The following is a 57,671-nucleotide window of genomic DNA, read 5'->3' as shown; positions in this document are numbered from 1 at the left end:
CCGACGGCAATACCCGCACCACCACCTGGCTGGAGCACCGCGCGCTGCCGTCAGCCATCATTGAAGCCGACGGCAGTGCGACCCGTTTCTGGTACGACGAACATCACGGGCTGAAGCGTGTGGTGGACCCGATGGGGCAGACAACACTGCTGCGCCGGGACGAGTTTGGTCAGGTCGTTGAAGAAGTTGATGCCGCGGGAAACAGTCGCTACCAGGAGTACAACGAGGCCGGGCAGGTCATTCGTGCCACAGACTGTTCAGGACGAATAACCCGCTATACCTATCATCCGCTGGGCTGGTTAACGACTGAGATCGGCGCTGACGGCGAAGAGACGCGCTATCGCTACGATGCCGCAGGGCGTCCGGTGCAACTCGATCGACCGGAAGGCTGGACAGAGTCACTTGCATGGAACGAACGCGGCCTGCCGGTGACGCATGCGGGCGCTGATGGCAAAGAAAGTGAGTTTATATACGACGAGGCAGGACGATTAACCGCTACGCGTAATACTCAGGGTGAAGAGGTCCGTCGCCGCTGGGACAGCCGCGGGCGACTGATTGCCCTGGAAAATGAAAATGGCGAAGCCTATCAGTTCCGCTGGGGGCCCGACTCGCTGCTGCTGGAAGAGGTGGGGCTCGATGGCGTAACCTCGCAGTATCGCTATGACGCATGCGGGCGAACGATAGCGCGCACGTTTGCCGCCGGTCATCCGGAAGCCATCACCCATGCCTTCGCCTGGAGCGCGAGTGGCCAGCTGGTTGCCCGCACCACGCCGGAAGGGCAGACCCGTTATCACTACACACCGTCAGGTTTGTTGAGTCGTATTGGACTTCATCCGGCACTTTCCGTTGACGCCTGGAGTGCAGAGGCAGAACAGGAACTTGCCTTTGAGTATGACGCCCTGGGGCGTGTCACGCGTGAAGTGGGCGAGCACGGTGAGCTGGCATGGGAGTATGATGCTCTCGGCAACCGCACCTCCGTCACGCTGCCCGATGGCCGCGAGCTGAAACAGTTCTACTACGGCAGCGGGCATCTGCTCAGCATTGCCCTCGATAAGCTGTCGGTCTCTGATTTTACCCGTGACGAACTCCACCGTGAGACCAGCCGCACCCAGGGGCTGCTGACCACCCGCAGCGAGTACGACCGTCTTGGTCGACTGCATCGCCGGGATGTATTCACTGGCAATGCCCAGCGTCCGTCGCCGCGCCGCTGGTCTCGCCGCTGGGATTACGACTACCGCAATAACCTGGTGCGGGAAGAGCGGGACGATAACCCGTTCAGCTGGTACCGCTGGCAGTACGACAGCGCCGGACGTCTGCTCGTTCAGGACGGCACGCTGCCTGGCCAGGAGCAGTGGCGCTGGGACGCTGCCGGTAACCCGCTGGAAGGTTCTGCTGAGAAGGTCACGCACAACCGCCTGACGCAGCTTAACGGCATTCGCTGGCGCTATGACATCCACGGCCGCACCGTGGAGAAAGATAACGGCCAGACCCGCTGGCACTACCGCTACGACGGTGAACATCGCCTGACGGAGGTCATCAGCCAGTCGCGGGACCGCAATAAGCCGCATACGCAGGCCAGCTTCCGCTACGATCCGCTCGGTCGCCGCATCAGCAAAACGCGCCGCCAGATGTTGGGAGGACAGCCAACCGGCAAGCCGGTTACCACCCGGTTTGTCTGGGAAGGGTTCCGCCTGCTGCAGGAAGTGCACGGGGACGTGCCGCTGACCTACGTTTACAGCGATCAGGACAGTTACGATCCGCTGGCGCGTGTCGATGGCGTTGATTCCCCGGAGATTTTCTGGTTCCACTGCCAGCCCAACGGTACGCCGGAGCGGATGACGGATATCGAAGGGCAGGTGCGCTGGGAAGGGGTGAACAGCGCCTGGGGCAAGCTGCTGCGGGAAAGCGAGACGCAGGTATCAGGATATTCTCAGAACCTGCGCATGCAGGGGCAATACCTGGACCGTGAGACGGGGCTGCACTACAATCTGTTCCGGTATTACGACCCGGACTGCGGGCGGTTTACGCAGCAGGACCCGATAGGGCTGGCGGGGGGGATAAACCTTTACCAGTATGCGCCGAATGCGCTGGGGTGGGTGGATCCGTGGGGGTTGAAACCAAGATGTGCACCGACGAAAGCAAATGACCATAATCAGGCTGCTTTCGGCAGGCAGTGGCAAGGTCATGGGGAGTACAAAGGACGCGACTTATGGTCTAACACAATGTTAAAAGAAGGTGATGTCATCTACGGTGGTGCTCCTGGACAATCTGGTTTTTATTTTGATAAGGCAACTCTCGATGCCGCTGGCGGTAGTAGACAAAAACTATGGGAGAGTTTGCAGGTACAGCCACATAGAATATTTGGATTCCGTAGCAAAATTCAGGCGTACCGTGTAAAACGAGATGCAGTTGCTGGAACGGGACAAGCATTATCACAAGATCCTGTTGTTTTTGGTCAGGGAGGAGGAACACAATTTTTCCTTTCAAATTATAAAATTGTGCTTGAGCCTATTGGCAAGCCTTTTGATATCGGAATATGACTATGAATCTTGCTATAGATACAGGCGCTTTTTTCTTCAATAAAATGCTGATGCTGACACCACTTACAACCAAAAAAGAAATAATGAATAATGATAATTTAAATTGGGAGCCTTGGCCAGATAAGGGATGTGATACAGTCTCTTATAGAGCTATTTTTAACATAAAAGGAAACACGCATGGTGATATTTATTTGATAGTTAACTTTATTCAACCTAATGATGAAAATGCTATTATAGGTAGTTGGAGTTTCGCGCCTTATAAATTAATCGATGGGGAGCAAAAAAAACCAGAGGGGAAAGTTACAAAAAGATTAAGGGACTGGTTCAAAGAAAAAACTAATGTTGACCTCCCAATTCATGGTGCATGGGGCCATATTAATGCGGCATATGACCATTGGAATTGCTCAGGTGCAATTTATTGTAATTATCGTTCTGGTTTCAGAGATGAAAAATCCTGGAGGGATTATTGCAAATGGAATAATATAAAATTATGAATTGAATGCGTATTGGTGTAAAAAACCTCGCAATTATTTAATGATGGGGTGTCGAAAATAAAGCTTGCGACTGTTGAAATCATACCTTTTGAGGCCAGTGTGAAGACAGAACTCTTGGAAAATGTGTTTTAACCCCGTAAGAAAATCAAACGTTAAGCAAGAGTTCATCACATCGCCATCTTTAACGATGTAATCTTTTCCTTACGCAGCATCTTGCCTGCTTCTTCGCGCCTTGTTCACCCTGCTCTCAATAAGCTGTCGGTCTCAGATTTTAGCCGCGACGAACTTCACCGTGAGACCAGCCGCACCCAGGGGCTGCTGACCACCCGCAGCGAATATGACCGCCTTGATCTACTGCATTGCCGGAACGTCTTTACCGGCAATGCCAACGTCCGGCACCGCGATGCGGGTCCCGCCGCTGGGATTACGACTACCGCAGTAACCTGGTGCGGGAAGAGCGTGACGACAACCCGTTCAGCTGGTACCGCTGGCAGTATGACAGCGCCGGGCGTTTGCTTGTTCGGGACGACACGCTGCCTGGCCAGGAGCAGATGCGCTGGGAAAGGGCGAATAGTGCCTGGGAAAAACTACTGCAGGGAAGCGGGACGCAGCTATCAGGATATTCTCAGAACTTGCCTATGCAGGGGCAATACCTGGACCGTGAGATAGGACTGACAACAATCTGTTTCGGTATTACGACCCGGACTGTGGGCGGTTTACGCATCAGGAGCCGATAGGGCTGGCGGGGGATAAACCTTTACCAGTATGCGCCGAATGCGCTGGGATGGGTGGATCCGTGGGGGGTTATTTAATAGTGGTATATTAGTTAAAGATATGTCTGGCAAAGTTGGAGATCGACTCTCTGCTTACCATGTTATACCCGCTGAGGTGTGGAAAGAGAACCAATCATTCTTCAATAATATTGGCATCGGTAAAGACATGGACTCTGCATTTAATGGTATTTATTTGCCAGGCAGCGCAACAGCAATGAAACAAGATGCAGGAAAGGAATGGATGTTTTCCATAGCAGTAATCATCATAACTATAGTGGTATTGTCCGCCAGCGAATTGCTCGTGTTGAGCAACGATATAATTCTGGGATATTAGATGCTAAAGGGACGAGGATAGCTATAAGGCGGACCCAGATTGATATGAAGAATAAAATTTGGATGGGGCATGTTCCCACAACAAAATGCAGGGGAATGAATTAATGTCCTATTATGTGATCATGAATGATTTTGAATCATCACTCATGCCAAGAAATTTACAGGGCATGGTTGATGAAAGATTACAGATCGATGAAAACTGGGAAATAGAAGGCTCAGCATTTTCCTTCCCTTATCGAATAACAGACGATGCATGTCCAGATCGTATTTATTTGTTGTGCAATAAAAATGTTGGGGCTTTGAAATTTGACTATTATAAAAAAGACTTCGGGTACTTGATGGATAAGTCTTTATTTTCAATTTTAGGAAATTATAAGCACAATGTTTTTTTTGACCGAGATATAACACCAATTTCGATTGGGAATGGACAAGTTCTTCGAGATGATTTTAAATATGTATATTTTCCAGGCGTGGATGTTATAGATGAAGAAAAATCTATTCTTGAAGATGATAAATTCGGAGATATCAAACCTTTTAAAATTGAATTAAAGAATGATGCGATTGAATATGATATTTTTTCGTTTAGCGGCACATTATTAGGAGGGTTTGTCATTATTAAACAAGAGGTTAAGGAAGTAATTGAAAGTAAAGGCTTCCGGGGTTTGAAACTTGTTCAACTGGAAAATGCTTTAGACGTTTTCTGTGAAGATTATTTCTACGAAATAGACTCAAATCGTAAGAGAAAGGGCAATAAACTACCTTAATATTGAATGGTGTCGTGCTATTACTGATTCTTTATTTTTCTTTTTTAATGGCGCGAAAAAGTTCTTTGTATGATGAGTCCATTTTTCAACTATAGATCATAGTAGTTTTACGAGTAATCAATAATGTTAACTCTTAAAGAGGAGTGATGTATATAAAAAATACTATTCAAGACTTTGTTATCAAATTCAAAACGAATGATTTAAATATGGGAGAGATAGACTTTACAGCAGAAGAAAATGAAAGTTCTCTCCCTGTGAATTTAAATGGCGAAATTCGATTTTTTTATAGCCATTTGATTTTAAATGACCATCCAACATTTTATGGTACTTTCTTTATACAAATTGTTGAGTCTCAAGATCTCAATGAAATATTATCAGGTTGGCGAGTTCAAAATGATACGACCTGGCACGATGAGTATATAATCTTTGCTGAAAGAAATGGAGACGTTCTTTTTTGTGACACCCGAAATATCACATCTCCTGTTTATGGTAGTATTCAAAAACGAAACTTTATCATTTCCGGTTCTTTAGCTGACTTTTTGGATGTTTTTTGTTCTGCCATTGAGATAGAGCAAAGTAAATATGATGGTGATGGTACAGATGATGATTTTAATTTCAGAGAGGATTTTCTGGAAGATATCGATTTTATGCTTAAAAGCAAACTAAAGGATGTTGAGGCAAAAGGGTTTAAGCAATTCTTTTTTGGTTAAGTTTTTATTTTTTAATATTAACAATCACATTTTTTAGAGAACTTCTTTCTTCAAAAAGTATTTATGGCTCATGTCAGCTTTTATATTGGTTAGGAGGTTTCTTTGCGATTCACCATCAATAAACACATGAAAATCGGTTACGATAAATTTGATGAAAAAAGAGTTACATCTTTTATAGAAAAAGGAAATGAGTTTCATGATGATAAAAAATATACTGAGGCGTTAGAGCAATACCACAAAGCCTGGCAAGCTCTTCCTGAGCCGAAGCTCGAATGGGAAATTGCCAACTGGATCTCTGCATGCATGTACAGCGCATATTTTGATTTGGCGGATTATGCTGAGGCAAAGACATGGGGTGAGACGACATTACGGACATGTGGATCGGATATAGACACTGCACCCTTAATCGATCTCGGCATGGTCTGTTATGAGCTGAATCAATTTGAGGAAGCGTATAAATATTTTAACGATGCTTATAACTATGGCAAAGAGCGTGCGTTTCAGGATAGACCTATAAAATACATTGAATTTTATTTGCGCAAAGGAACATGAGTACATCGTTATTTACCTTTTTAAGATGGCTTGAATAAATATGTTCCATATAATTGCTTACGGAGTATGATTACTACTTTATAATCTCATGAATAACTTCAAAAAATGTGAAAAAAAGATTGGACGTGCAGATATCTATAAAACGGAAAGTAAATTATCTATTACCCTTCCGGATGATTTCGTTTCACATTATCTGCAATTTAATGGTGGCATTCCTGAGAAAAGTTGGTGGGATGGTGATGAAGGTTTTGAGCCAGTAGAGGTAGCAGGATTTAAACCGTTTGTTTATAATACTCAGACAAATGATGATCCTAGGTCTTTAATTGACGGTTGCTATATTAGCATGTTGGATAGGGAAGTGATTCCTAGGAACCTACTTCCTTTCGCAAATGATTGGGGAGGGAATTTCTTTTGTCTGAATTTAGATAATTATTCAATTGTATATTTTGCTACAGATTCTTTTGATGAAGATTTGACTATGCAAGAGAATCATATAAAACTTCAAAGATATCTGACAAATTCATTTTCCAACTTTGTTGATGGATTGGTAACAGAAGAGAGTCTTCCTTAAAGAATAATTAATAAGTTTGCGACTTATTTAATTCTGCTGCTGTGAAGTCTATTTTTATGAAATTCTGTAGCAAGCCATAAAGTTCTAGTTAAAAACTAAAAATGCAACGTATTTTTCCCTTTAATTAACAATTACCATCTTTGGTCATGAGTTTGTTATTTCTCAGAAATAGTAACTACCTTTTAGGACCAATTAGTATTCAAACGAAAAATAGGTTGAGAATGAAATAACCTCAAACCCTAAGCTTGAAATTAACAATCCTCCATATGGAATTCAATGGGATCATGAATGGGGAAGAATTGTTGTACAGTCTAATGAAAAAAGCTTCGACTGTAGAATTTATATCGAATGGAATGTTTGACTAAATGAAGTTATCAATTAATAAAATCCCCCCATTTGCTTATCACCTAACCTGTCTATTAATGGAGTTAAAGGTTTAGACAAAATGAAAATAACAAATCGACTGAAAAAGAAGTTATTAGCCCTAGATGGCATTGACAATGATTTCATAGAGTATGGAAAGGAACTAGCATGCCCTGAATGCGAAGGTGTAATAATATATTCCATAGTAAATTCATATGGTTTTGACTCGCTCACCGAAGAGGTAAAATGCTTTCTTGTTAAGAAAATGAGAGGTGTGAAGTATCTTAGTGAAGATAATAAATATAGCTATGATGAAAGCCAATTGTATGTTTCGAAAAACACATGTCAAAACTGTTTAAAAGACTTTTCAACTGTTTTTACGTATAAAGAAGTTCAGTCAGCCCGGTACCGTGTATATCTTGTGGGGTTTTTTGAAGGTGACTTAAAACAGATCAAACATTGAAATTTTAGGTTTACCTATGATTGAAAATCTTAATTGTATTAAAGAAAATGATCTGCTTGAATGGACGCATGGTGAAAGTAACACACTGATTACTTTGCCATTTTTAGACTGTGCAATGATAGATTCAACACGCCAATTAGTCTTTGCGTTAAGCGAACCAAAGCCATTACCAACCGTTTTGACAATATTCAATGCTAGGGGCGAAAAGCTGTTGTCGTCTGCACCTCCTGAAGACGCTATTTTCTACTACTTAACATTCAATCTTTCAAAGGAAGTGGTCGTCGTCTGTAGTTATGCAGTACAACAGAATGGCTGGTATGATTGGTTTTATTCCTACGATATGAAGCGTAACGCGTTTTCTCGATCGGGCCCTGCGTATTAAGCTCGAAAGTGCCAAAAAATGATAACAATAACCGGTGGGGTCATTCTCGCTTAATGTGAGAGTCTTGCCTCGCTTGAAGAGTGCTTATGCGAGGATCCTTTTCAGGCGCTAAAGCTTGCGACTGTTGAAATCATACCTTTTGAACCCAGTATGAAGACAGAACTCCTGGAAAATGTGTTTTGACCCCGTAAGGAAATCAAACGTTAAACAAGAGTTCATCACATCGCCATCTTTAACAATGTAATCTTTCCCTTCCGCACGCATCTTGCCTGCTTCTTCGCGCCTTGTTCATCCTGCTCTCAATAAGCTGTCGGTCTAAGATTTTAGCCGCGACGAACTTCACCGTGAGATCAGCCGCACCCAAGGGTTGCTGACCACCTGTCCGTCTTGTCCGACTGCATCGCCGCTGGGATTACGACTACCGTAATAACCTGGTACGGGAAGAGCGGGACGATAACCCGTTCAGCTGGTACCGCTGGCAATACGACAGCGCCGGGCCGTTTGCTTGTTCAGGACGGCACGTTGCCTGGTCAGGAGCAGTGGCGCTGGGATGCTGCCGGTAACACGCTGGAAGGTTCTACTAAGAAAGTCACGCACAACCGTCTGACGCAGCTGAACGGTATTCGCTGGCGTTATGACGTCCACGGCCGCACCGTGGAGAAGGATAACGGCCAGACCCGCTGGCACTACCGCTACGACGGTGAGCACCGTCTGACGGAAGTCATCAGCCAGCCGCGGGACCGCAACAAACCTCAGACGCAGGTCAGCTTCCGCTACGATCCACTCGGGCGACGCATCAGCAAAACGCGACGCCAGATGCTGGGCGGACAGCCGACCGGCAAGCCGGAGCGGATGACGGATAGCGAAGGGCAGGTGCGCTGGGAAGCGGTGAACAGCGCCTGGGGCGAGCTGTTGCGGGAAAGCGAGACGCAGTTATCAGGATATTCCCAGAACCTGCGGATGCAGGGGCAATACCTTTACCAGTATGCGCTGGGGTGGGTGGATCCGTGGGGGTTGTCGCCTTGTAAACCTGATAAACATCTACCGGATGCGGAACCAGGGCAATATAATTACCGGGGTATACATAAAGACCATCCCGAATGGGAAAATGCACTTAATGGTAAGGTGATTCCTGGGGATGTTCATTCATCAATAACTCCGGAGCAACATAACTTTGGCGGGGTATCAAGTATCAGCCCATATACTTCGTGGACAGATAGTCCCGATGTAGCAAGAAGCTTTGCAGGACCTGATGGTGTTATATTAAGAGTCAAAGTTGGTGCTCCTAAGTCAGGCGATTCTTGGTCGTGGGAGTATTCTTTTGATGAATGGATGGAACGAGAAATCTTACTTAAAGGAATCCGAAGTGGCGATGTTGAGGTGTTTTTACCATGAAAAATGATAGCCTTGTTGAGTATGCGCGAGAAAAAATACCGGATGAATTTCGTTCTTATCTAAATGAAAAAAATAATATGCAATGTGCATCATTCATAAGTCATACTCAAGATGAGTTGCGAACAATGAAAGCGCATAAAGAAAATACGAAATTCACCGAATTGAAAGTAAAGGGGCTTGATGAGTTAATTATTGTTCTTGAAAACTTTGATAAAGAAAATGTTTCTGTAATTAACATCCGTACTAAGTCATATTCTTTTAAGGTTTATTCAGATGAAAAAAATAATTTTCTGCTGGGGGTTGTAATCCTTAAGTTAAAAAAGAAATCTGATGAAGATATTCGATTTGGGCGAGAGGTTCTTGGTATTGTGACTCCTCCTCCCGATATAGAAGATGATTAGGCTTTCTGGCTTTAAGTTATGTACAGACCAACCAGAATGTGCATGTGTAGCGTTCCGGTATGAATTGTATGCATGGTTGTAGGTGCTACACGACGGAAAGAATATTATCAATGTAGGACGTGGGGATACACCAACGCGTTTGAATAGCCATGTGAATACACCGGGTAAATCTCTTTTGGAACAGTTGACCATATTTGATAATAATTCGACCAAAGCTGAAGCTAAATACTTGGAACAAAGAATTATGGATCTTAATGGTGGAGCTAAGTCAACGAATTCTTTAACAAATCGCCTCAATAAAATCAGATCGTATAGTCCTAATAACCCAAAGGCTAGCACATATGATATTGTGGATGATAGCAGTGATTGGGGTGGAAAAGTATTGAATGATGCGTTATCAATACTGAAAGATAATGGCTTATGAAAGTAAAATACAAACAGGGTGACATCTTTGTCATTCCATTGAGCAATGGGAAATATGCAATTTGTCATATTGTTTTTGCTCCAAGCAAAAAATTTAAGCAAGCAATAGGGTTCTGCATATTATCGATACAGCAGACTGAAGAGCTTATTGATGGCGGTTCATTAACACCGCTAAGTTTTGAAAAGTTTGGTAAAGAGACGAAAGTTATCTTTACCGGCAACCAAAATATCAGCAAAGGCGTTTGGAAAATTATTGGTCACACTGATCTTACAGAAGAAAAAAACAATTGAAAATATTTAATTATGCTGGTGTTTTATATATGGGAGAGGACGAAATCAGGCGGTTATCTGTTGCCGAATACCCTAATTACACAACAATGGGGGTTTCAGGGTTTGAGCTTGTCGATAATATCCTGACCAATATTTGAGCATCAGGGGAAGGGTGCTTCCCCTGTCAGATTTCGTATTGCAGCCACTCATTAACATCTTAAAAATATCACAGGTATTTTATTTTTGATGGCCTGATCTCACATTATCGGTAGAACGATAATAAAAATCGAGGTAATGTAATGAATGATAAAAAAATACAAATAGTTGATCTGCTGATTTCACATGGTCAAATAGTGTTACGATCCCGAGACTATGACGAAAAGCTGAGTCAGTGGGGAAAGGGTAATGTTTCTCAAGGTGCTGTTCTTCACAAGGATTATGTTATATTCGATCCATTACCAGAGGACGCGTTTGGAGCAAACGTCAATATCAAAATAGAGAATGCTTTCAAATTGAATAAAAATGCTCAGCGCTGTATTGTTGTACCATTTTTCATTACGGATAAACATAAGCTGCAAATCGCTTCTGCAACTGAGAAATTCGATTTAAATATAGATGTGAACGATAAAGTTTATTCACTCTTTTATGAGATTTGTGAAGGCAATGAAATTTACTATAATTTCACTCTTGTACCGGAAAAAGAAGCTGTTGCTGCTAAGTTTTTGCTAGATGACCCTTGGGGAGGAATAAAAGACCATCCTCTCAAAGAAGGTATTTTTTAAATTTAATACTACCTGGGAAATTTATCTCGGAATAAAAATCCGCGCCTAAGCGTGGATTTTTTCATTCAAAACCAATCAAACGTTAAACAGGAAGTTCATCACATCGCCATCTCTAACGATGTAATCTTTCCCTTCCGCACGCATCTTGCCCGCTTCTTTCGCGCCTTGCTCACCTTTGTAGGTGATAAAGTCTTCAAACGCGATAGTCTGCGCACGAATGAAGCCTTTCTCGAAATCGGTGTGGATCTTACCGGCTGCCTGAGGCGCAGTCGCACCGACAGGGATGGTCCACGCACGCACTTCTTTTACACCAGTGGTGAAGTAGCTTTGCAGGTTCAGCAGCTCATAGCCCGCGCGGATCACGCGGTTCAGGCCCGGCTCTTCCAGACCCTGCTCGGCCATGGACTTTTCACGGTCGACGTCGTCCATTTCAGCGGTATCGGATTCAACCGCGGCGCAAACCGCTACCACTACAGAACCTTCACTGCTCGAAGGTTCTGCTGAGAAAGTCACGCACAACTGTCTGACGCAGCTGAACGGCATTCGCTGGCGCTATGATATCCACGGCCGCACCGTGGAGAAGGATAACGGCCAGACCCGCTGGCACTACTGCTACGACGGGGAGCATCGCTTGACGGAAGTGATTAGACAGCCGCGGGACCGCAACAAACCGCAGACGCAGGTCAGCTTCCGCTACGATCCGCTTGGGCGACGCATCAGCAAAACGCGACGCCAGATGCTGGGCGGACAGCCAACCGGCAAGCCGGTCACCACCCGGTTTGTCTGGGAAGGGTTCCGTCTGCTGCAGGAAGTGCACGGGGACGTGCCGCTGACCTGTGTCTACCGATCAGGACAGCTAGGACCCGCTGGCGCGCATTGACGGCGTGGAAGCACCGGAGATCTTCTGGTTCCACTGCCAGCCCAACGGCACGGATGACGGATATCGAAGGGCAGGTGCGCTGGGAAGGGGTGAACAGCGCCTGGGGCAAGCTGCTACGGGAAAGCGAGACGCAGGTATCAGGATATTCTCAGAACCTGCGCATGCAGGGGCAATACCTGGACCGTGAGACAGGGCTGCACTACAATCTTTTCCGGTATTACGACCCGGACTGCGGTAGGTTTACGCAGCAGGACCCGATAGGGCTGGCGGGGGGGATAAACCTTTACCAGTATGCGCCGAATGCGCTGGGATGGGTGGATCTGTGGGGGGGGAGTCGTGAGTGTAGCGGTAAAACAAAACCTGATTTCTATGTTGGGCCTGCTGGTCCAGGCGCTACAATGCCTTCAACTGCTTATCGTTATGTCCGATATTTGAATGACGATGGCAGTTTAGATAAATGGGTTCCTGGTCTTCTCGAAACTAAAAAAGCGCCTGTAACGTATTTTGGATTCGAAAAATTTTATACGGGTAAAGCGACTCGTGATGCGTTTCAGATAAAAGGTCCTGATAAAGTTGATCCGACTTTACCAGCGGATGTTTCTTGGAGTGATGTAAGAATTATAGGAATATTTGATACATTGCAACTTTATGAAAATGGTACTCCTCAAGTGAGGCATCCAAGAATGTTTGGGGATGAAGTTGGTGCACCATTAGAACAATTTACAAATGCTTATCCGCGGTATGGGAAAGGGGGCGTAGAACAAATGCACGCAGAAAAACGGGGAATTACTTTCGACAAAATTGATATTTTTCCGGAGGAATAATGAATTACGATTCATACAATGAGGTGCTCGACTATCTCAAGGAGTTTTTTAAGTCAAGAGTAGAGTCAGCACGTTATTTAGAAAAGCTAATAACTTTGATTGAAGCTTCTCGCTCTGAAAAAACTGTGACAATAAGAGCTATTTATGAAACGTACATGCAGTATGTAAAGGAAAATAGAGAAAATATAAAAGTCATCGTTGGAGAAAAAGAAATGTGGATTAATTTATTGAACCATTGGCAATAAGGTTTTATTGTCACAAAGATTCCATTGGAAATGGTTCTTACATACCAGCGTGAATAAATTGATGTAAGTGAATTTTGGTGCCATGGTGAAAATTCCAGCATGCGCCTTGCGTATATCTGTAGCTATCCAGCAAAACAAAATGGTGGCATGATTGGTTTTATTCCTGGGATATGAAGCGTAACGCGTTGTCTCAATCGGGCCTGCATATTAAGATCAAAAGCGCTAAAAAAATGATAACTATAACCGGTGGCAAAACAGGAACTGTATCAGCAGTTCCAACAAGCGGTTTAAAAAAATAGAGTTAAGAGGCAAAGGATGAGCACGGTTTACATTGTCATTTTGACCTATATAAAACCACTCGATGAAATCGACGCAGCGATACCTGCTCATGTTGAGTGGCTAAAAAAGGGGTATGCAGAGGGGATTTTTCTGGCGTCCGGTAGACGGATCCCAAGAAACGGCGGTGTCATTCTCGCTAAGTGCGAGAGTCTTGCCTCTCTTGAAGAGCGCTTACGCGAGGATCCTTTTCAGAAGTTAAAGCTTGCGACTGTTGAAATCATTCCCTTTGAACCCAGCATGAAAACAGAACTCCTGGAAAATGTGTTTTAACCCCGGAATGAAAAAAATCCACGCCAAAGCGTGGATTTTTTTCATTCAAAATAAATCAAACGTTAAACAGAAAGTTCATCACATCGCCATCTTTAACGATGTAATCTTTCCCTTCCGCACGCATCTTGCCTGCCTCTTTCGCACCTTGCTCACCTTTGTAGGTGATGAAATCTTCAAACGCGATAGTCTGCGCACGAATGAAGCCTTTCTCGAAGTCGGTGTGGATCTTACCGGCCGCCTGAGGCGCAGTCGCACCCACAGGAATGGTCCACGCACGCACTTCTTTCACGCCAGCGGTGAAGTAGGTCTGCAGGTTCAGCAGCTCATAGCCTGCGCGGATCACGCGGTTCAGGCCCGGCTCTTCCAGACCCAGCTCGGCCATGAATTCGTCACGGTCAGCGTCGTCCAGCTCTGCAATGTCGGATTCAACGGCAGCGCAAACCGCTACAACCACTGAACCTTCAGCCGCCGCGATTTCACGCACTTTGTCCAGGTACGGGTTGTTCTCGAAACCGTCTTCGTTAACGTTGGCAATGTACATAGTTGGCTTCAGAGTCAGGAAGCTCAGATATTTGATTGCCGCCTTGTCTTCTTCTGTCAGGTTTTTCAGCGCGCGCAGCATGCCCGCGTTTTCCAGCTGTGGCAGACATTTTTCCAGCGCAGCCAGTTCTGCTTTCGCGTCTTTGTCGCCACCTTTGGCTTTCTTCTGCACGCGGTGAATAGCGCGTTCACAGGTGTCGAGGTCAGACAGTGCCAGCTCGGTGTTGATCACCTCGATGTCGTCAGCCGGGTCCACTTTGTTGTTAACGTGGATGATGTTGTCGTTCTCGAAGCAACGCACAACGTGACCAATTGCTTCCGTTTCACGGATGTTGGTCAGGAACTGGTTACCGAGGCCTTCGCCTTTGGATGCACCTTTCACCAGGCCCGCGATGTCCACGAACTCCATGGTGGTCGGCAGAATGCGCTGCGGCTTCACGATTTCCGCGAGCTGGTCCAGACGCGGATCGGGCATTGGCACTACGCCGGTGTTCGGTTCGATGGTACAGAACGGGAAGTTCGCCGCTTCAATACCTGCTTTGGTGAGCGCGTTGAACAGGGTGGATTTGCCCACGTTTGGCAGACCGACGATACCGCATTTGAATCCCATTTCTAAATCACCTTAATATCTTGATAATCAATCCGTTAACGATAACCGATTGATGAAAAGTAAATAACTACGCCTATTATACACGTAACCCGCACCACGCGCGGTAAAAATGCCGTATCGGGCGGATTATTGCACTTTGAAAGCGTGTAAGCGGTTTGTCGCTTTGGTTAGGCCATCCTGCAGCCAGATTTCGGTGCAGCGCACCGCTTCGTCGACCGCTTCGTCAATCAGTTTCTGCTCAGAAACCGGTGGCTTACCCAGTACGAAACCGACAACTTTGTTTTTATCGCCCGGATGGCCGATTCCCACGCGCAAACGGTGGAAATTGGGGTTATTGCCCAGCTTGCTGATAATGTCTTTCAGACCATTGTGACCGCCATGACCACCGCCCAGTTTGAATTTTGCCACACCGGGGGGCAGGTCCAACTCATCATGGGCCACCAGAATTTCATCCGGGTTAATGCGATAAAACGTCGCCATGGCTGCAACAGCTTTGCCGCTCAGGTTCATAAAGGTGGTGGGCACCAGCAGACGAACATCTGCGCCAGCAAGATTGATACGTGAGGTATACCCGTAGAATTTTGGTTCTTCACGCAGGGGAGCACGTAACCGTTCGGCCAGCAGATCAACGTACCAGGCACCGGCATTGTGGCGGGTCGCCGCGTACTCTGCGCCTGGGTTCGCGAGGCCGACAATCAGTTTAATCGTCACGATTCAATTCCTAATGGGTTCCAGATCTGGCGCGTAGTTTACTGTCTGACGCGCCGCTTGACAAAATTCTGCTGCCCGAACCGCGAGATATGAATAATTACTTATCTGAACAATTAGAATTTCAAGCTGTTCAATGTCTTATTTGTAAACTTTTGTCTGGGAGTTATCTGTAAATGTGATCATTCACGCAACTCATAAAAGAGCCGTTGTCTATACTTTACACACAAGGATTAGGGGCTTTTCCCCTTACAACCCAAAGTTCCGGAGGTGACATATGAAACGCAAAAACGCTTCGATACTCGGTAATGTGCTGATGGGGTTGGGACTGTTTGTGATGGTCGCTGGCGTGGGTTATTCAATTTTAAACCAATTGCCGCAGCTTGACCTTCCGCAATACTTCGCGCATGGCGCGGTATTGAGTATCTTCCTTGGTGCAGTGCTATGGCTTGCCGGTGCACGCGTGAGTGGACATGAAGAAGTCTGCGACAAATACTGGTGGGTGCGCCATTACGATAAGCGCTGCCGCAGGGACCAGCACAAACACAGCTAACGTGCTACGACGAAAGAACACCGAAACGGCTCCTCATGGAGTCGTTTTTTTTTGCATGAAAGGTTGACCCTCACGTAACGTAAGGCTTCAGAGTGGTGCCACTGGCAAAGTAAAAGGAGCAGTTATGTTGATTCAGGTGGGTGAACTCGCGAAACGTGCCGGGATCACCGTGCGAACATTGCATCACTATGAGCAAACAGGGTTGTTACTGCCTTCTGCCAGAAGTGCGGCAGGTTACCGGTTGTATAATCTGGCGGATGTGCAACGTCTGCATATGATTCAGGTGCTGGCAAAAGCCGGGCTGGAACTTGCTGAAATCAGGGATTTTCTGAAACAGGAGTCGCTGTCGTTAACCGAATTACTCGATGCGCAAATCAGTTTGCTGGATAAGCAACTGCGCAGCATGCTGACGCTGCGCGAGAGACTGGTGGAATTGCGTACCGGGCTTACCAACGATGCGGCACCCAATCTGGAATCCTGGCTACAGACTCTGGAGTTAATGAATATGTACGAACGCTGGTTTAGCAAAGAGGAGTTACAGCAGTTGCCGTTTGCCGTACAGAAGGAGGCACTTGCGGATATCTGGTCAGGTTTGGTTGCTGAGGCAAATAGCCTGCTGAAGCATAATATCGACGTTTCGGATCCCCGTGCCAGGGATCTGGCGACGCGCTGGATGTCACGCCTGGAGCAGGATACGGCAGGTAAGCCGGAATTTCTCACCCGGCTGAACGAGATGCACAGCGTCGAGCCGCAGATGCGTGAGCAGACGGGTATTACGGCGGAAATGACTGACTACATTACGCGGGCGTTTGCCGAATCGAAGCTTGCCATCTGGGAAAAGTATCTCTCTGCAGAAGAGATGGCCTTTACCCGCGCACACTATTTTGATCGCATGATGGAGTGGCCGCCACTGGTAGCGAAATTGCATCAGGCGCAGCGGGAAAACCTTGACCCGTCTTCCGATGAGGCGCAAATGCTCGCTGAACACTGGCGGGTATTGTTCCAGTCATACGCGGGAACGAATCCTGAAACCCAGCAAAAGTTTCGCGTTGCCATGCAGCAGGAGGCGCATCTGATGAAAGGGACATGGATGACGCCTGCCGTGCTTGAATGGCTCCAGCAGGCGATAGCCGTGATGATGCAGAGACGTTTCTCTGCATCAGGGCATTCACAGATCCGCTAACGCGGCTTCACGGTTGGGATAAAAGGCCAGGCGGCCAGGGATCGGCTGCACGCCAGCGCGCGCCATGGTGCGCAGCGGCTGGAATTCGAGATTACTCACCCGCAGTTCACAGCCTTCCGGCAGACGCGAAACGAAGCGCTGGAAGGCATCCAGACCACCCGCATCCAGCACCGGCACGGCATCCCATTTCAGCACCACAATGCGTTTGCCCACGATACGGGTTTCCAGTTCGCTGAACAGACCTTCCGCGGCAGCAAAGAACAACGGGCCAATCACACGCAGCACCAGCACATCGTCAGGTACCTCTACGTTAACCGGGGAAAGGCGCGTCATCTGCGCTATACGGCGCATAAACAGCAGGGAGGCCAGCACGATCCCGACGCTGATGGCGATAACCATATCGAACAGCACGGTCAGCGACATACACATCAGCATCACGATGATGTCGTCTTTCGGTGCACGACGCAGCAGATTGACCACCTTATGTGCTTCGCTCATGTTCCACGCCACCATCAGCAGCAGGGCAGCCATGGCTGAAAGCGGCAGCCAGGAGAGGAGAGGAGCGAGGACCAGCAGGGCGAGGATCACCAGCACCGAGTGGATAACTGCCGATACCGGCGACGTCGCCCCCGCACGTACGTTTGCCGCAGAGCGGGCGATGGCCGCTGTTGCCGTAATACCGCCAAAGAACGGGGCGATGATGTTGCCCAGACCCTGCCCAACCAGTTCGCTGTTGGCTTTATGCTTGGTGCCGGTCATGCCGTCCAGCACGACGGCACAGAGCAGGGATTCAATGGCCCCCAGCATCGCCATTGAGAAGGCCGCGGGCAGAAGGGCGCGCAGGGAGTCCCAGCTTAAGGTGAAGCTGGAACCCGGCATATCCCATGGCAGTACCAGTTGCGGTAACAGTTGAGGAATACCGCTTCCCTGTGAACCGTCAGCCAGAACATAGTGGAACTGAGACCCAATGGTCGCGACATGACCACCAAAGAGATTAACGATGGCCATCACCGCACAGCCCAGCAGCAGGGCGGGCAGGTGGCCAGGCAGACGAATGCCTAAACGAGGCCAGATAATCAGCGTGCCCAGGGTAACAATCCCGATGGCGGCATCGCCCGGGTTGGCGGTGGGGAGTGCCATAAACAGCGCCCCGACTTTTTGCAGGTAATGTTCAGGGACGTGGGCTATCTGCAGGCCGAGGAAGTCCTTGATCTGCATTGTCCCGATGGTAATGCCAATCCCGGAGGTGAACCCCAGCGTCACGGAAAGGGGAATGTATTCAATCAGCCGGCCAAAACGGGCCAGACCAAACAGGATCAAAAAGACGCCGGACATCAGGGTGGCGACCAGCAGGCCTGCCAGGCCAAACTGCTGAGAAACGGGATAGAGGATCACCACAAATGCGGCTGTCGGGCCGGAAACGCTGAAGCGAGACCCGCCCGTTAGCGCAATCACAATCCCGGCGACGGCCGCCGTGTAAAGCCCATACTGCGGTGCTACGCCGCTGCCAATTGCCAGTGCCATGGCGAGCGGAATGGCGATAATCCCGACGGTGATACCGGCAATAAGGTCACGCATAAAACGTGAAGCGGTGTATTTCTCTTTCCAGCAAGCGTCGATGAGGGCGCGAAAGGGAAGAACATGTGAGGAGGTTACGTGTTTCACAATTATCTCTCATCCGTGTGCGCATCATCTGTCATGTGAATGGCAGGTGAAGGAGGCATTGATCATACAAATAAATATCAGAGACAAAAAAACCCGCCGCAGCGGGTTTTTCGGCCGTGTTCGATTAGTGTTCGAACATTGCTGAGATAGATTCTTCGTTGCTGATACGACGAATCGCTTCGGCCAGCATCCCGGACAGGGTCAAGGTGCGCACGTTTGGCAGCGCTTTGATCTCGTCACTCAGTGGGATGGTATCGCACACCACTACTTCGTCGATAACGGAGTTGCGGAGGTTGTTTACTGCATTGCCGGAGAAGATCGGGTGAGTCGCGTAGGCGAATACGCGCTTGGCACCACGCTCTTTCAGCGCTTCTGCTGCTTTACACAGCGTACCGCCGGTATCGATCATGTCGTCAACCAGCACGCAGTCACGGCCAGCAACGTCACCGATGATGTGCATCACCTGAGAAACGTTAGCGCGTGGACGACGTTTGTCGATGATTGCCATGTCGGTATCGTTCAGCAGCTTAGCGATAGCACGAGCACGTACCACGCCGCCGATGTCCGGAGAAACCACGATTGGGTTATCCAGATTCAGCTGCAGCATGTCTTCCAGCAGGATTGGGCTACCGAATACGTTATCAACCGGAACGTCGAAGAAGCCCTGGATCTGTTCTGCATGCAGGTCAACGGTCAGAACACGGTCAACGCCAACGCTGGAGAGGAAATCAGCGACAACTTTGGCAGTGATTGGCACACGCGCGGAACGGACACGACGGTCCTGACGAGCATAGCCGAAGTAAGGAATAACAGCAGTGATACGGCCTGCTGAAGCGCGACGCAGGGCGTCGACCATAACAACCAGTTCCATCAGGTTGTCATTTGTTGGAGCACAGGTGGACTGGATGATGAAAATATCACCACCGCGTACATTTTCATTGATTTGTACGCTGACTTCGCCGTCGCTAAAGCGACCTACAGCGGCGTCGCCGAGGGAAGTGTACAGGCGGTTGGCAATACGTTGTGCTAGTTCCGGGGTGGCGTTACCAGCAAAAAGCTTCATATCAGGCACGAGAAGAACCTCAGGCATGCGTCCAGTGGTGGATAGCGTTCGCCGCAAACTGTGCGGGCCAGGCGAAATGCTATCCAGGCGGTGTATTAAAGAGCGCGATGCAACGTCTGGAACAGGGTGACGTTGTCACCGAAACTCAGTCTGCGCCAGAATGGCTTGCTGTAGGGGGGAGGTGTTCATCCCACGTGCTACAAAACCATGCAGCCAAACCGGCGCTTGCTCAAGCACCTGACGAGCGGCGGATTCGGTGTCAAATTCAGCAAAGACACAGGCCCCTGTGCCAGTCAGGCGCGACGGCGCGTATTCTAACAGCCAGGAAAGCACCGCATCAACCTCGCGAAAACGTTTTCTTGCGATAACCTCGCAATCGTTGCTGAATTCACAATTTAATAACGTTTCTATTGACCGCACCGGGGTATTCCGTGGCAGGTCAGGATCGTTGAAGATGACCGGGGTCGGAATGCTGACGCCCGGGTGGGCCACCAGGTACCATTTTTCCGGCGGCTCGACCGGGGAAAGTATTTCGCCCACCCCTTCAGCAAACGCCGCATGACCGCGCACAAAGACCGGGACGTCCGCCCCCAGCGTTAAGCCTAACGCTGCCAGCTCATCCTGAGATAATCCGCAGCCCCAGAGGTGATTCAGGGCAACCAACACGGTGGCGGCATTTGATGAGCCACCGCCCAGTCCACCGCCCATCGGCAGACGCTTCTCAATACGGATATCCGCGCCGCTTCCTGCCGGCAGACGACCGGTGTCCGACGCCACTTTCATCAGCAGACGTGCAGCGCGCACGATCAGGTTATCTTCATGCGCCACGCCATCAACCGGCGTCAGCAGGCAAACCTCGCCGTCCTGACGCGGGTCAATCGCGATCGTGTCGCCATAATCAAGGAACTGAAACAGCGTCTGCAGGGTATGGTACCCGTCAGCACGCTGTCCGGTGATGTATAAAAACAGGTTCAGTTTTGCCGGAGAAGGCCAGTGGGTCATCATTTAACGATCCAGTTGTCCATTTTCAGCTTGATGCGCTGGCTACCCTGGGTTAGTTCCATGTTGGATGGCAGGGAAGGCCTGGTGTTGCTGTCATAGGCGCTGTACACCACTTTCCAGGTTTTGCCGTTCTGGGTGTAGCTCACCTGGCTCAGACGGTAATGGTCGTCAAGCTGGTAGTCGGTCGCGTCACCCGGCAGGCCCAGGATCCACTGGCGCAGGCTGTTCAGCGGAATAGGCATTCCGGTCAGCTTGCCGATCATCTCTTCGGCGTCGGTGGCGGTATAGTGCTTGCCTTTGTTATCGGTGATCTGCGCTTCACCCGGTTTGGCAATAAGCTCCAGTTCGGTGCTGCCCAGCGGGTTTAACAGCAGCAGGCGATAGTTGTCCTGCCCGGTTTGCTGCCAGAAGAAACGCGCATACACTTTTTGTTCATCAGAGAGATAAGCGAAGGCACCACGGGTCTGGTACTGGCTCAAATTGCGGACGTCCTGCTGGTGCTGACGCCACTGCGGTGAATCAGGGCTTTTGCCCGGGCCTTTAGGTTGGGTGACGGTACATGCGGTCAGAACCAGTGCCGCCAGGGGCAGCAGGCGAATCAGTCGGGTCATAATGAGGACAAATCCTTGAGATACGTTGCAGTTATAACTGTTAATGCTAGCGTCGAAGGGTGCCACCGTCTACGTTCAAATTATCTCAAAGCATTGTATAAGCTATTACTCCGAAAGGGGGCAGTCTCTTTTATTGATCTCGCGCATCCTGTATGATGCGTTCTGCTAACCTTATTAACGCTGGTACTACTCCCGCTCAACATGACCCTATTAGCACTCGGTATTAACCACAAAACAGCCCCGGTTTCGCTGCGAGAACGCGTAACGTTTTCGCCGGATACGCTTGACCTGGCGCTGGACAGCCTGCTTGCACAGCCGATGGTGCAGGGTGGCGTGGTGCTCTCGACGTGCAACCGTACTGAACTCTACCTAAGCGTTGAAGAGCAGGACAACCTGCATGAAGTGCTGATCCGCTGGTTATGTGATTACCACAACCTCAACGAAGAAGAGCTGCGTAATAGCCTCTACTGGCATCAGGATAACGATGCAGTCAGCCATCTGATGCGTGTGGCCAGCGGCCTGGACTCGCTGGTGCTCGGCGAGCCGCAAATTCTCGGTCAGGTGAAAAAGGCGTTTGCCGATTCGCAAAAAGGGCATCTGAAAGCCAGTGAACTGGAGCGTATGTTCCAGAAGTCATTCTCTGTGGCGAAGCGTGTGCGAACCGAAACCGACATTGGTGCCAGTGCGGTTTCTGTTGCTTTCGCGGCCTGTACCCTGGCCCGTCAAATCTTTGAATCCCTGTCGACCGTCACTGTGATGCTGGTTGGGGCGGGCGAAACCATCGAACTTGTGGCGCGCCATCTGCGCGAACACAAAGTTAAAAAGATGATTATCGCTAACCGTACCCGCGAACGTGCACAGGTACTGGCGGACGAGGTGGGTGCCGAGGTGGTTGCGCTGAGCGACATCGATGAGCGCCTGAAAGAGGCAGATATTATCATCAGCTCTACCGCCAGCCCGCTGCCGATTATCGGTAAAGGGATGGTCGAGCGAGCGCTGAAATCCCGCCGTAATCAACCGATGCTGCTGGTGGATATTGCCGTCCCGCGCGATGTCGAACCGGAAGTGGGTAAACTGGCGAACGCCTACCTTTACAGCGTGGACGACCTGCAAAGCATCATTTCGCATAACCTTGCCCAGCGTAAAGCGGCGGCGGTTCAGGCGGAAACCATTGTAGAGCAGGAAACGAGTGAGTTTATGGCCTGGCTGCGCGCGCAAAGCGTCAGCGAGACTATCCGCGAGTACCGCGGTCAGGCGGAGCAGGTGCGTGATGACCTGACCGCCAAAGCGCTGGCAGCCCTTCAGCAGGGCGGCGACGCAGAAGCCATTATGCAGGATCTGGCCTGGAAACTGACCAACCGCCTGATCCATGCACCAACCAAATCTCTTCAGCAGGCCGCCCGTGACGGGGATGATGAACGCCTGACTATTCTGCGCAACAGCCTCGGGCTGGAATAGCGCCCTATACCCATTTTCTATTACAAGGTGCATTTACGCCTATGAAGCCTTCTATCGTCGCTAAACTGGAAGCTCTGCACGAGCGCCATGAAGAAGTACAGGCGCTGCTCGGCGATGCCGGGACCATTGCTGACCAGGAACGTTTTCGCGCGCTCTCGCGTGAATACGCGCAGTTGAGTGATGTATCAAAATGCTTTACCGACTGGCGACAGGTCCAGGAAGATATCGAAACCGCGCAGATGATGCTCGACGACCCTGAAATGCGCGAGATGGCGCAGGAAGAGTTGCTGGATGCAAAAGCGCGTGCTGAAGAGATGGAGCAACAGTTGCAGGTGCTTCTGCTGCCAAAAGATCCGGACGATGAGCGTAACGCCTTTGTCGAAGTCCGCGCCGGGACCGGCGGTGACGAAGCGGCACTGTTTGCCGGCGATCTGTTCCGTATGTACAGCCGCTACGCCGAAGCGCGTCGCTGGCGCGTTGAGATCATGAGCGCCAACGACGGTGAACATGGCGGCTACAAAGAGGTTATCGCTAAAATCAGCGGTGACGGCGTGTACGGTCGTCTGAAGTTTGAATCCGGCGGTCATCGCGTGCAGCGCGTACCTGCCACCGAATCTCAGGGGCGAATTCACACTTCTGCCTGTACGGTTGCGGTGATGCCAGAGTTGCCTGAAGCAGAATTGCCGGACATCAACCCGGCGGACCTGCGTATCGATACCTTCCGCTCCTCCGGGGCAGGTGGTCAGCACGTTAACACCACCGATTCCGCTATCCGTATTACCCACCTGCCAACCGGCATCGTGGTGGAGTGCCAGGACGAACGTTCACAGCACAAGAACAAAGCTAAAGCCTTATCCGTGCTGGGCGCGCGTATCCACGCGGCTGAAATGGCAAAACGTCAGCAGGCGGAAGCCTCCACGCGTCGTAACCTGCTGGGCAGCGGCGATCGCAGCGACCGTAACCGTACCTATAACTTCCCGCAGGGCCGTGTTACCGACCACCGCATCAACCTGACCCTGTACCGTCTGGACGAAGTGATGGAAGGAAAGCTGGATATGCTGATTGAGCCTATCGTGCAGGAATACCAGGCTGACCAGCTGGCAGCACTGTCCGAGCAGGAATAATGGAGTTTCAGCACTGGTTACGGCAGGCCGCCAGTGAGCTTTCCGCGAGCGAAAGCCCTAAACGTGACGCCGAAATTTTGCTTGAGTTTGTGACGGGGAAAGCCCGCACTTACCTGCTGGCTTTCGGCGAGACTCAGCTGAGCGCTGAGCAGGAAGTGCAGCTCGCTACGCTGCTTGCCCGCCGCAAAACCGGTGAGCCGGTGGCGCATCTGGTCGGGGAGCGTGAGTTCTGGTCACTGCCGTTGTACGTCTCCCCAGCGACCCTGATCCCACGTCCGGACACCGAGTGTCTGGTGGAGCAGGCGCTGTCGCGTTTACCCGCACAAGCCTGCCGAATTCTCGATCTTGGAACCGGCACTGGCGCAATTGCCCTGGCGCTGGCCAGCGAGCGACCTGACTGCGAGGTGACGGCGGTTGACGTGATGCCCGATGCGGTAGCGCTGGCGCAGCGTAACGTGGCGCGTCTGGGCTTCCCGAACGTCACCGTTCTGCAAAGCAGCTGGTTTAGCGCGCTGGATAACCGCACGTTCGGGATGATTGTCAGCAACCCTCCCTATATCGACGAGCATGACCCGCACCTAACGCAGGGGGACGTGCGTTTTGAACCGCTGACGGCGCTGGTCGCTGCCAACGAAGGGCTGGCGGATATTGTGCATATTGTGACAACGTCACGACAGCATTTGCTCCCCGGCGGCTGGCTGCTGGTCGAGCACGGCTGGACGCAAGGGGACGCGGTGCGTGACGTGTTCATCGCTGCAGGTTATCGTGCCGTGGAGACCTGTCGCGACTATGGCGGCAACGACCGTCTGACGCTGGGACAATGTGCATGAGTCTCTTTACCGTGCTGATCACGGCCCACCTGATAGCCGTTGCCCTGACCATCAGCTTTTTCATCGTCCGTTACGGGTGGCGTTACAGCAATAATCCGCTGATTGACGCCCGCTGGGTGCGTATTGCGCCGCACTGTATTGACACGGTGCTGTTTCTCTCAGGGGCCGGATTAATGTGGAAGACCGGCTATCTGCCATTTACTGATAAAGGCGCATGGCTGACTGAAAAGCTGTTTGGCGTTATCATCTACATCGTTTTGGGTTTTATCGCGCTTGGGCGTCGTCGTCCGCGCAGCCAGCAGACCGGTTTTATCGCCTTTTTGCTGGGGCTGGTGGTGCTGTACATCATCATTAAACTCGCCACCACAAGAATACCGTTACTGGGGTAAGTCATGAGGTCCTTAGCCGATTTCGAATTTAATAAAGTGCCGCTTTGCGATGGCATGATCCTGATTTCGGAGATGATCCGCGACGATTTTACGTCGCAGTACGTCTACGAAGAGCTGGAGAATCTGGTCAGCCTGGCGCGTGAAGAGATCAATCAGGCGCGCCCGCAGGACTGGCAATTAGAGAAGCTGCTTGAGCTTTTCTACGGCGAATGGGGTTTCTGCGACACGCGTGGCGTGTATCGTCTGTCTGACGCACTATGGCTGGATCAGGTCTTAAAAAATCGTCAGGGCAGCGCGGTTGCGCTGGGTTCCATTTTGCTGTGGGTCGCGCATCGTCTGGATATTCCACTGGTGCCGGTCATTTTCCCGACGCAGATGATCCTGCGAGCGGAGTGGCTGGACGGTGAGATGTGGCTCATTAATCCGTTTAACGGCGATACGCTGGATGAGCATACGCTGGACGTCTGGTTAAAAGGCAATATCAGCCCGGTTGCCGAGCTCTTTAATGAAGATCTCGACGAGGCGGATAACGCCGAGGTGATCCGTAAACTGCTGGATACGCTGAAATCTGCGCTGATGGAAGAGCGTCAGATGGAGCTGGCATTACGTGCCAGCGAAGTGCTTCTGCAGTTTAATCCGGAAGATCCGTACGAAATCCGCGATCGCGGGCTGATTTATGCCCAGCTTGATTGCGAGCATGTGGCGCTGAACGATCTGAATTATTTCGTTGAGCAATGCCCGGAAGACCCGATCAGCGAAATGATTCGTGCGCAGATCAACGCGATCTCGCACAAACAAATTACACTGCATTAATCTTAATTCCGATTCACACCTGAATAAGGCGATCCTATGAAACAAAAAGTGGTTAGCATTGGTGATATCAACGTGGCAAACGACCTGCCGTTCGTACTGTTTGGCGGTATGAACGTGCTGGAATCCCGTGATCTCGCGATGCGTATCTGCGAGCACTACGTGACCGTGACCCAAAAACTGGGTATCCCGTACGTGTTTAAGGCCTCTTTTGACAAAGCCAACCGTTCCTCCATTCACTCTTACCGTGGCCCGGGCCTGGAAGAGGGGATGAAAATTTTCCAGGAACTGAAACAGACCTTTGGCGTGAAAGTGATCACCGACGTGCACGAAGCTTCTCAGGCGCAGCCTGTTGCGGACGTTGTCGACGTTATCCAGCTGCCGGCGTTCCTGGCGCGTCAGACAGACCTGGTGGAAGCGATGGCGAAAACCGGCGCGGTCATCAACGTGAAGAAACCTCAGTTCGTGAGCCCTGGCCAGATGGGTAACATCGTCGATAAATTTATCGAAGGCGGCAACGACAAAGTGATCCTGTGTGACCGTGGCGCAAACTTCGGTTACGACAACCTGGTCGTTGATATGCTCGGCTTCAGCGTGATGAAGAACGTGTCCAACCAGTCTCCGGTCATCTTCGATGTGACCCATGCGCTGCAGTGTCGCGATCCGTTTGGTGCTGCCTCTGGCGGCCGCCGTGCGCAGGTCACCGAGCTGGCGCGCGCCGGTATGGCGACTGGCCTGGCCGGTCTGTTCATTGAAGCACACCCGGACCCGGACAACGCGAAGTGCGACGGCCCATCCGCATTGCCGCTGGCTAAACTGGAGCCGTTCCTGAAACAGATCAAAGCGATTGACGATCTGGTGAAGAGTTTCGACGAGCTGGATACCAGCCACTAATAAAAAAACCCGCTTCGGCGGGTTTTTTTTGTTATTCCTCTTCCGATGGAAGAGGTGTCGGGTGTGGCCTCAGAGCCTCACCGAACAACGCTTAGGCAAATATCGTCATCAGATAGGCCACAAACAGCGCCATGTGCGCCGCGCCGTTCAGCACGTTGGTGCGCCCGGTCGAGAAGGATATCTGACACAGCAGCAGTGAAGCCACCATCACAATCATCTCTGGCGCACCCAGCGCAAACTGCAGCTCGTTACCGGTCATAAAGGCAATCAGCGTCACTACCGGCACGGTGAGTGAGATTGTCGCCAGGACCGAGCCAAAGAACAGATTCATTGCGCGTTGCACCTGATTGTTCAGCACCGCCCTCAACGCCCCCAGACCCTCAGGCGACAGGATAAGCAGCGCCACCAGGAAACCGGTAAACGCGACCGGAGCATTCAGCTCGGTTAACAGCGTCTCCAGCGGGTTGGCGTTCATTTTGGTCACGGCGATAACCGCAATCAGATGTACGATCAACCAAACCGTATGCCACGCGCTGCTGTGAGCCGACGGCTTACCGTGATGCGGGTCGTCGCCGTCATCTTCATGTTCATAGACGAACAGGCTCTGGTGCGTTTTGGTCTGAATCAGCAGGAACACGCCGTACATGGCTGCGGAAATTAACGCAACCAGCAGAGCCTGACCGGTTGAGAAGTTGGCCCCCGGCAATGCCATCGGGAAGACCAGCACAATAATTGCCAGCGGGAAAAGGGCAATCAGATACTGTTTTATGCCGAACAGATTCATGTACTGGGTCGCAAATTTGCGGCCGCCCAGTAACAGTGAAAAGCCCACCAGACCACCTGTCACAATCATAATGATGGAGTAGAGGGTGTCACGCATCAGGGTCGGTGCGGCGTCACCGGTCGCCATCAGCGCGGAAATCAGGCTGACTTCGAGGATAACCACCGAAAGGCTGAGAATTAGCGAGCCGTAAGGCTCACCCAGGCGGTGGGCTAATACGTCCGCATGGCGAACAACGCTAAAGGCGCTGGTTAAGATACCCACCAGAGCAAGAATATTGATACCAACTACCACTGGCAGTGACTGACTGCTTCCCCAGAAGAGCAGCACAGCCAGTGCCAGGACCGGGAAAATGAGTGATGTCTCCTTGTGGCGGGTCTTCACCGCCTCGTGTGCTGCTGTCATGTGCTTCTCCATCAATGCAGGTGCTTGTAATTATAGATAGAATTTTCGGTCATTAAATTAACAGATCTCTGTTAAATACCCTTGATTTTTTACTCAATTTTACTGTTTGTAATGTTTTGGCTTTGTGGTGTCGATAATGTGGTGTGTTCTGTAATTAATCCTTTAATAACATAATATTAAAATTATCATTTACGCATAATTCTTAATTGACTGGCACCATGCCGTATCGTCGTCCACACTTATCTTTTTAACCAAAAGAGGGGTTAGCGATGCCATATAAAACGAAACGCGAATTACCAGACAGCGTGCAACACGTATTGCCCGCGCACGCGCAGGATATCTACAAAGAGGCTTTTAACAGCGCCTGGGAACAGTACAAAGATAAAGAAGATCGACGTGATGATGCCAGCCGTGAAGAGACCGCGCACAAAGTCGCCTGGGCCGCAGTAAAACATGAATATGAGAAAGGAGACGACGATAAATGGCATAAAAAGAAATAGCCGTGAAATCATTCGCTGCCTTCGTTTTGACTATTCAGGCGGTTGAACTTCCGTTGTATTGCAACTGGCCCGTGAATTGCTTATCGTTACTCAACTGCTGGCAAAATGACCAGCACACAATGCCGGGAAGGCGGATTACAGATGTCGCAAGGAAGCATGCAGTGGCGGAGGTGGAAAGTGTTAACGCGTGATTTCTTAATGAAGGCAGATTGTAAGACGGCATTTGGTGCTATTGAGGAATCGCTTCTCTGGTCAGCTGAACAACGTGCGGCGTCGCTCGCTGCCACGCTGGCGTGCCGCCCGGATGATGGCCCGGTATGGATTTTTGGCTACGGTTCGCTGATGTGGAACCCGGCTCTCGAATTTGTCGAATCGGCAACAGGCACACTTCCTGGCTGGCATCGCGCATTTTGTTTGCGCCTGACGGCCGGTCGAGGTAGCGCGTGTCAGCCGGGACGCATGCTTGCACTAAAAGAGGGCGGACGCACCACGGGGGTGGCCTACCGCCTGCCGGATGCAACGCTGGAAGACGAACTGACGCTGCTGTGGAAGCGCGAGATGATCACCGGCTGCTATATGCCGAGCTGGTGCAAGCTAGAACTTGATGACGGACGTACCGTTAACGCGCTGGTGTTTATTATGGATCCGCGCCATCCGCTGTATGAAGCGGATACCCGCACGCAGGTTATTGCCCCGTTGATCGCTGCCGCCAGTGGACCGCTGGGCACCAACGCGCAGTATCTCTTTTCGCTCGACCAGGAGCTGACGCGCCTCGGCATGAAGGACGATTGTCTGAATGAGCTGGTGGTGAAAGTGAAAGCGCTGCTGGAAGGGAACCCGCTGAATAATACGCTGCGTCCCGGTTTTGCCTGAGAATGCGCCCGGCTGCGTGAGCAGACCGGGCGTTTGTCTCTTATGCAGCAACGTAGCTTACGGAATGCTCCAGTGACTGGCTATGGCTGTCAATCAGGACATCCCACGTGCCGGTGTACGGCACGGTAAGCCATGCCTTGTCATCCTGCACGGTCAGGATATCCGCCTGCGAGTGTTGTTGTGCTTTAGAACTCATCAAATGAATGCGGCAGCGCTCAGAGCACCGCACCACGACCGTATCCCCGCCAAACAATTTCAAACTTGTTTTTACCAGTGCCATTTTTTACCCCGTAGTCTTAAACAACGCTCTCCCTGCTGCCATATCCGAGCGTGATATTGTTCACAATTCACTCATGGCATAACACCAAAGGGGGAGGGTGAGGATGCTGACTTTGATCAAAAAATGGCGTAACGATTAAACAAAAATGACAAAATTCCTGAAAATTTACTCTGGCGCGCGTTTTGCCCGGTGAACGCGCGCCACCCTAACATTAAATGCGGAAATGCCCGGCAGTTTCAGCAAGGTCGCCCGCCTGGCTCTGCAGCGCGCCGGCTGCAGCGGCAGATTGCACCACCAGTTCGGCGTTCTGCTGAACCATTCTGTCCAGGTGGGTCACCGCATGGTTAATCTCCTGGATGCCTTTCATCTGCTCGCTGGTGGCGATGGAGATTTCACGCATGATGCCCGACACGCTACCGATGCTGGAGCGGATTTCGTTCATGCTTTCCCCGGCCAGATGAACGTAGCGGGAGCCGGTGGCCACGCTGTTGGTGGTGGAATCGATAAGCGTTTTAATCTCTTTCGCCGCCTGTGCGCTGCGGCTGGCCAGATTACGCACTTCGCCGGCCACCACGGCAAACCCACGGCCTTGCTCTCCGGCGCGTGCGGCTTCCACCGAGGCATTCAGCGCCAGGATATTGGTCTGGAAGGCAATCCCGTCAATCACGCTGGTGATGTCGCCAATCTTCGCGGAAGCCACTTCAATGGACTGCATGGTGCTGATGGCCTGCGATACCACCTCACCGCCGCGAGCCGCCGCCGCAGAGGCCTTACTCGCCTGGTCATTGGCTTCAGCCGCAGACTCGTTCGACTGGGTTACCGACGCGGTGATCTCTTCCACGGCGCTGGCCGTTTCGCGAAGGCTGGAGGCGGCCTGCTCGGTACGCCCTGAGAGGTCCTGGTTACCTGCCGCAATTTCCCGCGCGGCGTTTTTCACCGATGCGCTGGCATCCCGCAGTTGTACCATCACCACCGAGAGCTTGTCGCTGAAGGCGTTAAACGCCTGCGCTATTTGCGCCACTTCGTCATCGCCGCTCTCCGGCAGGCGTTGCGACAGATCGTTAGTGCCGTTCGCAATGTTATGCATCGCATCGCGAATGTCAGACAGGCGCTTCAACAGACGCGCAATCAGGAAGTGAACAATGGCGCCGCTGAGTAAGGCCAGGATCACCAGCGAGATGGCCGAGGCTTTCAGCAGCGAGCGCATTCCGGAGGTGGCATCGCCTGTGTCCAGGGCAACAACCAGCATCCAGTTCGTGCCCGGCACGGCGGTTGCCACGAAGGTTTTTTCGGCGCCATTGAAGGTCCCGTTTACCGGGTTTCCGCTTTTCAGCGCCGCAAAGTCGATGCCTTTGAGGGGTTCGGCGAACGGTTTAAGCGTCAGGGCAGGGTCGCTGGCGGCAATGACGGTGCCATCGCTATTCAGCAGCAGCCCGCTGCTTGCCGGGGTTGGGTGGATCCCGCGCACGTTAGCAACCACGCTGTCCATCGCCACATCGCCAGCCACCACGGCTTTCAGGGTACCGTTTTCTTTCACCGGCACGGCAAACGTCACCACCAGTTTTCCGCTACCGGCGTCGACATATGGCGCGGTCACGACCGGGCTATCCTGGCTTACGACCTGCTGATACCAGGGACGGATCGTGGGGTCATAATCCGCCGGTACGCCCGCTGGTTCAGAGAATTTCGCCGTTTTGCTGGCATAGCCAACGTATACGTTAGTGAACCCACCCGCCTGGGCAAGCTGTTTAAAGACCGGAACCGGATCGTCGCTGAGCGCAACGGTTTGTGCGGAGGCGATAACCGTCATTTTGCTCTTCACCCAGTCCGCAATCGCCATGTTATGGCTGGCGCTGGTGCTGGTCAGGATGTCGCGCTGTGACTGCTGGTTATCCTGGCGTGTGACCTGAAAATTGATGACAGTATTAAGAAGAAGGGCGACGACCAGACAACCTGTCGTCGCGGCAATGATGCGTGCACGAATGGATCTGAACATAAGTGAAATACCTGCTGTGTTGTTTCCATGCCTATCGGCAACCCTGCAGGTAAACTTGATGCTGAAACCGCGTCCATAAGAAAATAATATTTTTACGGGTTTATTATTAAAAAGTTAATACTTTATCGGCGCGCAGAGTCCACTCGGCCAGTTCAACGAGCGTGCCGATTTCCACACCTTCAATCAGCGGTAATCCGGTGATGCCGCGCCCGTCGGTGCAGGTCTTGCACAGTTTGACCGGAACGTTTTGCGCGGTCAGGATCTCCAGCATCTGCTGGATGTTGTAACCTTCTGCCGGTTTTTGTCCCTTCAGCCCGGCGGTGACCGCATCCGACATTAAAAAGAGCCGTAACTCCAGTTCACTCTCTTTATCACGTAGCGCGATCGCCAGACGCAGGCTGTTAAAAAGGGATTCGCTGCCGTAAGCCGCACCGTTGGCGACGATAACAATCTTTTGCATGTTGACTCCTGTTCTTTTAAAGGCACGAATATTGCTTAGCTATCCAGGGTTTCGCTGTCCGGGAGAGTAAGCATGACATTAATGGCTGGCATTTCGCCAGGTGCGACCGAATGGCTCCAGCGTGCAAGGTCGATGCGCCGGGAGCAACTGAGCAGGCTGGCACAGCTTGGCGTGCTGGTTAACGCCATCAGCCTGCTGGTGCATATGCTGCAGTGCGAGCGTGGAGCCTCTAACGTCTGGCTCTGCTCACAGGGTAAGCTGTACGCTGCCGAATGCAAAGCGAGCCGGGCGCTGGTGAATGAAAACCTCACTGCGCTTTATGACGCTCTGGATAATCACTCCCCGTTCCAGGGCAGCGGCGTATGCGAACGTATAGCCGCCGCGCTGCTCAGTCTGGATAACCTGTCAGCCCTTCGTGACGGCGTTATTCAGCAAACCATTACGGCCCCGCAGGCGATGGATCACTATTGTCGCATCCTGCGTCATCTGCTCAGTATCGTACCGCAGCTTAATGACAGCATTGACGATCCGCAAATCGCAGGCCGTTTTGTCGCGCTTTATAGCCTGATGCAGGGTAAAGAGCTGGCGGGACAAGAGCGGGCGCTGGGCGCCATTGGCTTCACGCAGGGCTATTTTGACGATGGTATCCGTCAGCGGCTGGTGGACCGGATTGACGGACAGCAGGCCTGCTTCGAGATTTTCATGACCCACAGCACGGCGGATGTGCAAACCACCTTTTCCCAGAATTGCCAGCCTGACCGTGAGACGGAGCAACTGAGGCGCGTGGCCTGTACCCGCCAGCCAGCCGCTGACAATGGCCATACCGCACTGGCCTGGTTTGCTCTGCAAACGGCACGCCTTGAGCATCTGCGTACCCTGGAGGAGATGGTTATCGCCGATCTGATGATCGCGGTGGACGAGCGTATCCATCGACAGGAGGACTACACGCTCCCGGCTGAGGAGCAGGACGATCCGCTGGCCTCTTACCCCGATAAGCCCTTGTTAACCCTGGTTCGACAGCAGGCGCGCGAGATAGAACAGCTTTCCCGTCAGCTTGCGTCACTGCGCGATACGCTCGAAGAGCGCAAAACCATCGATAAAGCGAAAAGCGTACTGATGACCCATCAAAAGATGAGTGAGGAACAGGCATGGACGGCGCTGCGTAAAATGGCGATGGACAAAAACCAGCGCATGGTGGATATCGCCCGCGCGTTGCTCACCGTGAAGAGCTTGTGGCAGGTAACCCCTAAGGAGTAGGTGCACAATCAGTGGGCATTTAGTGCCTGATTGAGGTGCGCGGCCGTGGGGAATTCCCGGTAAACGCCCGGAAAACAGGGCAGTAAAACCTGGCATTCTCTTTGCATTATCTGATTAACCATTTTTGACGGTGCGCCAACGGCGGTGCATCTATCTTCGGGATAAAGGCGTCCAGCGGTGCTTCGGCACGGGTGGGCGCTTTTTTTTGTCTTTTTTTCAGGAGTGGTCATGGCGGATTTGTCGAGACGGCGGTTTTTACAGGCCAGCATGCTGGCGAGCGGCGCCATGTTGTTACCGGGCGTCATGCAGGCCGCGTGGGCGGCAGGCTCGGATAAACCGGAGCAGGAGACGGTGCGCATCGGGTTTATACCGTTAACCGACTGCGCGCCGGTGGTTATCGCGGCGCTGAAGGGGTTTGATAAAAAATATGGCATCACCATCGTGCCAACCAAAGAGGCAAGCTGGGCAGCCGTGCGCGATAAGCTGGTGGCCGGCGAACTGGACGCCGCCCACATTCTTTACGGCCTGCTGTACGGGCTGGAGCTGGGGCTTGCCGGTAAGCCACAGCAGATGGCAAACCTGATGACCCTGAACCAGAACGGTCAGGCCATCACGCTCTCCAGCGATCTGGCAGAGAAGGGCGTTCGCGATCTTGACGGGCTGAAAACGCTGATTGGGCAGCAGGCACCGGGTACTTACACCTTCGCACACACTTTCCCGACCGGTACGCATGCGATGTGGCTGTACTACTGGCTGGCCAGCGCGGGCATTAATCCGTTCGATGACGTCCGGACCGTGGTTGTGCCGCCGCCGCAAATGGTGATGAACATGCGGATTGGCAACATGGTCGGCTTTTGCGTTGGTGAGCCGTGGAATGCGCGCGCCATTAACGACCGCATCGGGTTTACCGCCGCAACGTCCCAGTCGATCTGGGCCGATCATCCGGAAAAAATTCTTGGCACACGTCGCGACTGGGTGGAGAAAAACCCGAACACCTCGCGGGCGCTGGTGAGTGCGGTACTGGAAGCCGCACGCTGGATCGATGCATCACCAGACAACAAACGTGAGACCGCCCAAATCCTCTCTCGCCGGGCGTGGCTGAACACCAAAGAGCAGTATCTCACCGGACGGATGCTGGGAGAGTACGACAACGGGCTTGGCCAGCGCTGGCAGGATGCGCATCCGATCCGTTTCTTCAACGAGGGTGCCGTCAGCTATCCGTACCTCTCCGACGGGATGTGGTTTTTAACCCAGTTCCGCCGCTGGGGCTTGCTCAAATCGGCGCCGGATTATGCCGCCATCGCGCAGCGCATTAACCAGACCTCGGTCTGGCAGGATGCCGCCACGGCGGTGGGAGGCATATCCACCCCGTCATCACCGTATCGCAGCAGCACCCTGATGGACGGTACCGTCTGGAACGGTACCGATCCGGACGGTTACGCCAACCGCTTCGCTATTCACCGTAAAGGGGCCTGATTATGCAACATCTGCACAGCACGAAATCGAAAGACGAGACGCCGGCGAGCGGGGAAGTGATTACCCTCCCTCCGGTGCAGGTTCGCCGCCGCGCGCCGACGTTCACGCGACGGATGAATGACCTTCTGCAGCGTGTGATCCCGGCGCTGCTGGGGCTCGGGTTACTGGTGTTGCTCTGGCAACTGGCCGCGATCAACAGCAAAGGGTTCCCGACGCCGCTCAGCACGCTGGATTCCGCATTAACGCTCTTCGCTGACCCGTTTTACCGCGACGGGCCAAACGATATGGGTATCGGCTGGAACGTGCTCGCTTCGCTGCAGCGCGTGGCGGTGGGCTTTGGTCTGGCGGCGCTCGCGGGGATCCCGCTCGGTTTCCTGATCGGTCGCTTCACCTTTTGCTCGCGCATGTTCAGCCCGTTGATCGCACTGTTACGCCCGGTCAGTCCTTTAGCCTGGCTGCCTATCGGCCTGCTGCTGTTCCAGAAAGCGGAACCCGCCTCCAGCTGGACCATTTTTATCTGTTCAATATGGCCAATGGTGATTAACACCGCTGAAGGGGTACGTCGTATTCCGCAGGATTACCTTAACGTTGCCCGCGTGCTGCAGCTCTCCGAGTGGACCATCATGCGGCGGATCCTCTTCCCGGCCGTGCTGCCCGCGGTGCTGACCGGGGTTCGCCTCTCTATTGGCATCGCCTGGCTGGTCATTGTCGCCGCCGAGATGCTCACCGGTGGGCTGGGGATCGGCTTCTGGATCTGGAATGAGTGGAACAACCTCAACGTCGAAAACATTCTCATCGCCATCGTCATCATTGGCGTGGTCGGGTTGCTGCTGGAGCAGGGGCTGATGCTGATCGCCCGTCGCTTTAGCTGGCAGGAAAAATAAGGAGCGAAGATGAAACCATTAATTCAGGTCCAGGCCGTGAGCCAGCGTTTTTCTACCGCCAGCGGCGAGTTTCTGGCGCTGCAGAACGTCTCTTTTGATATTCACGAAGGCGAAACCGTGAGCCTGATTGGCCACTCCGGGTGCGGCAAATCGACGTTGCTCAACCTGATTGCCGGGATCACCCTGCCGACCGAAGGTGGGCTGATTTGCGATAACCGCGAAATCGCCGGGCCAGGACCGGAGCGTGCGGTGGTGTTTCAGAACCATTCTCTGCTGCCGTGGCTCACCTGCTTCGACAACGTTGCGCTGGCGGTGGATCAGGTCTTTCGCCGCACCATGAACAAGGCGGAGCGCAAGGAGTGGATTGAACACAACCTCGATCGCGTCCAGATGGGGCATGCCCTGCATAAACGGCCTTCGGAAATCTCCGGCGGCATGAAACAGCGCGTTGGCATTGCCCGTGCGCTGGCGATGAAGCCGAAGGTCCTGCTGATGGATGAACCGTTTGGCGCGCTGGATGCGCTCACGCGCGCGCATCTGCAGGACTCGGTGATGCAAATCCAGCAGGCGCTGAACACCACCATCGTGCTTATCACCCACGATGTGGACGAGGCTGTGCTGCTTTCTGACCGGGTACTGATGATGACTAACGGCCCGGCGGCCACCGTCGGCGAGGTGCTGCACGTTGACCTGCCTCGCCCGCGCAATCGGGTTCAACTGGCGGACGATAGCCGCTATCACCATATGCGTCAGCAGATCCTCCATTTCCTCTATGAAAAACAGCCTAAAGCGGCGTAACGGAGGCGGTGATGCGACTGATCGTTATCGGTAATGGGATGGCCGCAACACGGCTGATTGCCTCGCTGACCGAGCGTGCGCCCGGTCGCTTCACGATCACCGTGTTTGGCGAGGAGTCGGAACACGCTTACAACCGCATCATGCTCTCGCCGGTACTGGGCGGGGAAAAACAGGCGCAGCAGATCCGCCTGCAGGATGACGCCTGGTATCACGCACGGGGTGTGACGGTACGACGGGGCGAAAAGGTGCTCTCCGTGGATGTTGAGAAACGCGAGGTCCATACCACAGCAACCACGCTGGCCTGGGACGAACTGGTCTTTGCCACCGGGTCGACGCCTTTTGTGCCCCCCATTCCGGGCGGTGACGCTCCGCATGTCTTCACCTTTCGTACGCTGGCCGATATCCGCGCGATTCAGGAGAACCCGGGGCCAGCTGTAGTGCTGGGCGGTGGGGTGCTCGGCGTCGAGGTCGCTGCGGCACTGGCCCGGTCTTGTGACAATGTCACGCTGGTGCATCGTGGTGCCTGGCTGATGGAACAGCAGCTCGATCGGCAGGCAGGCGTTCTGCTTGAAGAGGCGCTGGCGGAGCGCGGCGTTCGCTGCGAACTGTCATCGGGAATGACCGCCATTGCGGCGGATACCGTGACGTTACACAACGGACGCAAGATTAACGCCTCTCGCGTGGTGCTGGCGACCGGCGTGCAGCCCAATGTCGCACTGGCAAAAGCCAGCGGCATTCACTGTGTCCGCGGCATTGTGGTTAACCACCAGATGCAGACCTCAGTCCCGGCGATCAGCGCCATTGGTGAGTGCTGTGAAATCGACGGCCAGACGTTCGGCCTGGTCGCACCTTGCCTGGCGCAGGCGGATATCCTCGCCGCCCGGCTGGCTGGGGAGGCTAGCACGCCATTTGCCCTGACCGACAGCGGCATGCGCCTCAAAGTGCCCGGTGTGGAGCTGTTCAGCGCCGGGCGGGCAGAGGTTCTGCCGGACGATGTGGTCTGGAGCGCCTGGGATCCGCTGACCCGTCACTATCGCCGTTTGTTACTGCATCGCGGTGCGCTTGCTGGCGTGCTGCTGATGGGGGATTGCCGCAACGCGGCAACATTCACCGATTTACTGGCAACGGCTGCGCCCGCCCACGCGGACTGGCTGTTCAATCGATTCACTACGCAACCGCAGGTTGCAGGACAAAACGCTATGACAAAACCTACGCTGGTGGTGGTTGGACACGGTATGGTCGGCCATCATTTTCTCGAAGACTGTGTGAAGCGCAATTTGCACCGGCAGTACCAGATTATCGTTTTTGGCGAAGAGCGCTATGCCGCCTACGATCGTGTGCATTTGTCAGAGTATTTTGGCGGACGAAGCGCAGAATCGCTCTCGCTGGTGGACGGTGATTTCTTTGCTGAACACGGCATTGAGCTTCGCCTCTCGCAGCAAATTGTGAGTTTCGATCGCGACGCACACGTCGTGCGTACCGCCAGTGGGCATGAAACCCACTGGGACAAACTGGTGCTGGCGACCGGCTCGTACCCGTTTGTGCCTCCGGTACCGGGCAGCACGCTGCCGGGCTGCTTTGTTTACCGTACGCTGGACGACCTGGATAACATCGCCGCGCAGGCAAAGCAATCCCGTCGCGGGGTGGTCATTGGCGGTGGCCTGCTGGGACTGGAAGCCGCGAATGCCCTGAAACAGCTGGGCCTGGAAACGCACGTCGTGGAGTTTGCGCCACACCTGATGGCGGTACAACTCGACAACGACGGCGCGGCCATGCTGCGCAAAAAGATCGAAGCGCTTGGCGTGGGCGTTCACACCAGCAAAGCCACCACCGACATCGTCTCTGCGAACGGCGGGCTGGTGATGCGCTTTGCGGACGGCGAACAGCTGGAAACTGACATCGTGGTCTTCTCTGCAGGTATTCGCCCGCAGGATGCACTGGGGCGCAGCAGTGGCCTGGTGACCGGAGAGCGCGGCGGGATTTGCATTGATAACCAGTGCCAGACGTCCGATAAAGACGTGTTCGCTATCGGCGAATGTGCGCTGTGGGAGGGTAAAATTTTTGGCCTGGTCGCCCCGGGTTATCAGATGGCGCGGGTGGCATCGGCCACGCTGGCGGGAGAGGCGAGCGCCTTTACCGGGGCTGACATGAGCACCAAACTGAAGCTGCTGGGGGTAGATGTGGCCTCGTTTGGCGATGCCCATGGAAGAACACCCGGCGCGCTTAGCTATCAATGGACGCATGGTCCGCAGCAAATCTATAAAAAGATCGTGGTCAGTGAGGACAATAAAACCCTGTTGGGCGGCGTACTGGTGGGGGATGCCAGCGAATATGCGACCCTGGTGCAGATGATGCTCAACGGCATAGCGTTGCCCAAAGAGCCTGAAACACTAATTTTACCTTCCTTCGCCGGGAGCGCGCCAAAAGCCCTCGGCGTGGCGGCACTGCCTGACAGTGCGCAGATCTGCTCCTGCCATAACGTCAGCAAAGGTGATATCTGTCAGGCGGTAAGTGCCGGTGCCGCGGATATTGGAGCCATAAAACAGTGCACCAAAGCCGCGACCGGTTGCGGAGGATGCAGCGCGCTGGTGAAACAGGTGATGGAGTACCAGCTTGCAGAGCAGGGCGTGGAGGTGAAAAAGGACATCTGCGAACACTTCCCGTGGTCGCGTCAGGAAATCTATCACCTGGTGCGCGTCAATCATATTCGTACCTTTGACCAGCTTATCAGCCGTTACGGGCAGGGGCACGGTTGCGAAATCTGTAAACCGCTGGTGGGATCAGTGCTCGCCTCCTGCTGGAATGAGTACCTGCTGAAACCGGCACATCTGCCGCTGCAGGACACCAACGACCGTTATTTTGCCAATATTCAGAAAGACGGGACGTACTCCATCGTGCCCCGGATGCCTGCAGGGGAAGTGTCGGCCGACGGCTTGATAGCTATCGGCCAGATTGCCAAACGCTACCAGCTGTACAGCAAAATCACGGGCGGACAGCGTATCGACCTCTTTGGCGCCACGCTCGACCAGCTGCCGGCGATCTGGCAGGCGCTGGTGGAGGCCGGATTTGAGACCGGTCACGCGTACGGTAAATCCCTGCGCACGGTGAAATCCTGCGTCGGGTCGACCTGGTGCCGCTATGGCGTGCAAGATTCCACGCGTCTCGCGGTCACGCTTGAGCACCGCTATAAAGGCTTACGCGCGCCGCACAAAATTAAAATGGCCGTGTCCGGTTGTACCCGTGAATGTGCGGAGGCTCAGAGCAAGGACGTGGGCGTCATTGCGACCGACAAAGGCTGGAACCTTTATCTCTGCGGTAACGGCGGCATGAAACCGCGCCATGCGGATCTCTTTGCCAGCGATCTGGATGACGAGACGCTGATCCGCACCGTCGACCGTTTCCTGATGTTCTACATCCGCACGGCGGATCGCCTGCAGCGTACCAGTACGTGGATGGACAATCTGGAAGGGGGGATCGACTACCTGCGCGAGGTGATTCTTCACGACAGCCTGGGCATTGCGCACGAGCTGGAACAGGAGATGGCCCGCGTGGTGGAAACCTACCAGTGTGAATGGCAGACCACGCTTAACGATCCGAGCCGCCTGGCGCTGTTCCGTACCGAAGTGAACCGTCAGCCGGTGGAAGAGAATAAACGCTGGCAAGCGGTCTGCGCTATCGATGAGATCCCTGAGCAGGCGGGGATCGGCGCCCGGCTGGGGCGAAAACCGATTGCGCTTTTCCGCTTTGGTCAATCTGTCTATGCCCTCGACGACCTCGAGCCGGGCAGCACAGCAAACGTGCTTTCACGCGGTATTCTCGGCGATGCTGCCGGCGAGCCGGTGGTCATCTCTCCGATCTATAAGCAGCGTATCCGTCTGCGCGACGGCTGTCAGGTCGATAACGGGGAACCTGCGGTGCGCGCCTGGCCGGTGAAAATAGAAAACGGTCAGGTGTGGGTCGGGAACGACGCGCAGATCTTGCGTGCGGAGGCGTCATGAATGAAACCCGAACGACGTGCCCTTACTGCGGGGTGGGCTGCGGCGTGATCGCAACGGTAGAGGGTGAGAAAGTTACCGTGCGCGGAGATGAACGCCATCCCGCCAGTTTTGGACGCCTGTGCGTTAAAGGCTCGGCATTAGGCGAAACGACCGGTCTGCAGGGGCGACTGCTGCACCCGGCGGTCGACGGGCAGGAGGTGGAATGGTCCCGGGCGCTGGCGGCGGCTGGTGAACGGCTGCAGACCATCATCGACACCTGGGGACCGCAGGCGGTGGCGTTTTACGCCTCCGGCCAGCTGCTGACCGAAGACTATTACGCCGCCAATAAGCTGATGAAAGGGTTTATCGGTGCGGCAAACATTGATACCAACTCGCGGCTCTGTATGTCGTCCGCGGTGACAGGCTACAAGCGCGCGTTTGGTGAAGATGTGGTGCCGTGCAGCTATGAGGATGTGGAAAACAGCGATCTGGTGGTGCTGGTCGGGTCGAATGCGGCATGGACCCATCCGGTGCTGTATCAGCGGCTGGTACAGGCGCGCCAGAACAACCCTGCGATGAAAGTTGTGGTCATCGACCCACGCAAAACGGCCACCTGTGATATCGCTGACCTGCATCTGGCACTTACGCCCGGCAGTGACGCCGGGCTGTTTGTCGGTTTACTCAATCTGATTCAGGGAACCGACGCGTGGCCCATCGCCCGGGTGGCTGAGTTTTGTGGCCTCTCAACCGAGGACGTGGGGACCTTCTACGACTGGTTTGTGACTGCGCCGCGGGCCATCACGCTCTACACCATGGGCATTAATCAGTCCTCAAGCGGCAGCGACAAGTGTAATGCCATCATCAACGTCCATCTGGCCAGCGGAAAATTCGCCCGTCAGGGCTGCGGACCGTTTTCGCTGACCGGGCAGCCTAACGCGATGGGGGGGCGGGAGGTGGGGGGGCTGGCGAACCAGCTTGTCGCTCACATGAATTTCGAGCCGGAGTCTCTTTCGCGGGTGGCGCGTTTCTGGGGTACGGAAAGACTGGCCCAGACGCCGGGCCTGATGGCGGTGGAGTTGTTTGATGCGATCGCCCGCGGCGAAGTAAAAGCGGTGTGGATCATGGGCACCAATCCTGCCGTCTCGCTGCCGGACAGCCACGCGGTGTGCCAGGCGCTGGAACATTGCCCGCTGGTGATTGTCTCCGAGGTGATGCAGGAGACCGACACCAGCCGCTATGCCCATATCCGCTTCCCGGTGCAGGCGTGGGGGGAGAAAGACGGTACGGTAACCAATTCCGAGCGGCGTATTTCGCGCCAGCGCGCCTTTCTGCCGACGCCGGGAGAGACCAAACCGGACTGGTGGGTCATCGCCCGGGTGGCACAGGCGCTGGGCTATGGTGAAGCCTTCGCCTGGGAACATCCGCAGCAAATTTTTTGTGAGCATGCAGCGCTCTCGGCCTTTGAAAATGACGGCGCGCGGGCGTTTAACCTTCATGAACTGGCGTCACTTACCCGTGAGGAATGGGACCGGCTTGAGCCTTATCAGTGGCCAGCGGGGGCCTTTGCGCGCCGGGAAATTGTGCCGGTAGAGCCTCAGCCACACGGTGCGGCAATAAACGCGCTATACCCGCTGATTCTCAATACCGGGCGTATCCGCGATCAGTGGCACACCATGACCCGGACGGGGTACGTCCCGAAACTGATGCAGCATAGTGCTGAGCCGTGTGTTGAGATCGGCGCCGCAGATGCCATGCGCTTCTCACTGTGCGACGGACAGCTGGCGCGCATCAGTTCTCCGCGTGGGGTGATGCTGGCAAAAGTGCGTATCACTGACGGGCAGCGAGAAGGTGAGCTGTTTGTGCCAATGCACTGGAATGCCCAGTTTGCCCGCCAGGGGAAGGTGAATGCGCTGGTGGAGGGGCGCTGTGACCCGCTGTCCGGTCAGCCCGAGAGTAAACAGACGGCCGTCAGGATTATGCCCTGGCAGCCGGGCTGGCAGGGTGAGCTTTATGCCCGTGAACTGCCGGAGCTTCCCCCCTCTGTCTGCTGGTGGCGTAAAGTCTCACGTCTGACGGTGGCGGGGGATAAGCCGTTGCTGGCGTGGGTTATGCAGTACGCCAGTGAACGGGGCTGGCAGCTGCAGGTCGCGCAGACCAGCGAGCGCAGCAGCGTGCTGGCCTGGCATGACGGACAATTGATGCTCGGGTTCTGGGAAGGCACTGCGTTACCGACACTGGCGCACGCGGTAATTGAAGCCGCGTTTCGTTCACCTCCCGTGACGCTTGCTGAGCGCCACGCGTTGTTGAATGGACAGGGAACCGGGGACAGTGTCGATCCGGGCCGGATCATCTGCAGCTGTTTCAGCGTGGGGGAAACCGTCATACGCGAGGCGATTGGGGGAGGGTGTGATTCCGTCGCGGCGCTGGGTGCCAGGCTGCGCTGCGGAACGAACTGCGGCTCCTGTGTGCCTGAACTAAAAACAATGTTTCAGGATATTCCGGAAAATTCCTCTTAAGGCTGCAAAACGTGAGGAATAACGGTAAGGTACCCGGTGTTCTCACGTAAGCATCGGGTATTTCTTACGACGTTAATGGCTGTTTCATCTCATCTTCGTTTGCTTGCTTTACTCCCCCTCATTCCGGTCGGAGCCGTTCACGGTGCGCCGAATTCCTTTGTGCAACAGGCACAGAACCCCTTTGATAACAACGGGGATAATCTGCCCGATCTCGGCATGGCGGCGCCCACGACCGAGGGCGAAAAACATCTGGCAGAAATGGCGAAAGCGTTTGGCGAAGCCAGTATGACCGATAACGGCCTGACGACAGGCGAGCAGGCGCGTCAGTTTGCCTTTGGCAAGGTGCGTGACGCGGTGAGCGGCGAAGTGAACCAGCATATTGAATCCTGGCTTTCGCCGTGGGGGAACGCCAGCGTGAACTTGCTGGTGGATGACGACGGCAAATTTAACGGCAGCAGCGGCAGCTGGTTTATTCCGTGGAACGATAACAATCGTTATCTGAGCTGGAGCCAGCTTGGCCTGACGCAGCAGACTGACGGTCTGGTGAGCAATGCCGGCATTGGGCAGCGCTGGGTTGCCGGAAAATGGTTGCTCGGCTACAACACCTTTTACGACAACCTGCTGGATGAAAACCTGCAGCGTGCCGGGTTAGGTGCGGAAGTGTGGGGTGAAAACCTGCGTCTGTCTGCGAACTATTATCAGCCCTTTGCCGGCTGGCGCGATCGCTCCGACATTCAGGAACAACGCATGGCCCGGGGGTACGACGTGACCGCTAAAGCGTGGTTGCCGTGGTTCCATCACCTGAATACCAGCGTCAGTTTTGAGCAATATTTTGGTGATAACGTTGACCTGTTCAACAGCGGTACCGGTTATCACAACCCGGTGGCGGTCAATCTGGGGCTGAATTATACCCCCGTTCCGCTGGTAACCCTCACCGCCGGGCATAAGCAAGGGGAGAGTGGGGTGAGCCAGAATAATCTTGGCCTCAAGCTCAACTACCGCTTTGGCGTGCCGCTGGTGAAGCAACTTTCTGCCAGTGAAGTCGCCGCCACCCGTTCTCTGCGCGGCAGTCGCTATGATTCGCCTGAGCGGGATAACCTGCCGGTGATGGAGTTCCGCCAGAGCAAAACGTTGTCCGTCTACCTGGCGACACCGCCGTGGGATCTTAAAGGGGGCGAAACCGTGATGCTTAAGCTGCAGATCCGCAGTAAGCACGGGATTCGCCAGCTGCACTGGCAGGGAGATACGCAGGCGCTGAGTCTGACATCGCCGGCCAACAATACCAGCGAAGACGGCTGGAGCGTGATTATGCCTGCCTGGGATGACAGTGAGGGCGCGAGCAACCGCTGGCGGCTTTCGGTGGTGGTCGAAGATAATGATGGCAAGCGCGTCTCGTCCAATGAGATCACGCTGGCTGTGGCGCAACCGCTTGTGGCATTACCCACCGACGATCCGCGCTGGAAGCTGCTGCCGGATGAGTAATGCTTAAAAAATACGTTCCTGGTGTACCCATACCGCGGCTTCAACCCGGGATTTTAACTTCATTTTCTTCAGCATATGTTTCACATGCACTTTGACCGTGCTTTCGGTGATATCCAGGCGACGCGCAATCATTTTATTCGGCAGGCCCTGGGCAATCAGCTTCAGAATATCGCGCTCACGCGGCGTTAACTGGCTGACATCGCGATCCGAGGTGGCGCGGTTTGCCCGCAGGCTGGCGGCCAGCACCGGCGTTAAGGCTTCGCTCAGTACCATCTCACCTGCGGCGGCCTGTTGCAGGGCCTTGAGCAGATCTTCCGGCTCCATATCTTTCAGCAGGTAGCCGTCCGCGCCACGCTTGAGCGCAGTCACCACATCCTCTTCATGGTTCGAGACGCTAAAGACCACTACGCGTCCGGAGAGCGATTTTTCCCGCAGCTTGTCGAGCGTTTCCAGACCGTTCATGCCCGGCATGTTGAGATCGAGCAGGATCAGATCGGGATCAAGCGATTCGGCAAGCTCAATGCCCTGTTCGCCATTGCTGGCTTCGCCAACGACGGTGATATCGGGTGCCATGCTGACCAGCTGTTTAACGCCAGTACGCAGCATCGGATGGTCGTCGATCAACAGGATGGATGCCGGTTCCTGATTAGTCATGGGTTTCTCCTTGAGCAGTTGTGAGCGGTTTTTCGGGAATAAAGGTGACCACGACTTCCGTGCCACCTGTCTCTCGCCGGCGAACCTGGCAATCACCGCGCAGGCTTTGGGCGCGGTCTCGCATGATAATTAAACCATAATGGTTAGTTCTTTCGGCATTTTCCGGCACGCCGCAGCCGTTGTCATGAACCGTGAGCCTGACCTGATTATCGTGCTGGCTGACGATAACAGTGACCGCCGTCGCGTCAGCGTGTTTGAGCACGTTGCTCAGGGCTTCACGGGCGATCTGCAGTAGATGAATCGCCTGATGGGAGGGGACAAACCGCGGCGGCAGCTGATAATCAAGCTTCACCGGGAACCCCAGTCGGGCGCTAAATTCATGGCAACTGGACTCCAGCGCGGGGCGCAGGCCAGGCTCGGTCAGCTGCAGGCGGAAGGTGGTTAATAGCTCGCGAAGCTGAATCCATGAGGTATTGAGTTCGTTGCGGATCTGGCTCAGCAGCTGTTTGTTGCTTTCCGGCATCTCCGCACCCTGCATCTGCAGACAGCTGACCTGCATTTTCATACAGGAGAGCGACTGGGCGATGGAGTCATGCAGTTCGCGCGCGATAGTCGCACGCTCTTCCATGACGATCAGCTGCTGTTGCTTTTCCTGATGGCGGTCGAGCGCCAGCGTAGCGGTCAGCTGCTCGACCAGCGTATCGACCAGCTGCTGCTGATCGTGGCTCAGATGCCGCCCGGCGGGCAACGTGGCCAGCAGGATACCGTACTGGGTATGGCTGTCCGTCAGTCGCCACTTCAGCGTCGTACCGCCGGAGGTCAGGGGCGGCAAGCCTCGCGGGCAAAGATGACAGCCTTTGTCATCGCAGGACATGTCGGACTGACAGGTAAATTCCTGATGATTATCTTCATCTTCAACATCGTAGACCCGCAGCTCCAGGTCATGCAGCAAGGTCAGATTTTGCAGGCCATTCAGCACCGGCGAGAGGCGTTCACATAACGGCACCTGCATATGCAGACGACGGTTGGCCTGCCACAGGAAGGAGAGGATTTCATTTTTCTGCTCCAGCCCTGCCGTTTTCTCCTGCACGCGTTTTTCCAGCACGGCGTAGCTTTCAGAGAGTTCTTCCGACATGGTATTGAGCGCCTGGCCCAGCATCGCCATTTCATTCCGCCCGCTGATATGCGTGCGCTGAGTAAAATCGCGTGCGGTTACCGCGCGGGCCATTGCCAGCAACTGTTTCCAGGGGTTCAACAGCCGGGCGCGCAGCCAGAGGATGGTGAAAATCAGCAGCAGCCCCATAAACAACGCCATGGCGCGATGAACCATCAGCACCCGGTCGATACGCAATTCGGTGGTCTGATCGAAAGAGGAGACCAGCGCGTCAATGCGCGACACAAAGCCCGCGACGTCCCGTGCCACGGTCTCAGTATTGCGCGCCTGTTTCAGACCAGGCTGAAGCTGGGTGTGCCAGTAGTTTTGCAGGGATTTAAGCTGTGATTCCTGCCCGTCACGGATGGCGGCGCGTTCCAGCTCCGGGCTGAACGCGGTACGCTCCATTTCGTCGATCAGAGGCTGATCGTCTTCCGTCAGCGGTACCGACGCCAGCAGGCGATAACTCTGCATGCGCAGAGAGCCTGCCTCGTTGATGGCATGCGCATTACCCTGTACGCCCTGTACCAGCCAGCCAGAAATCGCCATACCGGTCACACCGAGGGCGGTGGACAGCATAACGATCAGTGCCAACTGGTTAACCAGTGTTAGCGGAGATAAACATCTTTTTAACATAGAGTTGCCGGGCTCCTGACGTGGCCTGCTTGCAGGAATGGCGCTATTCTGGTGCATACCCAGGAGTATACCCATACCAATAAAGGATTACCCCTAAATTGCCAACGGAGTAAGCGGCAGGAGGAGGCAGTATCGGAGACGCTTCAGTGCCGTGAAAAACCACGTCTTTTTTACTGAAATAGCCTACTCACTAAGGATAAGGGCTTTTTTCGCGCTGTAAAACCTCCCACTTTTCCTTTGATTTATATCAACTTACCGCCGCCCTAAAACCCTAATGTTTGCAGCATCATTCGAGAATCAGAGGTGTCTATGAGTCACTCATCCGCTCCCGAAAGGGAAAATGGTGCCGTTATTACTGAATGGCGTCCAGAGGATCCGGCGTTCTGGCAACAGCGCGGCCATCGTATAGCGAGCCGGAATCTGTGGATTTCCGTTCCGTGTTTGCTGTTAGCGTTTTGCGTATGGATGTTGTTTAGTGCAGTGGCAGTCAATCTGCCAAAAGTGGGTTTTACCTTTACGACCGATCAGCTGTTTATGCTGACCGCGTTGCCATCGCTGTCCGGTGCGCTGCTGCGCGTCCCTTACGCGTTTATGGTGCCGGTGTTTGGCGGTCGTCGCTGGACGGCGTTCAGTACGGGCATCATGATTGTACCTTGCGTGTGGCTGGGTTTTGCGGTGCAGGATACCTCCACGCCTTTCAGCGTGTTCGTGATTATCTCCCTGCTGTGCGGTTTTGCTGGCGCTAACTTCGCCTCCAGTATGGCGAACATCAGCTTCTTCTTCCCGAAAGCGAAGCAGGGCGGTGCGCTGGGTATTAACGGCGGTCTGGGAAACATGGGCGTAAGCGTGATGCAGTTAATTGCACCGCTGGCAATCTCTGTCTCCATTTTTACAGCCTTTGGCGGCGGTGGCGTCGAGCAGGCGGATGGTTCTTCCCTGTACCTGCAGAATGCGGCGTGGATTTGGGTTCCGTTCCTGGTGGTCTTCACCCTGGCGGCATGGTTCTTTATGAACGATCTGTCGGCATCTAAGGCTTCGCTGAGCGAGCAGTTGCCGGTGCTGAAACGCGGCCACCTGTGGGTCATGGCGCTGCTTTATCTGGCAACCTTCGGGTCGTTTATCGGTTTCTCCGCAGGCTTTGCCATGCTGTCCAAAACACAGTTCCCGGAAGTGCAGATCCTGCAGTTTGCCTTCTTTGGTCCGTTCATCGGTGCCCTGGCACGTTCACTGGGCGGGATGGTGTCTGACCGTCTGGGCGGAACACGCGTGACGCTGGTGAACTTTGTGATCATGGCTGTTTTCTGTGCGCTTCTGTTCCTGACGCTGCCAGCCAATGGCCAGGGTGGCAACTTTACCGCCTTCTTCGGCGTGTTTATGGTGCTGTTCCTGACGGCCGGTCTGGGTAGCGCATCGACCTTCCAGATGATATCCGTTATCTTCCGCAAGCTGACGATGGATCGCGTTAAAGCGCAGGGCGGAAGCGAAGAGCAGGCCATGCGTGAAGCCGCGACGGATACGGCTGCTGCACTGGGCTTTATCTCTGCCATCGGCGCAATTGGCGGCTTCTTTATTCCGAAAGCGTTCGGTATCTCTCTGGACCTGACCGGCTCTCCGGCAGGGGCAATGAAAGTCTTCCTCGTTTTCTATATCGCCTGCGTAGTGATTACGTGGCTGGTATATGGCCGTAATACCAAGAAAAATAAGTAAGTGTGATTATCCGTTTGCGCGGCCTTCGGGCCGCGTTTTTTTTATCACTACAGTAGTTACAACATACTGATAGCGTTTGAAGAACAATGCCTGCGGGTAACACTGTGATCGCCATCGCTTTACAGGGCGGTCTACCCCTTAATACCTGAGATGTTAAATTTAGCCCTGCTTTTTGTACGATAAATTATAAATATCATTATAAATTAATGGCTTATAAAAATTAAAAATCTACCGCTTTGGTGGTATCCGATCTAATACCCCACCTGAAACTCCCTCTCCGCCTTGATCGTTATCAATTCTCGCCATCTATCAGAGCGTTACCTTCGCTGCAAATCAGCAATGTCGATTTAGAGAGCCACAGGCTCCACACAGGAGATACCCGATGAGCAAATTTTTGGACCGGTTTCGCTACTTCAAACAGAAGGGTGAAACTTTTGCCGATGGGCACGGCCAGGTTCTGGAGACCAACCGGGACTGGGAAGACGGTTACCGTCAGCGCTGGCAGCATGACAAAGTCGTCCGTTCGACCCACGGCGTGAACTGCACTGGCTCATGTAGCTGGAAGATTTTCGTTAAAAACGGCCTGGTGACATGGGAAATGCAGCAGACCGACTATCCGCGTACCCGTCCGGATATGCCAAACCACGAACCTCGTGGCTGCCCGCGTGGTGCAAGCTACTCCTGGTATCTGTACAGCGCCAACCGTCTGAAATACCCTCTGATGCGCAAACGCCTGATGAAAATGTGGCGTGAAGCGAAAGTGCTGCACAGCGATCCGGTTGATGCCTGGGCATCCATTATCGAAGATGCCGACAAAGCAAAAAGCTTTAAGCAGGCGCGCGGTCGCGGTGGCTTTGTTCGTTCTTCCTGGAAAGAGGTCAACGAACTGATTGCTGCCTCTAACGTTTATACCGTCAAAACCTACGGACCGGATCGCGTCGCGGGCTTCTCGCCTATCCCGGCAATGTCGATGGTCTCTTACGCCTCAGGTGCTCGTTATCTGTCGCTTATCGGCGGAACCTGTCTGAGCTTCTACGACTGGTACTGCGACCTGCCGCCAGCCTCTCCGCAGACCTGGGGCGAGCAGACCGACGTGCCGGAATCCGCTGACTGGTACAACTCCAGCTACATTATTGCCTGGGGCTCTAACGTTCCACAGACCCGTACGCCGGATGCCCACTTCTTCACGGAAGTGCGTTACAAAGGCACCAAAACCGTTGCGGTGACCCCGGACTACGCGGAAATTGCCAAGCTGTGCGACCTGTGGCTGGCACCTAAACAGGGTACCGACTCCGCGATGGCGCTGGCGATGGGCCACGTGATGCTGCGTGAGTTCCACCTCGATAAACCCAGCCAGTATTTTACTGACTATGTTCGTCGCTATACCGACATGCCGATGCTGGTCATGCTGGAAGAGCGTGATGGCTACTATGCAGCGGGCCGCACGCTGCGTGCCGCCGACCTGGTGGATGCGCTGGGTCAGGAAAACAATCCTGAGTGGAAAACGGTCGCTTATAACAATAACGGCGAGCTGGTGGCACCCAACGGCTCTATCGGTTTCCGCTGGGGCGAGAAGGGCAAGTGGAACCTCGAGCAGCGTAACGGTACCACCGGTGAAGAGACTGAACTGCGTCTGAGCATGTTGGGTAGCCAGGACGAAATTGCTGATGTGGGCTTCCCGTACTTCGGCGGCGAAGGGTCCGAGCATTTCAACAAAGTTGAGCTGCAGAACATCCTGATGCATAAACTGCCGGTCAAACGTCTGCAGCTGGCGGATGGGTCGACGGCGCTGGTGACCACCGTATATGACCTGACGCTGGCCAACTACGGCCTGGAGCGCGGCCTGAATGATGAAAACTGCGCAACCAGCTACGACGACATCAAAGCGTATACTCCGGCCTGGGCAGAGCAGATTACCGGCGTGCCGCGTGGACACATCACCCGTATCGCCCGTGAATTCGCTGAAAATGCTGACAAGACGCATGGCCGTTCAATGATCATTGTTGGTGCCGGTCTGAACCACTGGTATCACCTTGATATGAACTATCGTGGCCTGATCAACATGCTGATCTTCTGCGGTTGTGTGGGTCAAAGCGGCGGCGGCTGGGCGCACTATGTCGGCCAGGAAAAACTGCGTCCGCAGACGGGCTGGCAGCCACTGGCGTTTGCCCTCGACTGGCAGCGTCCGGCGCGTCATATGAACAGTACGTCTTACTTCTACAACCACTCCAGCCAGTGGCGCTACGAGACGGTAACGGCCCAGGAACTGCTGTCGCCAATGGCGGATAAATCCCGCTACAGCGGCCACCTGATCGACTTCAACGTCCGCGCAGAACGCATGGGCTGGCTGCCGTCTGCACCTCAGTTAGGAACTAACCCGCTGCGCATTGCCGACGAGGCGAAGAAAGCGGGCATGACCCCGGCGGATTACACCGTCAAGGCACTGAAAGACGGCACCATTCGCTTTGCGGCCGAGCAGCCTGAAAACGGCAAAAACCATCCGCGTAACCTGTTTATCTGGCGCTCTAACCTGCTGGGCTCCTCCGGTAAAGGCCACGAGTACATGCTGAAATATCTGCTGGGTACTGAAAACGGTATTCAGGGGAAAGATCTTGGCAAGCAGGGCGGCGTGAAACCAGAAGAAGTGGAGTGGAAAGACAACGGTCTGGACGGCAAGCTGGATCTGGTTGTGACGCTGGACTTCCGTCTATCCAGTACCTGCCTGTATTCCGATATCGTGCTGCCAACCGCCACCTGGTATGAAAAAGACGACATGAATACCTCGGATATGCATCCGTTTATTCATCCGCTGTCTGCAGCCGTTGACCCGGCGTGGGAATCCAAAAGCGACTGGGATATCTACAAAGATATCGCGAAGAAATTCTCCGAAGTGTGCGTAGGACATCTGGGCAAAGAGACCGATGTGGTGACCCTGCCGATTCAGCACGACTCTGCAGCCGAACTGGCGCAGCCGCTGGACGTGAAGGACTGGAAAAAAGGCGAGTGCGACCTGATCCCGGGTGTGACGGCGCCGCACATTATTCCCGTTGAACGTGACTACCCGGCAACGTACGAACGCTTTACCTCTATCGGCCCGCTGATGGAAAAAATCGGTAACGGGGGTAAAGGGATTGCGTGGAATACCCAGAGCGAAATGGACCTGCTGCGTAAGCTCAATTACACCAAAGCGGACGGCCCGGCCAAAGGCCAGCCAATGCTGAACACGGCCATTGATGCTGCAGAAATGATCCTGACTCTGGCACCGGAAACCAACGGTCACGTGGCGGTGAAAGCATGGGCGGCACTGAGTGAGTTTACCGGTCGCGATCATACCCATCTGGCGACGAATAAAGAGGAAGAGAAGATCCGCTTCCGCGATATTCAGGCTCAACCGCGCAAAATTATCTCCAGCCCGACCTGGTCTGGCCTGGAAGATGAACACGTCTCCTACAACGCTGGCTACACCAACGTTCACGAACTGATCCCATGGCGTACCCTGTCCGGTCGTCAGTCCCTGTATCAGGATCACCAGTGGATGCGCGACTTCGGTGAGAGCCTGCTGGTTTATCGTCCGCCAATCGATACCCGCTCCGTGAAAGCGGTAATGGGTACGAAATCGAACGGTAACCCGGAGAAGGCGCTGAACTTCCTGACGCCGCACCAGAAGTGGGGCATTCACTCCACCTACAGCGACAACCTGCTGATGCTGACGTTGTCCCGCGGTGGCCCGATTGTGTGGATGAGCGAGACGGACGCCAAAGATCTGGGCATTGAAGATAACGACTGGATCGAAGTGTTCAACAGCAACGGTGCGCTGACGGCGCGTGCGGTTGTCAGTCAGCGTGTCCCGGCCGGGATGACCATGATGTACCACGCGCAGGAACGTATCGTTAACCTGCCGGGTTCTGAAATCACCGAGCAGCGCGGCGGCATTCACAACTCCGTGACCCGTATTACGCCAAAACCGACGCACATGATCGGCGGCTATGCGCAGCTGGCCTACGGCTTTAACTACTACGGCACGGTAGGATCTAACCGCGATGAGTTCGTGGTGGTACGTAAGATGAAGAATATTAACTGGTTAGACGGCGAAGGTAATGACCAGGTACAGGAGAGCGTAAAATGAAAATTCGTTCACAAGTCGGCATGGTGCTGAATCTGGATAAATGCATCGGCTGTCATACCTGCTCAGTCACCTGTAAAAACGTCTGGACCAGCCGCGAAGGGATGGAGTACGCGTGGTTCAATAACGTGGAAAGTAAACCCGGCACAGGCTTCCCAACCGACTGGGAAAACCAGGAGAAATGGAAGGGCGGCTGGATCCGTAAAATCAACGGTAAACTGCAGCCGCGCATGGGTAACCGTGCGATGCTGCTCGGTAAAATCTTCGCCAACCCGCATCTACCGGGCATCGATGATTACTACGAGCCGTTTGATTACGACTACCAGAACCTGCACAACGCGCCGGAAAGCAAACATCAGCCGATCGCACGTCCACGCTCGCTCATTACCGGACAGCGTATGGATAAGATCACCAGCGGTCCAAACTGGGAAGAGATTCTGGGTGGCGAGTTCGAAAAACGCGCCAAAGACCAGAACTTCGAGAACATGCAGAAGGCGATGTACGGCCAGTTCGAAAACACCTTCATGATGTATCTGCCGCGTCTGTGCGAGCACTGCCTTAACCCGGCGTGCGTGGCGACCTGTCCGAGCGGAGCCATCTATAAGCGTGAAGAAGATGGCATTGTGCTGATCGACCAGGACAAGTGCCGCGGCTGGCGTATGTGTATTACCGGTTGCCCGTACAAAAAAATCTACTTCAACTGGAAGAGCGGCAAGTCTGAGAAGTGCATCTTCTGCTATCCGCGTATTGAAGCCGGTATGCCAACCGTCTGCTCTGAGAGCTGCGTGGGCCGTATTCGTTACCTCGGCGTGCTGCTGTACGACGCGGACGCGATTGAAAATGCAGCCAGCACCGAGAACGAGAAAGATCTCTATCAGCGTCAGCTGGACGTTTTCCTTGATCCTAACGATCCGAAAGTGATTGAGCAGGCGCTGAAAGACGGCGTTCCGCAGAGCGTGATTGACGCGGCGCAGCAGTCTCCGGTGTACAAAATGGCGATGGACTGGAAGCTGGCGCTGCCGCTGCATCCGGAATACCGCACGCTGCCGATGGTCTGGTACGTGCCGCCGCTGTCTCCGATCCAGTCTGCTGCGGATGCAGGTGAACTCGGCAGCAACGGCATTCTGCCAGACGTGGAAAGCCTGCGTATCCCGGTTCAGTATCTGGCAAACCTGTTAACCGCAGGGGATACCCAGCCGGTCCTGCTGGCGCTGAAACGTATGCTGGCGATGCGCCACTTCAAACGCGCTGAAACCGTTGACGGTGTTAACGATACCCGTGCACTGGAAGCGGTAGGTCTGACCGAAGCCCAGGCGCAGGAGATGTACCGTTACCTGGCGATTGCCAATTACGAAGACCGTTTCGTGGTGCCGAGCAGCCACCGTGAACTGGCTCGCGAAGCCTTCCCGGAGAAAAATGGCTGTGGCTTTACCTTTGGCGACGGTTGCCACGGTTCAGACACGAAATTCAATCTCTTCAACAGCCGCCGCATTGATGCCCTGGATGTGACGAGCAAAACGGAGCCGCACCAATGATTGAACTTGTCATTGTTTCGCGTCTGCTCGAGTACCCGGATGCTGCGCTTGCGCAGCATCAGCAGGAGCTCTTTGATGCACTCGCGTCATCTGAAAATCTTGAGAAAGAGGATGCCCAGACACTGGCCGTTTTCCTCCGGGACCTGTTAGCGCGCGATTTACTGGATGCGCAGGCGGATTACAGCCAACTGTTTGACCGCGGACGCGCGACGTCGCTGCTGCTGTTCGAACATGTTCACGGTGAGTCACGTGACCGCGGTCAGGCGATGGTTGACCTGATGGGACAGTACGAGCAACACGGCCTGCAGCTCGACAGCCGCGAGCTGCCGGACCACCTGCCGCTCTACCTTGAGTATCTGGCGCAGTTGCCTAAAGAGGAGGCGCTGGGGGGGCTGCAGGACATCGCGCCGATCCTGGCGTTGCTCGGCGCACGACTTCAGCAGCGCGAGAGCCGTTACGCGGTGCTGTTCGACCTGCTGGTGAAACTGGCCAACGCATCGGTCGACAGTGAAAAAGTTGCGGAGAAGATCGCCGATGAAGCCCGCGATGATACGCCACAGGCGCTGGATGCGGTCTGGGAGGAAGAGCAGGTGAAATTCATGGCTGACCAGAACTGCGGTGAGTCTGAAATCTCTGCTCACCAACGTCGTTTTGCCGGAGCCGTTGCCCCGCAATATTTGAATATCTCTAACGGAGGACAGCAATAATGCACTTCCTGAATATGTTCTTCTTTGACATTTACCCATATATCGCGGGCACCGTGTTCCTGGTGGGAAGCTGGCTGCGTTATGACTACGGCCAGTACACCTGGCGTGCTGCCTCCAGCCAGATGCTCGATCGCAAAGGGATGAACCTGGCTTCTAACCTGTTCCACATCGGGATCCTGGGGATTTTTGCGGGTCACTTCCTCGGAATGCTGACGCCGCACTGGATGTATGAGTCATTCCTGCCGATTGAGGTGAAGCAGAAAATGGCGATGATTGCCGGCGGTGCCTGCGGCGTGATGACGCTGGTGGGCGGTTTACTGCTGCTCAAACGCCGTCTGTTCAGCCCGCGCGTTCGCGCGACCACCACCGGCGCGGACATTTTGATTTTGTCCCTGCTGATGGTGCAGTGTGCGCTGGGTCTGCTGACCATTCCGTTCTCGGCTCAGCATATGGATGGCAGCGAAATGATGAAGCTGGTCGGCTGGGCACAGTCTGTGGTGACTTTCCACGGTGGTGCGTCTGAGCACCTTGACGGTGTGGCGTTTATCTTCCGCGTGCACCTGGTGCTCGGGATGACGCTGTTTGTGCTGTTCCCGTTCTCTCGTCTGGTGCATATCTGGAGCGCACCGGTGGAGTATCTGACGCGCAAATATCAGATTGTTCGCGCCCGTCGCTAATGTGCTGATTTGATCCTAACCCCGCACTCGCGGGGTTTTTTCTCGCCCCAGCCCAGGTTATTACCTGCCGCCGCAAACAGTATCAATGCACCCCCTGCCAGTTGCGTGATATTCAGCGAGTGTCCGAACACCACGTTATCGACAATTATGGCCACCACGGGATAGATAAAAGACAGAGAACCGGTAACGGGCGTCGGGAGCTTCTGGATCGCGCTATACAGCAACTGATACATGATCCCGGTGTGGACGACACCTAACGTCAGTAAAATCGGCCATGGGAAATCAGCTGAAAATGCCGGCTGGTGGGCGAAGGGCAACAGCATGACCACGCCGGTCAGTACCTGAATAAAGGCGATATGCTGGGGCGCAACTGATTTAAGTCTGCGGGCGATTATGGCTGTCAGTGCGTAGAAGAAAGCGGCCCCCATCGCCAGACCGATTCCTGCGAGCCAGCCTTTGCCCTGTGCGCCATTCAGCTCACTGGAGAGCAGGATGACCACGCCGCCAAAGGCGAGAACGAGCCAACCCCATTTCACCAGGCTCACGCGTTCACCTAAAAACATCCCCATCAACACCAGCATAAACGGCTGAGTGTTATAAACCACGGTAGAAAGGCCGATTGAAATACGTTCATAAGCCGCGAACAGCAGCAACCAGTTAACTACTAACGCAACACCGCCCAGAATTGCCAGCAACAGTGTGACACGGGTGAGCGGACTAAATGGTTTTCGACTTATTCGGATGAAAATAAAAAGGGCCATCGCCCCGATCAGGCATCGCCAGAAAACCACTTCCGTCACCGGCAGGCCGGAAAGCAGAACAAACGCGCCAATCGAGCCGGAAATTAACATTGCCAGGCTCATCTGCCAGACGCCTTTTTGCACATCACCCATTATTCACCTCCTGATTAATGACGATATTGTCGAATACCGCTGTCGGGAATAACATGGCTGATATAAGGTGAAAGACAGTAATGACTTTTTTAAATTAGGTAAAAACGATGGAAAACCTTCTCGATGACATCGATCGCCAAATCCTGGCCTGTCTGGTTGAGGATGCGCGCATGTCGCTAAAGGTACTCAGCGGACGTATTGGACTGACATCTCCCAGTACAGCAGAGCGTCTGAAAAGACTGGAAGAGCGCGGGGTGGTTGAAGGGTATGGCGCGCGCGTCAATCTGACGGCGTTGGGGTATACGTTGCAGGCGCTGGTGCGGGTTCGTCCTTTACCGGGGTTGCTGCAAAAGGTAGATAAGTACATTCAGGCCATGCCGGAATGTATTGAGAGCGATAAAGTCACCGGTGAAGACTGCTTTGTTATCAGGCTGGTCGTGCGGTCGATTGAGCAACTGGATGCGTTGCTTGATGGTCTGGCGGAACATGCTCAGTGTAATACGTCGATCGTGAAAAGTTCACCGGTGAAGCGTCGGTTGCCTCCAATGTGATCGTCTGTTGCTATGCATGACACATCGTTTGAAATACATCACTGGATTGGCTTTGAGATGATGGTGGTGGGGGAAGGATTCGAACCTTCGAAGTCGATGACGGCAGATTTACAGTCTGCTCCCTTTGGCCGCTCGG

General features: G+C 53.7%; 51 protein-coding genes and 5 pseudogenes (1 of these 56 running past the window's edge). 41 read left to right on the top strand and 15 right to left on the bottom strand.

The window, feature by feature from the left end; all coding sequences use genetic code 11:
• The 10 genes and pseudogenes from QMG44_RS23100 to QMG44_RS23055 all read left to right on the top strand — a co-directional run.
• A protein-coding gene (locus QMG44_RS23100) for an RHS repeat-associated core domain-containing protein (protein WP_232937566.1) crosses the window boundary here: on the top strand, positions 1 to 2,540 show its 3' portion. It extends 1,870 nt beyond the left edge of the window; only the last 2,540 of its 4,410 coding nucleotides appear in the window; its start codon lies beyond the left edge, outside the window; its stop codon occupies positions 2,538 to 2,540.
• A 2-nt stretch (positions 2,541 to 2,542) separates the two neighbouring features.
• Positions 2,543 to 3,034: a hypothetical protein gene (locus QMG44_RS23095; protein ID WP_183516261.1), complete on the top strand. Its 492-nt coding sequence runs from the start codon at positions 2,543 to 2,545 to the stop codon at positions 3,032 to 3,034.
• A 201-nt stretch (positions 3,035 to 3,235) separates the two neighbouring features.
• Positions 3,236 to 3,840 (top strand): annotated as a pseudogene (locus tag QMG44_RS23090) (RHS repeat-associated core domain-containing protein); the annotation flags it as partial.
• On the top strand, positions 3,800 to 4,141 hold the full coding sequence (locus QMG44_RS23085; protein ID WP_165764044.1) for a hypothetical protein: 342 nt from the start codon (positions 3,800 to 3,802) through the stop codon (positions 4,139 to 4,141). The pseudogene QMG44_RS23090 and the gene QMG44_RS23085, both read left to right, overlap by 41 nt.
• Before the next feature lie 103 nt (positions 4,142 to 4,244).
• Entirely contained in the window at positions 4,245 to 4,904 is a 660-nt protein-coding gene (locus QMG44_RS23080) for an Imm43 family immunity protein (protein ID WP_232937568.1), read from the top strand.
• Positions 4,905 to 5,050: 146 nt separating this feature from the next.
• Positions 5,051 to 5,614, top strand: a complete 564-nt coding sequence (locus QMG44_RS23075; RefSeq protein ID WP_232937570.1) for a hypothetical protein — start codon at positions 5,051 to 5,053, stop codon at positions 5,612 to 5,614.
• 126 nt (positions 5,615 to 5,740) lie between these two features.
• Entirely contained in the window at positions 5,741 to 6,166 is a 426-nt protein-coding gene (locus tag QMG44_RS23070; RefSeq protein WP_063934445.1) for a hypothetical protein, read from the top strand.
• Positions 6,167 to 6,254: 88 nt separating this feature from the next.
• Positions 6,255 to 6,737: an SMI1/KNR4 family protein gene (locus QMG44_RS23065; protein WP_080010520.1), complete on the top strand. Its 483-nt coding sequence runs from the start codon at positions 6,255 to 6,257 to the stop codon at positions 6,735 to 6,737.
• A 445-nt stretch (positions 6,738 to 7,182) separates the two neighbouring features.
• Positions 7,183 to 7,563 carry a hypothetical protein gene (locus tag QMG44_RS23060; protein ID WP_232937572.1) on the top strand — a complete coding sequence of 127 codons (381 nt, stop codon included), beginning with the start codon at positions 7,183 to 7,185 and terminating at the stop codon, positions 7,561 to 7,563.
• Positions 7,564 to 7,579: 16 nt separating this feature from the next.
• On the top strand, positions 7,580 to 7,945 hold the full coding sequence (locus QMG44_RS23055; RefSeq protein ID WP_072048406.1) for a hypothetical protein: 366 nt from the start codon (positions 7,580 to 7,582) through the stop codon (positions 7,943 to 7,945).
• Between the two features lie 196 nt (positions 7,946 to 8,141).
• Here the strand turns inward: QMG44_RS23055 and QMG44_RS24340 are convergent.
• Positions 8,142 to 8,224 (bottom strand): annotated as a pseudogene (locus QMG44_RS24340) (DUF933 domain-containing protein); the annotation flags it as partial.
• Here QMG44_RS24340 and QMG44_RS23045 point away from each other — a divergent pair.
• The 5 genes and pseudogenes from QMG44_RS23045 to comJ all read left to right on the top strand — a co-directional run.
• Positions 8,220 to 8,965, top strand: a pseudogene (locus QMG44_RS23045) (RHS repeat domain-containing protein); the annotation flags it as partial. The pseudogenes QMG44_RS24340 and QMG44_RS23045 overlap by 5 nt on opposite strands.
• 371 nt (positions 8,966 to 9,336) lie before the next feature.
• A complete protein-coding gene (locus QMG44_RS23040) occupies positions 9,337 to 9,741 on the top strand; it encodes a hypothetical protein (RefSeq protein ID WP_086532398.1) in 405 nt (134 codons plus the stop codon).
• 82 nt (positions 9,742 to 9,823) lie between these two features.
• Complete coding sequence (locus QMG44_RS23035; protein ID WP_207622564.1) at positions 9,824 to 10,165, top strand: hypothetical protein; 342 nt, start codon at positions 9,824 to 9,826, stop codon at positions 10,163 to 10,165.
• Positions 10,162 to 10,455, top strand: a complete 294-nt coding sequence (locus QMG44_RS23030) for an Imm26 family immunity protein (RefSeq protein ID WP_232937574.1) — start codon at positions 10,162 to 10,164, stop codon at positions 10,453 to 10,455. Before QMG44_RS23035 ends, QMG44_RS23030 begins: the two co-directional genes overlap by 4 nt.
• Before the next feature lie 278 nt (positions 10,456 to 10,733).
• Entirely contained in the window at positions 10,734 to 11,216 is a 483-nt protein-coding gene (gene comJ / locus QMG44_RS23025; protein ID WP_086532399.1) for a competence protein ComJ, read from the top strand.
• A 75-nt stretch (positions 11,217 to 11,291) separates the two neighbouring features.
• On the opposite strand, the pseudogene QMG44_RS23020 reads toward comJ, so the two are convergent.
• A pseudogene (locus QMG44_RS23020) lies at positions 11,292 to 11,714 on the bottom strand (DUF933 domain-containing protein); the annotation flags it as partial.
• Between QMG44_RS23020 and QMG44_RS23015 the strand changes: the two are divergent.
• From QMG44_RS23015 to QMG44_RS23005, 3 genes and pseudogenes are all read left to right on the top strand, one after another.
• Positions 11,704 to 12,920 (top strand): annotated as a pseudogene (locus QMG44_RS23015) (RHS repeat domain-containing protein); the annotation flags it as partial. The pseudogenes QMG44_RS23020 and QMG44_RS23015 sit on opposite strands and share 11 nt — an antisense overlap.
• Positions 12,920 to 13,165 (top strand): hypothetical protein, encoded by a 246-nt coding sequence (locus tag QMG44_RS23010; RefSeq protein ID WP_086532401.1) that lies wholly within the window; start codon positions 12,920 to 12,922, stop codon positions 13,163 to 13,165. The pseudogene QMG44_RS23015 and the gene QMG44_RS23010, both read left to right, overlap by 1 nt.
• A gap of 315 nt (positions 13,166 to 13,480) precedes the next feature.
• Entirely contained in the window at positions 13,481 to 13,774 is a 294-nt protein-coding gene (locus QMG44_RS23005; protein ID WP_014170518.1) for a YciI family protein, read from the top strand.
• 55 nt (positions 13,775 to 13,829) lie between these two features.
• Here the strand turns inward: QMG44_RS23005 and ychF are convergent, their stop codons facing one another.
• Both ychF and pth read right to left on the bottom strand, forming a co-directional pair.
• Positions 13,830 to 14,924, bottom strand: a complete 1,095-nt coding sequence (gene ychF, locus QMG44_RS23000; RefSeq protein ID WP_014170508.1) for a redox-regulated ATPase YchF — start codon at positions 14,922 to 14,924, stop codon at positions 13,830 to 13,832.
• Positions 14,925 to 15,050: 126 nt separating this feature from the next.
• Positions 15,051 to 15,635, bottom strand: coding sequence for an aminoacyl-tRNA hydrolase (gene pth, locus QMG44_RS22995; RefSeq protein ID WP_086532402.1), 585 nt, complete (start codon positions 15,633 to 15,635; stop codon positions 15,051 to 15,053).
• Between the two features lie 274 nt (positions 15,636 to 15,909).
• Here pth and ychH point away from each other — a divergent pair, with 274 nt between their 5' ends.
• Positions 15,910 to 16,185, top strand: coding sequence for a stress-induced protein YchH (gene ychH, locus QMG44_RS22990; RefSeq protein ID WP_014170506.1), 276 nt, complete (start codon positions 15,910 to 15,912; stop codon positions 16,183 to 16,185).
• 124 nt (positions 16,186 to 16,309) lie between these two features.
• On the top strand, positions 16,310 to 17,368 hold the full coding sequence (locus QMG44_RS22985; RefSeq protein WP_232937578.1) for a MerR family transcriptional regulator: 1,059 nt from the start codon (positions 16,310 to 16,312) through the stop codon (positions 17,366 to 17,368).
• Here QMG44_RS22985 and dauA read toward each other — a convergent pair.
• The 4 genes from dauA to lolB form a co-directional block, all read right to left on the bottom strand.
• Positions 17,354 to 19,033 carry a C4-dicarboxylic acid transporter DauA gene (gene dauA / locus QMG44_RS22980; protein WP_014170504.1) on the bottom strand — a complete coding sequence of 560 codons (1,680 nt, stop codon included), beginning with the start codon at positions 19,031 to 19,033 and terminating at the stop codon, positions 17,354 to 17,356. The genes QMG44_RS22985 and dauA overlap by 15 nt on opposite strands.
• A 124-nt stretch (positions 19,034 to 19,157) precedes the next feature.
• On the bottom strand, positions 19,158 to 20,105 hold the full coding sequence (prs, locus tag QMG44_RS22975) for a ribose-phosphate diphosphokinase (RefSeq protein WP_003856663.1): 948 nt from the start codon (positions 20,103 to 20,105) through the stop codon (positions 19,158 to 19,160).
• Between the two features lie 126 nt (positions 20,106 to 20,231).
• A complete protein-coding gene (ispE, locus tag QMG44_RS22970; protein WP_086532404.1) occupies positions 20,232 to 21,101 on the bottom strand; it encodes a 4-(cytidine 5'-diphospho)-2-C-methyl-D-erythritol kinase in 870 nt (289 codons plus the stop codon).
• Positions 21,098 to 21,709 carry a lipoprotein insertase outer membrane protein LolB gene (gene lolB, locus QMG44_RS22965; RefSeq protein WP_086532405.1) on the bottom strand — a complete coding sequence of 204 codons (612 nt, stop codon included), beginning with the start codon at positions 21,707 to 21,709 and terminating at the stop codon, positions 21,098 to 21,100. The genes ispE and lolB overlap by 4 nt, the downstream gene beginning before the upstream one ends.
• Positions 21,710 to 21,910: 201 nt before the next feature.
• On the opposite strand from lolB, the gene hemA reads away from it, so the two are divergent.
• From hemA to kdsA, 6 genes are read left to right on the top strand one after another with little or no spacing between them, the layout of a single operon-like run.
• A complete protein-coding gene (gene hemA / locus QMG44_RS22960) occupies positions 21,911 to 23,167 on the top strand; it encodes a glutamyl-tRNA reductase (RefSeq protein ID WP_073397392.1) in 1,257 nt (418 codons plus the stop codon).
• A 41-nt stretch (positions 23,168 to 23,208) separates the two neighbouring features.
• On the top strand, positions 23,209 to 24,291 hold the full coding sequence (gene prfA, locus QMG44_RS22955; protein ID WP_020882346.1) for a peptide chain release factor 1: 1,083 nt from the start codon (positions 23,209 to 23,211) through the stop codon (positions 24,289 to 24,291).
• A complete protein-coding gene (gene prmC, locus QMG44_RS22950; protein WP_086532406.1) occupies positions 24,291 to 25,121 on the top strand; it encodes a peptide chain release factor N(5)-glutamine methyltransferase in 831 nt (276 codons plus the stop codon). The genes prfA and prmC overlap by 1 nt, the downstream gene beginning before the upstream one ends.
• Positions 25,118 to 25,510, top strand: a complete 393-nt coding sequence (sirB2, locus tag QMG44_RS22945; protein ID WP_020882348.1) for an invasion regulator SirB2 — start codon at positions 25,118 to 25,120, stop codon at positions 25,508 to 25,510. The genes prmC and sirB2 overlap by 4 nt, the downstream gene beginning before the upstream one ends.
• 3 nt (positions 25,511 to 25,513) lie before the next feature.
• Complete coding sequence (gene sirB1 / locus QMG44_RS22940) at positions 25,514 to 26,323, top strand: invasion regulator SirB1 (protein WP_014170496.1); 810 nt, start codon at positions 25,514 to 25,516, stop codon at positions 26,321 to 26,323.
• A gap of 36 nt (positions 26,324 to 26,359) precedes the next feature.
• A complete protein-coding gene (kdsA, locus tag QMG44_RS22935) occupies positions 26,360 to 27,214 on the top strand; it encodes a 3-deoxy-8-phosphooctulonate synthase (RefSeq protein WP_014170494.1) in 855 nt (284 codons plus the stop codon).
• 91 nt (positions 27,215 to 27,305) lie between these two features.
• Here kdsA and chaA read toward each other — a convergent pair whose 3' ends face one another.
• Positions 27,306 to 28,400: a sodium-potassium/proton antiporter ChaA gene (gene chaA / locus QMG44_RS22930; RefSeq protein WP_020882349.1), complete on the bottom strand. Its 1,095-nt coding sequence runs from the start codon at positions 28,398 to 28,400 to the stop codon at positions 27,306 to 27,308.
• Between the two features lie 269 nt (positions 28,401 to 28,669).
• Between chaA and chaB the strand changes: the two genes are divergently transcribed.
• Together chaB and QMG44_RS22920 are read left to right on the top strand one after the other, a co-directional pair.
• Positions 28,670 to 28,900 (top strand): putative cation transport regulator ChaB, encoded by a 231-nt coding sequence (gene chaB / locus QMG44_RS22925; protein WP_020882350.1) that lies wholly within the window; start codon positions 28,670 to 28,672, stop codon positions 28,898 to 28,900.
• A gap of 177 nt (positions 28,901 to 29,077) precedes the next feature.
• Complete coding sequence (locus tag QMG44_RS22920; protein ID WP_020882351.1) at positions 29,078 to 29,773, top strand: gamma-glutamylcyclotransferase; 696 nt, start codon at positions 29,078 to 29,080, stop codon at positions 29,771 to 29,773.
• Between the two features lie 40 nt (positions 29,774 to 29,813).
• Here the strand turns inward: QMG44_RS22920 and QMG44_RS22915 are convergent, their stop codons facing one another.
• The 3 genes from QMG44_RS22915 to QMG44_RS22905 all read right to left on the bottom strand — a co-directional run bounded on the left by QMG44_RS22915 (position 29,814) and on the right by QMG44_RS22905 (position 32,509).
• A complete protein-coding gene (locus QMG44_RS22915) occupies positions 29,814 to 30,053 on the bottom strand; it encodes a DUF1883 domain-containing protein (protein WP_014170489.1) in 240 nt (79 codons plus the stop codon).
• A gap of 211 nt (positions 30,054 to 30,264) precedes the next feature.
• Positions 30,265 to 32,049: a methyl-accepting chemotaxis protein gene (locus tag QMG44_RS22910; RefSeq protein ID WP_086532407.1), complete on the bottom strand. Its 1,785-nt coding sequence runs from the start codon at positions 32,047 to 32,049 to the stop codon at positions 30,265 to 30,267.
• 106 nt (positions 32,050 to 32,155) lie between these two features.
• Positions 32,156 to 32,509 carry a DsrE/DsrF/TusD sulfur relay family protein gene (locus tag QMG44_RS22905; protein ID WP_020882353.1) on the bottom strand — a complete coding sequence of 118 codons (354 nt, stop codon included), beginning with the start codon at positions 32,507 to 32,509 and terminating at the stop codon, positions 32,156 to 32,158.
• A 72-nt stretch (positions 32,510 to 32,581) separates the two neighbouring features.
• Between QMG44_RS22905 and nasR the strand changes: the two genes are divergently transcribed.
• From nasR to QMG44_RS22870, 7 genes are all read left to right on the top strand, one after another.
• Positions 32,582 to 33,766, top strand: a complete 1,185-nt coding sequence (gene nasR / locus QMG44_RS22900; protein WP_086532408.1) for a nitrate regulatory protein NasR — start codon at positions 32,582 to 32,584, stop codon at positions 33,764 to 33,766.
• Between the two features lie 228 nt (positions 33,767 to 33,994).
• Positions 33,995 to 35,242, top strand: coding sequence for a CmpA/NrtA family ABC transporter substrate-binding protein (locus tag QMG44_RS22895; protein ID WP_086532409.1), 1,248 nt, complete (start codon positions 33,995 to 33,997; stop codon positions 35,240 to 35,242).
• A gap of 2 nt (positions 35,243 to 35,244) precedes the next feature.
• Positions 35,245 to 36,126, top strand: a complete 882-nt coding sequence (gene ntrB / locus QMG44_RS22890) for a nitrate ABC transporter permease (RefSeq protein WP_014170482.1) — start codon at positions 35,245 to 35,247, stop codon at positions 36,124 to 36,126.
• 9 nt (positions 36,127 to 36,135) lie between these two features.
• A complete protein-coding gene (locus QMG44_RS22885) occupies positions 36,136 to 36,924 on the top strand; it encodes an ABC transporter ATP-binding protein (RefSeq protein ID WP_047744784.1) in 789 nt (262 codons plus the stop codon).
• An 11-nt stretch (positions 36,925 to 36,935) separates the two neighbouring features.
• The gene (gene nirB / locus QMG44_RS22880; RefSeq protein WP_086532410.1) at positions 36,936 to 40,922 is read left to right on the top strand and encodes a nitrite reductase large subunit NirB; all 3,987 of its coding nucleotides are present in this window, start codon (positions 36,936 to 36,938) and stop codon (positions 40,920 to 40,922) included.
• Positions 40,919 to 43,417: a nitrate reductase gene (locus QMG44_RS22875; protein ID WP_086532411.1), complete on the top strand. Its 2,499-nt coding sequence runs from the start codon at positions 40,919 to 40,921 to the stop codon at positions 43,415 to 43,417. The genes nirB and QMG44_RS22875 overlap by 4 nt, the downstream gene beginning before the upstream one ends.
• A gap of 75 nt (positions 43,418 to 43,492) precedes the next feature.
• Positions 43,493 to 44,899 (top strand): YchO/YchP family invasin, encoded by a 1,407-nt coding sequence (locus QMG44_RS22870; RefSeq protein WP_032669735.1) that lies wholly within the window; start codon positions 43,493 to 43,495, stop codon positions 44,897 to 44,899.
• Between the two features lie 3 nt (positions 44,900 to 44,902).
• Here the strand turns inward: QMG44_RS22870 and narL are convergent, their stop codons facing one another.
• A complete protein-coding gene (narL, locus tag QMG44_RS22865) occupies positions 44,903 to 45,553 on the bottom strand; it encodes a two-component system response regulator NarL (protein ID WP_003856701.1) in 651 nt (216 codons plus the stop codon).
• Complete coding sequence (gene narX, locus QMG44_RS22860) at positions 45,546 to 47,342, bottom strand: nitrate/nitrite two-component system sensor histidine kinase NarX (protein WP_086532412.1); 1,797 nt, start codon at positions 47,340 to 47,342, stop codon at positions 45,546 to 45,548. Before narX ends, narL begins: the two co-directional genes overlap by 8 nt.
• 309 nt (positions 47,343 to 47,651) lie before the next feature.
• Here narX and QMG44_RS22855 point away from each other — a divergent pair, with 309 nt between their 5' ends.
• The 5 genes from QMG44_RS22855 to narI all read left to right on the top strand — a co-directional run bounded on the left by QMG44_RS22855 (position 47,652) and on the right by narI (position 56,091).
• The gene (locus tag QMG44_RS22855; RefSeq protein ID WP_086532413.1) at positions 47,652 to 49,049 is read left to right on the top strand and encodes a NarK family nitrate/nitrite MFS transporter; all 1,398 of its coding nucleotides are present in this window, start codon (positions 47,652 to 47,654) and stop codon (positions 49,047 to 49,049) included.
• Between the two features lie 382 nt (positions 49,050 to 49,431).
• Positions 49,432 to 53,175, top strand: coding sequence for a nitrate reductase subunit alpha (locus tag QMG44_RS22850; RefSeq protein ID WP_041162693.1), 3,744 nt, complete (start codon positions 49,432 to 49,434; stop codon positions 53,173 to 53,175).
• A complete protein-coding gene (gene narH, locus QMG44_RS22845; RefSeq protein ID WP_014170471.1) occupies positions 53,172 to 54,707 on the top strand; it encodes a nitrate reductase subunit beta in 1,536 nt (511 codons plus the stop codon). The genes QMG44_RS22850 and narH overlap by 4 nt, the downstream gene beginning before the upstream one ends.
• A complete protein-coding gene (narJ, locus tag QMG44_RS22840) occupies positions 54,704 to 55,414 on the top strand; it encodes a nitrate reductase molybdenum cofactor assembly chaperone (protein WP_040017698.1) in 711 nt (236 codons plus the stop codon). Before narH ends, narJ begins: the two co-directional genes overlap by 4 nt.
• A complete protein-coding gene (gene narI / locus QMG44_RS22835) occupies positions 55,414 to 56,091 on the top strand; it encodes a respiratory nitrate reductase subunit gamma (RefSeq protein ID WP_014170469.1) in 678 nt (225 codons plus the stop codon). The genes narJ and narI overlap by 1 nt, the downstream gene beginning before the upstream one ends.
• On the opposite strand, the gene QMG44_RS22830 is transcribed toward narI, so the two are convergent.
• Positions 56,088 to 56,984: a DMT family transporter gene (locus QMG44_RS22830; RefSeq protein ID WP_086532414.1), complete on the bottom strand. Its 897-nt coding sequence runs from the start codon at positions 56,982 to 56,984 to the stop codon at positions 56,088 to 56,090. The two genes, narI and QMG44_RS22830, sit on opposite strands and share 4 nt — an antisense overlap.
• Before the next feature lie 107 nt (positions 56,985 to 57,091).
• Here QMG44_RS22830 and QMG44_RS22825 point away from each other — a divergent pair, with 107 nt between their 5' ends.
• Positions 57,092 to 57,535, top strand: coding sequence for an Lrp/AsnC family transcriptional regulator (locus QMG44_RS22825; protein WP_020882377.1), 444 nt, complete (start codon positions 57,092 to 57,094; stop codon positions 57,533 to 57,535).
• The last annotated feature ends 136 nt before the right edge of the window (positions 57,536 to 57,671 follow it).

This window comes from Enterobacter sp. 200527-13, from assembly GCF_027924865.1.
Lineage (GTDB): Bacteria > Pseudomonadota > Gammaproteobacteria > Enterobacterales > Enterobacteriaceae > Enterobacter > Enterobacter ludwigii.
The sequence above is the reverse complement of the archived record's forward strand: the minus strand, read 5'-3'. Positions and strand labels throughout refer to the sequence as shown.

Excerpts from the sequence above, each read along its gene's own strand:
- QMG44_RS23010 (WP_086532401.1), top strand. The coding sequence starts at position 12,920 with ATGAATTACGATTCATACAATGAGGTGCTCGACTATCTCAAGGAGTTT.
- QMG44_RS23065 (WP_080010520.1), top strand. The coding sequence starts at position 6,255 with ATGAATAACTTCAAAAAATGTGAAAAAAAGATTGGACGTGCAGATATC.
- QMG44_RS23005 (WP_014170518.1), top strand. The coding sequence starts at position 13,481 with ATGAGCACGGTTTACATTGTCATTTTGACCTATATAAAACCACTCGAT.
- QMG44_RS22910 (WP_086532407.1), bottom strand. The coding sequence starts at position 32,049 with ATGTTCAGATCCATTCGTGCACGCATCATTGCCGCGACGACAGGTTGT.
- QMG44_RS23040 (WP_086532398.1), top strand. The coding sequence starts at position 9,337 with ATGAAAAATGATAGCCTTGTTGAGTATGCGCGAGAAAAAATACCGGAT.
- QMG44_RS22825 (WP_020882377.1), top strand. The coding sequence starts at position 57,092 with ATGGAAAACCTTCTCGATGACATCGATCGCCAAATCCTGGCCTGTCTG.
- QMG44_RS23080 (WP_232937568.1), top strand. The coding sequence starts at position 4,245 with ATGTCCTATTATGTGATCATGAATGATTTTGAATCATCACTCATGCCA.
- hemA (WP_073397392.1), top strand. The coding sequence starts at position 21,911 with ATGACCCTATTAGCACTCGGTATTAACCACAAAACAGCCCCGGTTTCG.
- QMG44_RS23085 (WP_165764044.1), top strand. The coding sequence starts at position 3,800 with ATGCGCCGAATGCGCTGGGATGGGTGGATCCGTGGGGGGTTATTTAAT.
- QMG44_RS23030 (WP_232937574.1), top strand. The coding sequence starts at position 10,162 with ATGAAAGTAAAATACAAACAGGGTGACATCTTTGTCATTCCATTGAGC.
- prmC (WP_086532406.1), top strand. The coding sequence starts at position 24,291 with ATGGAGTTTCAGCACTGGTTACGGCAGGCCGCCAGTGAGCTTTCCGCG.
- sirB2 (WP_020882348.1), top strand. The coding sequence starts at position 25,118 with ATGAGTCTCTTTACCGTGCTGATCACGGCCCACCTGATAGCCGTTGCC.
- nirB (WP_086532410.1), top strand. The coding sequence starts at position 36,936 with ATGCGACTGATCGTTATCGGTAATGGGATGGCCGCAACACGGCTGATT.
- QMG44_RS22915 (WP_014170489.1), bottom strand. The coding sequence starts at position 30,053 with ATGGCACTGGTAAAAACAAGTTTGAAATTGTTTGGCGGGGATACGGTC.
- narX (WP_086532412.1), bottom strand. The coding sequence starts at position 47,342 with ATGTTAAAAAGATGTTTATCTCCGCTAACACTGGTTAACCAGTTGGCA.
- comJ (WP_086532399.1), top strand. The coding sequence starts at position 10,734 with ATGAATGATAAAAAAATACAAATAGTTGATCTGCTGATTTCACATGGT.
- QMG44_RS22850 (WP_041162693.1), top strand. The coding sequence starts at position 49,432 with ATGAGCAAATTTTTGGACCGGTTTCGCTACTTCAAACAGAAGGGTGAA.
- QMG44_RS23070 (WP_063934445.1), top strand. The coding sequence starts at position 5,741 with ATGAAAATCGGTTACGATAAATTTGATGAAAAAAGAGTTACATCTTTT.
- narL (WP_003856701.1), bottom strand. The coding sequence starts at position 45,553 with ATGACTAATCAGGAACCGGCATCCATCCTGTTGATCGACGACCATCCG.
- narH (WP_014170471.1), top strand. The coding sequence starts at position 53,172 with ATGAAAATTCGTTCACAAGTCGGCATGGTGCTGAATCTGGATAAATGC.
- chaA (WP_020882349.1), bottom strand. The coding sequence starts at position 28,400 with ATGACAGCAGCACACGAGGCGGTGAAGACCCGCCACAAGGAGACATCA.
- QMG44_RS22870 (WP_032669735.1), top strand. The coding sequence starts at position 43,493 with ATGGCTGTTTCATCTCATCTTCGTTTGCTTGCTTTACTCCCCCTCATT.
- sirB1 (WP_014170496.1), top strand. The coding sequence starts at position 25,514 with ATGAGGTCCTTAGCCGATTTCGAATTTAATAAAGTGCCGCTTTGCGAT.
- ispE (WP_086532404.1), bottom strand. The coding sequence starts at position 21,101 with ATGATGACCCACTGGCCTTCTCCGGCAAAACTGAACCTGTTTTTATAC.
- QMG44_RS22885 (WP_047744784.1), top strand. The coding sequence starts at position 36,136 with ATGAAACCATTAATTCAGGTCCAGGCCGTGAGCCAGCGTTTTTCTACC.
- QMG44_RS23095 (WP_183516261.1), top strand. The coding sequence starts at position 2,543 with ATGAATCTTGCTATAGATACAGGCGCTTTTTTCTTCAATAAAATGCTG.
- lolB (WP_086532405.1), bottom strand. The coding sequence starts at position 21,709 with ATGACCCGACTGATTCGCCTGCTGCCCCTGGCGGCACTGGTTCTGACC.
- QMG44_RS22905 (WP_020882353.1), bottom strand. The coding sequence starts at position 32,509 with ATGCAAAAGATTGTTATCGTCGCCAACGGTGCGGCTTACGGCAGCGAA.
- prfA (WP_020882346.1), top strand. The coding sequence starts at position 23,209 with ATGAAGCCTTCTATCGTCGCTAAACTGGAAGCTCTGCACGAGCGCCAT.
- QMG44_RS22875 (WP_086532411.1), top strand. The coding sequence starts at position 40,919 with ATGAATGAAACCCGAACGACGTGCCCTTACTGCGGGGTGGGCTGCGGC.
- ychF (WP_014170508.1), bottom strand. The coding sequence starts at position 14,924 with ATGGGATTCAAATGCGGTATCGTCGGTCTGCCAAACGTGGGCAAATCC.
- QMG44_RS22830 (WP_086532414.1), bottom strand. The coding sequence starts at position 56,984 with ATGGGTGATGTGCAAAAAGGCGTCTGGCAGATGAGCCTGGCAATGTTA.
- QMG44_RS23060 (WP_232937572.1), top strand. The coding sequence starts at position 7,183 with ATGAAAATAACAAATCGACTGAAAAAGAAGTTATTAGCCCTAGATGGC.
- QMG44_RS23075 (WP_232937570.1), top strand. The coding sequence starts at position 5,051 with ATGTATATAAAAAATACTATTCAAGACTTTGTTATCAAATTCAAAACG.
- QMG44_RS23055 (WP_072048406.1), top strand. The coding sequence starts at position 7,580 with ATGATTGAAAATCTTAATTGTATTAAAGAAAATGATCTGCTTGAATGG.
- nasR (WP_086532408.1), top strand. The coding sequence starts at position 32,582 with ATGACATTAATGGCTGGCATTTCGCCAGGTGCGACCGAATGGCTCCAG.
- kdsA (WP_014170494.1), top strand. The coding sequence starts at position 26,360 with ATGAAACAAAAAGTGGTTAGCATTGGTGATATCAACGTGGCAAACGAC.
- QMG44_RS22855 (WP_086532413.1), top strand. The coding sequence starts at position 47,652 with ATGAGTCACTCATCCGCTCCCGAAAGGGAAAATGGTGCCGTTATTACT.
- chaB (WP_020882350.1), top strand. The coding sequence starts at position 28,670 with ATGCCATATAAAACGAAACGCGAATTACCAGACAGCGTGCAACACGTA.
- ntrB (WP_014170482.1), top strand. The coding sequence starts at position 35,245 with ATGCAACATCTGCACAGCACGAAATCGAAAGACGAGACGCCGGCGAGC.
- ychH (WP_014170506.1), top strand. The coding sequence starts at position 15,910 with ATGAAACGCAAAAACGCTTCGATACTCGGTAATGTGCTGATGGGGTTG.
- narI (WP_014170469.1), top strand. The coding sequence starts at position 55,414 with ATGCACTTCCTGAATATGTTCTTCTTTGACATTTACCCATATATCGCG.
- narJ (WP_040017698.1), top strand. The coding sequence starts at position 54,704 with ATGATTGAACTTGTCATTGTTTCGCGTCTGCTCGAGTACCCGGATGCT.
- QMG44_RS22985 (WP_232937578.1), top strand. The coding sequence starts at position 16,310 with ATGTTGATTCAGGTGGGTGAACTCGCGAAACGTGCCGGGATCACCGTG.
- QMG44_RS22895 (WP_086532409.1), top strand. The coding sequence starts at position 33,995 with ATGGCGGATTTGTCGAGACGGCGGTTTTTACAGGCCAGCATGCTGGCG.